General features: G+C 30.6%; 50 protein-coding genes and 1 other RNA gene. 23 read left to right on the top strand and 28 right to left on the bottom strand.

The genetic code is table 11. From position 1 onward, the window contains the following. From Q0C58_RS00490 to Q0C58_RS00480, 3 genes are all read left to right on the top strand, one after another. On the top strand, window positions 1–1,367 hold a 1,367-nt coding region (locus Q0C58_RS00490), incomplete at its 5' end, for a gliding motility-associated C-terminal domain-containing protein (RefSeq protein WP_290696286.1). An 8-nt stretch (window positions 1,368–1,375) separates the two neighbouring features. Continuing rightward, a complete protein-coding gene (locus tag Q0C58_RS00485) occupies window positions 1,376–2,323 on the top strand; it encodes a type IX secretion system membrane protein PorP/SprF (RefSeq protein WP_290696284.1) in 948 nt (315 codons plus the stop codon). Window positions 2,324–2,328: 5 nt separating this feature from the next. Next, window positions 2,329–4,272 (top strand): OmpA family protein, encoded by a 1,944-nt coding sequence (locus tag Q0C58_RS00480; RefSeq protein ID WP_290696282.1) that lies wholly within the window; start codon window positions 2,329–2,331, stop codon window positions 4,270–4,272. A gap of 126 nt (window positions 4,273–4,398) precedes the next feature. On the opposite strand, the gene Q0C58_RS00475 is transcribed toward Q0C58_RS00480, so the two are convergent. From Q0C58_RS00475 to rpsA, 8 genes are all read right to left on the bottom strand, one after another. Next, window positions 4,399–4,884 carry a CAP domain-containing protein gene (locus Q0C58_RS00475; protein WP_290696280.1) on the bottom strand — a complete coding sequence of 162 codons (486 nt, stop codon included), beginning with the start codon at window positions 4,882–4,884 and terminating at the stop codon, window positions 4,399–4,401. Window positions 4,885–5,067: 183 nt separating this feature from the next. Beyond that, window positions 5,068–5,715, bottom strand: coding sequence for a pyridoxamine 5'-phosphate oxidase (gene pdxH / locus Q0C58_RS00470; RefSeq protein WP_290696278.1), 648 nt, complete (start codon window positions 5,713–5,715; stop codon window positions 5,068–5,070). Window positions 5,716–5,808: 93 nt separating this feature from the next. Then, window positions 5,809–6,714, bottom strand: a complete 906-nt coding sequence (locus tag Q0C58_RS00465) for a ribonuclease Z (RefSeq protein ID WP_290696276.1) — start codon at window positions 6,712–6,714, stop codon at window positions 5,809–5,811. Window positions 6,715–6,797: 83 nt separating this feature from the next. Next, the gene (locus tag Q0C58_RS00460) at window positions 6,798–7,130 is read right to left on the bottom strand and encodes a ribonuclease Z (protein ID WP_290696274.1); all 333 of its coding nucleotides are present in this window, start codon (window positions 7,128–7,130) and stop codon (window positions 6,798–6,800) included. 6 nt (window positions 7,131–7,136) lie between these two features. Then, window positions 7,137–8,063, bottom strand: coding sequence for an aspartate carbamoyltransferase catalytic subunit (locus tag Q0C58_RS00455; RefSeq protein WP_290696290.1), 927 nt, complete (start codon window positions 8,061–8,063; stop codon window positions 7,137–7,139). A gap of 142 nt (window positions 8,064–8,205) precedes the next feature. Next, a complete protein-coding gene (gene pyrR / locus Q0C58_RS00450) occupies window positions 8,206–8,745 on the bottom strand; it encodes a bifunctional pyr operon transcriptional regulator/uracil phosphoribosyltransferase PyrR (protein ID WP_290696272.1) in 540 nt (179 codons plus the stop codon). A 62-nt stretch (window positions 8,746–8,807) separates the two neighbouring features. Then, a complete protein-coding gene (locus Q0C58_RS00445) occupies window positions 8,808–9,911 on the bottom strand; it encodes a trypsin-like peptidase domain-containing protein (protein ID WP_290696270.1) in 1,104 nt (367 codons plus the stop codon). A 136-nt stretch (window positions 9,912–10,047) separates the two neighbouring features. Further along, window positions 10,048–11,892 carry a 30S ribosomal protein S1 gene (rpsA, locus tag Q0C58_RS00440; protein WP_290696268.1) on the bottom strand — a complete coding sequence of 615 codons (1,845 nt, stop codon included), beginning with the start codon at window positions 11,890–11,892 and terminating at the stop codon, window positions 10,048–10,050. 385 nt (window positions 11,893–12,277) lie between these two features. On the opposite strand from rpsA, the gene Q0C58_RS00435 reads away from it, so the two are divergent. Further along, the gene (locus Q0C58_RS00435) at window positions 12,278–12,655 is read left to right on the top strand and encodes a LysM peptidoglycan-binding domain-containing protein (protein ID WP_290696266.1); all 378 of its coding nucleotides are present in this window, start codon (window positions 12,278–12,280) and stop codon (window positions 12,653–12,655) included. 297 nt (window positions 12,656–12,952) lie between these two features. Here the strand turns inward: Q0C58_RS00435 and cmk are convergent, their stop codons facing one another. The 6 genes from cmk to lon all read right to left on the bottom strand — a co-directional run bounded on the left by cmk (window position 12,953) and on the right by lon (window position 20,451). Next, window positions 12,953–13,648, bottom strand: a complete 696-nt coding sequence (gene cmk, locus Q0C58_RS00430; protein ID WP_290696264.1) for a (d)CMP kinase — start codon at window positions 13,646–13,648, stop codon at window positions 12,953–12,955. A gap of 187 nt (window positions 13,649–13,835) precedes the next feature. After that, entirely contained in the window at window positions 13,836–14,912 is a 1,077-nt protein-coding gene (locus tag Q0C58_RS00425) for a hypothetical protein (protein ID WP_290696262.1), read from the bottom strand. Between the two features lie 114 nt (window positions 14,913–15,026). Then, window positions 15,027–16,046: a type IX secretion system protein PorQ gene (porQ, locus tag Q0C58_RS00420; RefSeq protein WP_290696260.1), complete on the bottom strand. Its 1,020-nt coding sequence runs from the start codon at window positions 16,044–16,046 to the stop codon at window positions 15,027–15,029. Between the two features lie 50 nt (window positions 16,047–16,096). Then, window positions 16,097–16,594, bottom strand: coding sequence for a LysM peptidoglycan-binding domain-containing protein (locus tag Q0C58_RS00415; RefSeq protein ID WP_290696258.1), 498 nt, complete (start codon window positions 16,592–16,594; stop codon window positions 16,097–16,099). A 69-nt stretch (window positions 16,595–16,663) separates the two neighbouring features. Next, window positions 16,664–18,001, bottom strand: a complete 1,338-nt coding sequence (locus Q0C58_RS00410) for a LysM peptidoglycan-binding domain-containing protein (RefSeq protein WP_290696256.1) — start codon at window positions 17,999–18,001, stop codon at window positions 16,664–16,666. 2 nt (window positions 18,002–18,003) lie between these two features. Next, window positions 18,004–20,451, bottom strand: coding sequence for an endopeptidase La (gene lon, locus Q0C58_RS00405; protein WP_290696254.1), 2,448 nt, complete (start codon window positions 20,449–20,451; stop codon window positions 18,004–18,006). A 335-nt stretch (window positions 20,452–20,786) separates the two neighbouring features. On the opposite strand from lon, the gene Q0C58_RS00400 reads away from it, so the two are divergent. Genes Q0C58_RS00400 through Q0C58_RS00385 form a run of 4 tightly spaced genes read left to right on the top strand, consistent with a single transcriptional unit; the run spans window position 20,787 to window position 23,819 of the window. Beyond that, window positions 20,787–21,344: an RNA polymerase sigma factor gene (locus Q0C58_RS00400; protein WP_290696288.1), complete on the top strand. Its 558-nt coding sequence runs from the start codon at window positions 20,787–20,789 to the stop codon at window positions 21,342–21,344. 10 nt (window positions 21,345–21,354) lie between these two features. Then, window positions 21,355–21,921, top strand: a complete 567-nt coding sequence (locus tag Q0C58_RS00395; RefSeq protein ID WP_290696252.1) for a hypothetical protein — start codon at window positions 21,355–21,357, stop codon at window positions 21,919–21,921. Further along, the gene (locus tag Q0C58_RS00390; RefSeq protein WP_290696250.1) at window positions 21,899–22,996 is read left to right on the top strand and encodes a hypothetical protein; all 1,098 of its coding nucleotides are present in this window, start codon (window positions 21,899–21,901) and stop codon (window positions 22,994–22,996) included. Before Q0C58_RS00395 ends, Q0C58_RS00390 begins: the two co-directional genes overlap by 23 nt. Before the next feature lie 37 nt (window positions 22,997–23,033). Further along, window positions 23,034–23,819 (top strand): head GIN domain-containing protein, encoded by a 786-nt coding sequence (locus tag Q0C58_RS00385; protein ID WP_290696248.1) that lies wholly within the window; start codon window positions 23,034–23,036, stop codon window positions 23,817–23,819. Between the two features lie 69 nt (window positions 23,820–23,888). On the opposite strand, the gene Q0C58_RS00380 is transcribed toward Q0C58_RS00385, so the two are convergent. The 3 genes from Q0C58_RS00380 to Q0C58_RS00370 are packed head-to-tail and all read right to left on the bottom strand — an operon-like array spanning window position 23,889 to window position 27,325. Continuing rightward, a complete protein-coding gene (locus tag Q0C58_RS00380) occupies window positions 23,889–25,118 on the bottom strand; it encodes a lipocalin family protein (RefSeq protein ID WP_290696246.1) in 1,230 nt (409 codons plus the stop codon). 36 nt (window positions 25,119–25,154) lie between these two features. Then, window positions 25,155–26,444, bottom strand: a complete 1,290-nt coding sequence (locus Q0C58_RS00375) for an MFS transporter (RefSeq protein ID WP_290696244.1) — start codon at window positions 26,442–26,444, stop codon at window positions 25,155–25,157. A 53-nt stretch (window positions 26,445–26,497) separates the two neighbouring features. Continuing rightward, window positions 26,498–27,325, bottom strand: a complete 828-nt coding sequence (locus tag Q0C58_RS00370) for a M48 family metallopeptidase (protein WP_290696242.1) — start codon at window positions 27,323–27,325, stop codon at window positions 26,498–26,500. 288 nt (window positions 27,326–27,613) lie between these two features. Here Q0C58_RS00370 and msrB (Q0C58_RS00365) point away from each other — a divergent pair, with 288 nt between their 5' ends. From msrB (Q0C58_RS00365) to lpdA, 3 genes are all read left to right on the top strand, one after another. Then, window positions 27,614–28,099, top strand: coding sequence for a peptide-methionine (R)-S-oxide reductase MsrB (gene msrB / locus Q0C58_RS00365; RefSeq protein ID WP_290696240.1), 486 nt, complete (start codon window positions 27,614–27,616; stop codon window positions 28,097–28,099). Further along, on the top strand, window positions 28,092–28,493 hold the full coding sequence (gene msrB, locus Q0C58_RS00360) for a peptide-methionine (R)-S-oxide reductase MsrB (RefSeq protein WP_290696239.1): 402 nt from the start codon (window positions 28,092–28,094) through the stop codon (window positions 28,491–28,493). The genes msrB (Q0C58_RS00365) and msrB (Q0C58_RS00360) overlap by 8 nt, the downstream gene beginning before the upstream one ends. 217 nt (window positions 28,494–28,710) lie before the next feature. Next, a complete protein-coding gene (lpdA, locus tag Q0C58_RS00355) occupies window positions 28,711–30,087 on the top strand; it encodes a dihydrolipoyl dehydrogenase (protein ID WP_290696238.1) in 1,377 nt (458 codons plus the stop codon). 162 nt (window positions 30,088–30,249) lie between these two features. On the opposite strand, the gene Q0C58_RS00350 is transcribed toward lpdA, so the two are convergent. Genes Q0C58_RS00350 through Q0C58_RS00340 form a run of 3 tightly spaced genes read right to left on the bottom strand, consistent with a single transcriptional unit; the run spans window position 30,250 to window position 32,085 of the window. Next, window positions 30,250–30,735, bottom strand: a complete 486-nt coding sequence (locus Q0C58_RS00350; protein WP_290696237.1) for an outer membrane beta-barrel protein — start codon at window positions 30,733–30,735, stop codon at window positions 30,250–30,252. Window positions 30,736–30,740: 5 nt separating this feature from the next. Then, window positions 30,741–31,160 carry a type II 3-dehydroquinate dehydratase gene (gene aroQ, locus Q0C58_RS00345; protein ID WP_290696236.1) on the bottom strand — a complete coding sequence of 140 codons (420 nt, stop codon included), beginning with the start codon at window positions 31,158–31,160 and terminating at the stop codon, window positions 30,741–30,743. A gap of 55 nt (window positions 31,161–31,215) precedes the next feature. After that, complete coding sequence (locus Q0C58_RS00340; RefSeq protein ID WP_290696235.1) at window positions 31,216–32,085, bottom strand: hypothetical protein; 870 nt, start codon at window positions 32,083–32,085, stop codon at window positions 31,216–31,218. A gap of 51 nt (window positions 32,086–32,136) precedes the next feature. On the opposite strand from Q0C58_RS00340, the gene Q0C58_RS00335 reads away from it, so the two are divergent. The 3 genes from Q0C58_RS00335 (at window position 32,137) to Q0C58_RS00325 (ending at window position 34,705) form a co-directional block, all read left to right on the top strand. Next, window positions 32,137–32,487 (top strand): TM2 domain-containing protein, encoded by a 351-nt coding sequence (locus Q0C58_RS00335; RefSeq protein WP_290696234.1) that lies wholly within the window; start codon window positions 32,137–32,139, stop codon window positions 32,485–32,487. A gap of 64 nt (window positions 32,488–32,551) precedes the next feature. Next, window positions 32,552–33,448: a site-specific tyrosine recombinase XerD gene (xerD, locus tag Q0C58_RS00330; RefSeq protein ID WP_290696233.1), complete on the top strand. Its 897-nt coding sequence runs from the start codon at window positions 32,552–32,554 to the stop codon at window positions 33,446–33,448. 111 nt (window positions 33,449–33,559) lie between these two features. After that, window positions 33,560–34,705 (top strand): ATP-binding protein, encoded by a 1,146-nt coding sequence (locus tag Q0C58_RS00325; RefSeq protein ID WP_290696232.1) that lies wholly within the window; start codon window positions 33,560–33,562, stop codon window positions 34,703–34,705. Between the two features lie 40 nt (window positions 34,706–34,745). On the opposite strand, the gene rny is transcribed toward Q0C58_RS00325, so the two are convergent. The 4 genes from rny to Q0C58_RS00305 all read right to left on the bottom strand — a co-directional run bounded on the left by rny (window position 34,746) and on the right by Q0C58_RS00305 (window position 37,147). Then, window positions 34,746–36,320: a ribonuclease Y gene (rny, locus tag Q0C58_RS00320; protein WP_290696231.1), complete on the bottom strand. Its 1,575-nt coding sequence runs from the start codon at window positions 36,318–36,320 to the stop codon at window positions 34,746–34,748. A gap of 51 nt (window positions 36,321–36,371) precedes the next feature. Then, a non-coding RNA gene (gene ssrS, locus Q0C58_RS00315) (6S RNA) lies at window positions 36,372–36,492 on the bottom strand. A 54-nt stretch (window positions 36,493–36,546) separates the two neighbouring features. After that, the gene (locus Q0C58_RS00310) at window positions 36,547–36,840 is read right to left on the bottom strand and encodes a cell division protein ZapA (RefSeq protein WP_290696230.1); all 294 of its coding nucleotides are present in this window, start codon (window positions 36,838–36,840) and stop codon (window positions 36,547–36,549) included. Window positions 36,841–36,856: 16 nt separating this feature from the next. After that, the gene (locus Q0C58_RS00305) at window positions 36,857–37,147 is read right to left on the bottom strand and encodes a hypothetical protein (protein ID WP_290696229.1); all 291 of its coding nucleotides are present in this window, start codon (window positions 37,145–37,147) and stop codon (window positions 36,857–36,859) included. Between the two features lie 238 nt (window positions 37,148–37,385). On the opposite strand from Q0C58_RS00305, the gene Q0C58_RS00300 reads away from it, so the two are divergent. Both Q0C58_RS00300 and Q0C58_RS00295 read left to right on the top strand, forming a co-directional pair. Further along, the gene (locus tag Q0C58_RS00300; protein WP_290696228.1) at window positions 37,386–39,071 is read left to right on the top strand and encodes a M23 family metallopeptidase; all 1,686 of its coding nucleotides are present in this window, start codon (window positions 37,386–37,388) and stop codon (window positions 39,069–39,071) included. A gap of 17 nt (window positions 39,072–39,088) precedes the next feature. Further along, complete coding sequence (locus Q0C58_RS00295; RefSeq protein ID WP_290696227.1) at window positions 39,089–41,551, top strand: TonB-dependent receptor plug domain-containing protein; 2,463 nt, start codon at window positions 39,089–39,091, stop codon at window positions 41,549–41,551. 74 nt (window positions 41,552–41,625) lie between these two features. On the opposite strand, the gene Q0C58_RS00290 is transcribed toward Q0C58_RS00295, so the two are convergent. The 3 genes from Q0C58_RS00290 to msrA all read right to left on the bottom strand — a co-directional run bounded on the left by Q0C58_RS00290 (window position 41,626) and on the right by msrA (window position 43,262). Continuing rightward, window positions 41,626–41,934: a hypothetical protein gene (locus Q0C58_RS00290; protein WP_290696226.1), complete on the bottom strand. Its 309-nt coding sequence runs from the start codon at window positions 41,932–41,934 to the stop codon at window positions 41,626–41,628. Between the two features lie 172 nt (window positions 41,935–42,106). Beyond that, on the bottom strand, window positions 42,107–42,703 hold the full coding sequence (gene folE, locus Q0C58_RS00285; protein ID WP_290696225.1) for a GTP cyclohydrolase I FolE: 597 nt from the start codon (window positions 42,701–42,703) through the stop codon (window positions 42,107–42,109). A gap of 16 nt (window positions 42,704–42,719) precedes the next feature. Further along, window positions 42,720–43,262 carry a peptide-methionine (S)-S-oxide reductase MsrA gene (msrA, locus tag Q0C58_RS00280; protein ID WP_290696224.1) on the bottom strand — a complete coding sequence of 181 codons (543 nt, stop codon included), beginning with the start codon at window positions 43,260–43,262 and terminating at the stop codon, window positions 42,720–42,722. Window positions 43,263–43,438: 176 nt separating this feature from the next. Here msrA and Q0C58_RS00275 point away from each other — a divergent pair, with 176 nt between their 5' ends. The 5 genes from Q0C58_RS00275 (at window position 43,439) to Q0C58_RS00255 (ending at window position 49,770) form a co-directional block, all read left to right on the top strand. After that, window positions 43,439–45,877, top strand: a complete 2,439-nt coding sequence (locus tag Q0C58_RS00275) for a DUF5916 domain-containing protein (protein ID WP_290696222.1) — start codon at window positions 43,439–43,441, stop codon at window positions 45,875–45,877. A 60-nt stretch (window positions 45,878–45,937) separates the two neighbouring features. Then, entirely contained in the window at window positions 45,938–46,603 is a 666-nt protein-coding gene (locus Q0C58_RS00270; protein WP_290696221.1) for an ABC transporter ATP-binding protein, read from the top strand. A 3-nt stretch (window positions 46,604–46,606) separates the two neighbouring features. Next, window positions 46,607–47,170: a CPBP family intramembrane glutamic endopeptidase gene (locus Q0C58_RS00265; protein ID WP_290696219.1), complete on the top strand. Its 564-nt coding sequence runs from the start codon at window positions 46,607–46,609 to the stop codon at window positions 47,168–47,170. 124 nt (window positions 47,171–47,294) lie between these two features. Further along, entirely contained in the window at window positions 47,295–48,998 is a 1,704-nt protein-coding gene (locus Q0C58_RS00260; RefSeq protein WP_290696217.1) for a hypothetical protein, read from the top strand. A 7-nt stretch (window positions 48,999–49,005) separates the two neighbouring features. Then, window positions 49,006–49,770: a TIGR02757 family protein gene (locus Q0C58_RS00255; RefSeq protein ID WP_290696215.1), complete on the top strand. Its 765-nt coding sequence runs from the start codon at window positions 49,006–49,008 to the stop codon at window positions 49,768–49,770. A gap of 75 nt (window positions 49,771–49,845) precedes the next feature. Here Q0C58_RS00255 and Q0C58_RS00250 read toward each other — a convergent pair whose 3' ends face one another. Further along, window positions 49,846–51,753, bottom strand: coding sequence for a peptidase M61 (locus Q0C58_RS00250; RefSeq protein ID WP_290696214.1), 1,908 nt, complete (start codon window positions 51,751–51,753; stop codon window positions 49,846–49,848). Between the two features lie 158 nt (window positions 51,754–51,911). Between Q0C58_RS00250 and Q0C58_RS00245 the strand changes: the two genes are divergently transcribed. Then, window positions 51,912–52,919 carry a glycosyltransferase family 2 protein gene (locus tag Q0C58_RS00245; protein WP_290696212.1) on the top strand — a complete coding sequence of 336 codons (1,008 nt, stop codon included), beginning with the start codon at window positions 51,912–51,914 and terminating at the stop codon, window positions 52,917–52,919. Window positions 52,920–52,971: 52 nt separating this feature from the next. After that, window positions 52,972–54,906 (top strand): BatA and WFA domain-containing protein, encoded by a 1,935-nt coding sequence (locus Q0C58_RS00240; protein ID WP_290696210.1) that lies wholly within the window; start codon window positions 52,972–52,974, stop codon window positions 54,904–54,906. Window positions 54,907–55,054: the final 148 nt, after the last annotated feature.

Raw genomic sequence — 55,054 nt, 5'->3', positions numbered from 1 at the left:
CTGATGTAGCAGATACTACTATAGAATGTAACGGAACTGATAATGCAACACTTGCTAGTGATTGGGATGCTGCTAATATCTTGGCTTTAACTACTTGTCCAAGCGATAATTGTGATGCTGATGCAACTTATACAGTAACTTCAGATTTCGATTTCACTAACTTGATTTCAACTTGTGGTCTTAGTGGTACAATACTAGTAACTTATACTATTGGAGATGATTGTGGAAACATAGTAACAACAACTGCTACATTAACACTTGAAGATTCAACTGGACCAGATTTATCTAATTGTAGTGTAACAGATACTACTCTAGAATGTAATGGAGATGAAAATGAAACACTTGCAGACAACTGGAATGCTGATAATATTTTAGCACTTACATCTTGTGGAGTTGATGCTTGTGATGCTGATATAACAAACACTGTGACTTCAGATTATGCATTTGTTAATTTGAATTCAGACTGTGGTGCTGGAGGAACAATAGAAGTAACATATACAGTAGCTGACGACTGTGGAAATCAGTCAATTTTAGTAGCTATATTAACGATAGAAGATACTATTGCTCCAACTCTATTAACAGACTTAGAGCCTGAATCTTTCGTAATTTGTTCTGAAATCCCTGAACCACCAACTTTAGAATTCTCTGATGAATGTTCTAATGTTGATGTTACTTTAGATTTTACTGAAACTAACAATAACCTTGGTGATGGTGAAGATTATCAAATTATTTGGGAATGGGTAGTTACAGATAGTTGTAATAATTCTGATAGTTTTACACAAACAATTAATGTTATAAGTGAAAATTTTGTTAATAATCTTGATGCTGAACGCTGTTCAGAAGATGGTATTATAGATTTATTTGAATTTTTAGCAGACGGAATAGACGATTCTGGAACATGGAACGTTGAACAAGGAGACGTAACAGTTAATAGTGATGGTACTTTCGATCCATTAGAATTAGAACTTGGTGATTATATATTTAATTATTCTGTAACTAGTCAAGATTGTATAGCTACAACTAGAGTAACAATAGAAATTACTAACGACTGTATTGTACTACCATGTGGAGTTGAAGGTTATATTATTTCAAAAGCAGTAACTCCTAATGGTGATGGACATAATGATTTCTTCTCTATTCAAGGAGACTTAAAATGTGGTTTCATTATCGATTTACAAATATTTAATCGTTATGGTGGCATAATTTTCGATGCTAAGAATTATAAAAACGATTGGAGTGGTCAAGCCATTAAAGAATCATTAGGTAGTGCAAATAAGTTGCCAAATGGAACATATTATTACGTTATAATTTTAAGAGATAGTGGACTAGATCCTATTACAGGACCATTGTATTTAGGTACAAAATAATAAAATTAATGAAAAAAAGTAGAGTTTATATATTTGCTATTATAGCATTAAGTTGCACATTTTCCTTTGCACAACAACTACCTCAATTTTCACAGTATATGTTTAATACCATATCTGTAAACCCTGCATATGCAGGAAGTAGAGAAACAATAAGTGTTGTTGGTTTACATAGAACCCAATGGGTTGGTTTAGAAGGTGGACCAAGTACACAAACTGTATCTATTCATTCTCCATTAGAAAAAGAACAAATAGGTATAGGACTATCAATTATTAACGACCAATTAGGTTTTGAAAACTTTGTATTTGCTTATGGTGATTTTTCTTATACCATAAATACAAGTGAAACTACAAAATTAGCTTTTGGATTAAAAGCTGGTTTCACACATTATAATTTAGATGGTGACGGCTTTTTAAATGAACAAGAAATAGCTGCCGATCCTTTTTTTAGTGATATATCAAGCCGTTGGAATCCTAATATTGGTGTTGGTTTATTCCTTCATAGTAATAGATGGTATCTAGGTTTATCTGCACCAAGAATTTTAAATACAGATTATAACCTAAGAGGTAACAATGATGCTGGACCAGAATATTTAGCTTTAGAGCGCATTGGATATTATGTTACAGGAGGTTATGTTTTTGATCTTAGCTCAGACCTTAAATTAAAACCATCAGCTTTATTTAAAGTTACAAACGGAGCACCAATTTCATTCGATATTAATGCTAATTTATTATTCTTCGAAAAATTCTGGTTAGGTGGTGGTTACCGTTATAATCTAGATACTACTACACTTGGAGCACAAGCAGATTTTCAGGTTTCACAACAATTAAGAATTGGTTATACTTATGAATATTTTCTTTCAGACTTAAGACCATACACTAGTGGTACACACGAGATTTTATTAATGTTCGAAGTATATAAACCAAGAAAACGTATTAAATCTCCTAGATATTTCTAATAAAGATGAAAAAAAGTTTACTATATATATTATTTTTTTTAACTGCCTATATTTCGATAGCGCAAACAAAAGTAGCCGATAATTTTTTTAAAGATTATGCCTATTATCAAGCAACAGAATTATACTTAGAAGTATTAAAAAAAGGAGATACAACAGAACACGTATTAACTAGACTTGGTGATTGTTACTATAATAACTCTAATGTAAAACTAGCTAGCTATTGGTATAAAAAAGCAGTAGTAAAATATAAGGACGTTAATCCTGAATACTTGTACAAATATGTACAAACATTACGTAGTTTAAATCAATTTGAAGAATCTAAAAAATGGTCTACTATTTTTAAAGAGCGTAAAAAAAATGATAAACGTATTGAAGATGATGAATTCGATATTGAAAAATTTGAAGCTTTAGAATCTACTGATAACGTTTATGTAAATTTTGAAAACCTTGAAATTAACACCAAATACTCAGATTTTGGAAGTTTTGAAATTGACAAAGTTCTTTATTTTGCTTCAACAAGAGTTGAAGACACAATTATAGACCAGAAAAAATTATATCAATGGAACAAAGAACCTTTTTTAGATATATATCAGTCTGACATTTCTATAAATGAAGGAACAAAATTAGTTGGTTCACCTATTAAAATAGAATCCAACGAAATAAATTCCGATTTTCATGAAAGTTCAGTTGCTATTACAAAAGATGGTGAAACAATGTACTTTACTCGAATAAACTTAAATAATAAAAATAAAGCAAAATACGACAAAGAAGGAACTTCACAGATTAAACTTTTTAGAGCAAAGAAAGTTGATAATAAATGGAAGAAAATTGAAGAGCTACCATTTAATGGAGAAGATTTTTCTACAGGATCACCAACTTTAAGTCCAGATGAAAAACAACTTTATTTCTCATCAGATCGCGAAGGCTCTAAAGGTCTTACAGATATTTACAAAGTAAAAATTAATAATGATGGCACATTTGGAAACCCTATAAACTTAGGTAGTAAGATTAATACAGAAGGAAGAGAAAACTTTCCTTTTATTGCAAAAGACTCAACATTTTACTTCTCATCAGATGGTCATATAAACTTAGGTCTCTATGATATATTTGAAAGTAATATACTAAAAAGGGACACCGCAGAAGTATATATCAAAAATTTAGGAGCGCCTTATAATAGTGGTTTCGACGATTTTGGATTTTTTATAGATACAGAGACTAATACAGGTTATTTCTCTTCAAATAGAGAAGGTGGTAAAGGTGGCGACGATATCTACAGTTTTGGTAAATATGAGTGTAAACAAATAATAAAAGGTATTACAAAAAATAAAATTACTAATGAGCCACTTGCAAAAGTAGTTGTGAAATTAATGGATGAAAATGGTAAAGTAATACAAATGGAAACATCTGATAAAGATGGTGCTTACGAATTTAAAAATGTAGCTTGTAATCAAAACTTTGTAATTCTTGGAGAAAGAGTAATTTATAGACCAGACCAAAAAGATGTAACAACAAATGAAGAAAGTGGTGATGAAACTTTTGTAGAACTCTTTTTAACGCCTTTAATTATTGATGTTGAAATTGTAATTAATCCAATATTTTTCGATTATAATAAATCAGAGATTAGACCAGAAGCAGCTTACGAACTTGAAAATATTGTAGCTGTAATGAGAGAACACCCTAAAATGGTTATTAAAATTGAATCTCATACAGACAGTCGTGGTAGGGACGCTTATAACAAAAAATTATCTGATAGAAGAGCAAAATCTACCAGAGACTATTTATTCTCAAGAAGTATAGAAACTAACAGAGTAGAAAGCGCTATTGGTTATGGAGAGAGCCAATTAGTTAACCATTGTAACGATGCTAACAGTAAGAGTTGTAGTGAAGAGGAACATCAAGAAAATAGACGCTCTAAATTTATAATTACTGGTGGTTACGTTGGAGAATAATTTATATTTCAAAAAATAAGTTATTTAATCTTAAATCTATATTTCAAAAAAAAATAACAAAAGACATATTTAAATACAAAAAGAGCGATTATAATAAATCGCTCTTTTTATGTAATATTTTAAGTATTATTTTTTCATAAATATATTTGTAAAGTACCAGTTTCCTTGATTATTTTTTTCTGCAGAGACATCAAAATTTGTATAATCTCCTTCCATATTTACTCTATGTCCATCACTATTTATCCAAGCATTTACTACAGATTCTGCAGACGTAAATCCATAAGCAACATTTTCTGTTACAATATTAGCTCCTGCATTATTTACCAGGAAAGACTTTCTAGTATAAAAATTTGCATGAGAAATATTACCTGCTTCTGCCATGAAATTTGAATGAGAAAATGCTTGTGATTTAACTAAATCATTATGATCTAAAGCGTTTAAACCTTTGTCGATCCTATAAGCATTTATAAGTTCCATTATTTCTATTTCAATAGTTTTCGTTTCAGGGATAGTAATATCTTCTAATTTTAAAACGTCTTCACTATCTTTAGTACATGAAGTTGAAAAAGTTAAAAATAAGGATAGCACAAGTAGGTTAAGTAAATTTTTCATAAGGTTACATATGTTTGGGGACTTAAATATACCCAAGCAAAACGTAACGAAATGTTAATTAAATGTTAAAATCGACTAAAAACATGTATTTCAACGGTATTTAATGTTTTTAATCGGCTAAGTGCTATTATTGAATGATTTTATATGCGTTTAGACGAAGTTAATAGCGTTTTAACCTAACGATCATGGTGATAATCTGTTTTTAGTCCAAGAAAAGTCATTATTTAATTTATAATGAATACGATCGTGTAATCTGTTAGGACGTCCTTGCCAAAATTCTATTTCAACAGGCTCTATAATAAATCCTCCCCAAAACTGTGGCCTTTGTATTTCTATACTTTCAAATTCCGCTTCAAGCGCTTTAAGTTTAGATTCTAATACGTTTCTATTTTCTATTACAGCACTCTGTTTAGATACTAACGCACCAAATTGACTTCCTCTTGGACGTGATTTAAAATAATCGTCACTTACACTATTAGCTACTTTTTTTGCTATTCCTTTTATTATAACTTGTCTTTCGGCTCCAGGCCAAAAAAATGACAAACATACTTTTGGATTATTTATAATAGCTTGACCTTTTTCACTTTCATAATTAGTGTAGAAAATAAAACCATCAGAAGTATATTTTTTAAGCAGCACTACTCTACTCTTAGGATAACCATTTAAGCCAATTGTAGAAATAGACATAGCATTAGTCTCTTCTTCAGGAAAATGTTTATCTACGTCATTAAACCAAGTTTTAAACAACTCTATTGGATGTTCTGGAGTGTCTTTAAGTAGTAGTTCACTTTTTTCGTAAGACTTTCTGTAATTTCCTAAATCTTTTTCCATAGCTGCAAGTTACGAGATTTAAAAATTATTTAAAAAGTAATTCAGCAAATACAATATATATTTATAATTAAAAATATAAACGTATTAATAAAATTAAAATTCGAAAACCTTACCATCGTCTGCTAGCTCAACATTTTTAAAGTGCTCTTTAGCTTCAGTTTTAAAAACATTTAAATCATCGTATCTAGTAGAATAATGTCCAAGCAACAAAGTCCCAACATTTGCTTGTTTTGCAATACTTCCTGCCTCTTTAGCAGTACTGTGCTTTGTTTTGGGTGCTAAATGTGCATGTTGTTCAAGAAATGTAGATTCGTGGTATAAAACATCTACATCTTTAATAATAGGCACAATATCTTCTTTGTAAGCTGTATCGCTACAAAACGCATAGCTTTTAGGTTTTTCTGGTGAAGAGGTTACAGTTTCGTTTTTTATAAGTTTACCATCGTTATTTTCTACATCGAAACCTTGTTTTAGCTTTCTGTAATAAGCTACATCAATATTAGCGTTTTCTACAGCCGCAATATCTAACTTACGTTCTCCTTCTTTTTCTTTAAACAAGAAACCATTAGTGTAAACACGATGGTCTAGAGGAATTGTATGAACTTCTACCTTACTATCTTCAAAAATTAATTCTGAAGTCTTGCTATTTAGTTCATGAAAAATAAGGTTATAATTAGTCCATGAATTAGCTAATTTCATTTGAAGCGTTACTACTTCTTTTAAACCTTTTGGTGCGTGAATATGCAAATCTGTTTCACGGGTTAGCAATCGCATGGTAGATATTAAACCAACTAAACCAAAAAAATGGTCGCCATGCAAATGAGAAATAAAAATGTGTTTAATACGATTAAACTTTATTTTATGTCTTCGCAGTTCTACCTGTGTGCCTTCTCCACAATCTATTAAAAATACATGATTATTTATTTCTAATACTTGGGAAGTTGGATTAGTAAACGTTCGTGGTGTTGCACTGTAGCAACCTAAAATATTTAGTTTCATTAAAAATGGTAGGCTTTATTTTTATTAATTCATTTACTATTTTTATGAAAACAAACGAAAAAAAGATTCACAAATAAACATTTTTAAATACCTAAATCGCGTTCCATTACTTCCATATCTATAATATCGAAAGCTTCTTTAACGGTTGGTACCACAATAATCTCATCAGGGATTTCGTCTATAGCAATTGTATTTGTAACCACTACGAATGAATGTTTTGCTTCGCGATGTTTATTAGAGATGCGTAAAAACTCATTAATATCTTGTAGAGTTATCTTTCCTAAAGAAGACAATTTAATGATAATGTTGTGTTTTTCAAATTTAGGATATAAAGCTTCTAGCTTCTTAACTAATTCTATAACAGTAGCTTTTTCTTGTGTAATTATCGACGTATTCTCTTGTTGATCTATAATCATAACTTATTATTTTATTTTTGCAGCTAATAAATAAATAACTGCCATTCTAACTGCTACTCCATTTTGTACTTGGTCTAGTATTATTGCTTGTTTAGAATCTGCAACATCACTTGTTATTTCCACACCTCTATTAATTGGTCCTGGATGCATAATAGTGATTTCTTTATTTAAAGAGTCTAGTAACTCTTTATTAACGCCATATTGTTGTGTGTATTCTCTTGTTGATGGGAAATAACTTATTGCCATACGTTCGTTTTGAACACGTAACATATTTGCGACATCACACCATTCTAATGCTTTACGCAAGTTGGTTTCTACTTTAACGCCTAATTCACTAATATACTTTGGTAATAGTGTCTTTGGACCACAAACCATAACATTTGCACCTTGTAATTTTAAAGCATAAATATTAGATAACGCGACGCGACTGTGTAATATATCTCCAACAATTACTACATTTTTTCCTGCTACATTTCCCAAACATTCTCGTATAGAATAGGAATCTAATAATGCTTGTGTTGGGTGTTCGTGTGCTCCATCTCCTGCATTTATAATATTTGCTTTTACATGTTTAGATAAAAACACACAGGCTCCAGGATTGGGATGACGCATAACTACCATATCTACTTTCATAGATAAAATATTGTTTACTGTATCTATTAACGTTTCTCCTTTTTTAACTGAAGATTGTCCAGCTGAAAAATTTATAACATCTGCTGAAAGCCTTTTTTCTGCTAACTCGAAAGAGAGTTTTGTACGTGTAGAGTTTTCAAAAAATAAATTGGCAATAGTAATATCTCTAAGCGAAGGTACTTTTTTAATTGGCCTATTAATCACTTCTTTAAAATGATCGGCTGTTTCAAAAATAAGTTGAATATCTTTTTCTTGAAGGTATTTAATTCCTAATAAGTGGTTAACACTTAATTCGCTCATATTTTTTTCTTTTGTCATTCCTGCGAAGGCAGGAATCTATTTCTTTATTCTTTATTGTGGATTCCTGCCTACGCAGGAATGACAAATTTTATTCATAATTATAAGTACTTCAACGACTCTACTTGCAAACGGTATAGTTAACTTAGCTATTAACTAAATATACGGCATCTTCACCTTCATTCTCTTTCCAGTTTACTTTTACTTTTTCTTCATTTATAGCATCTACTTGTCTGCCTCTGTAGTTAGGTTGTATTGGTAAATGTCTGCTAAAACGTCTATCTATAAGTGTTAACAATTCTATTTCTTTTGGTCTTCCAAAAGATTGAATCGCAGTTAAAGCAGAACGAATACTACGTCCTGTGTATAAAACATCGTCAATAAAAACAACTTTTTTGTCTTCAACTATAAAATCTATTTCTGTAGTATTGGCTTCGTGTATTTTGTCGCCTCGTCTAAAATCGTCACGATAAAATGTAATATCTAGTAAGCCTAATTGTAAGTTTTTAATCTTGTATTCTGTTATTAGCATTAGCGCTAATCTATTTGCTAAATACTTACCTCTAGGCTGTAAACCTATTAAAACTGTGTTTGAAAAATCTTTATGGTTTTCAATTAATTGACAAGCCAAACGATGAAGAATGATGTTTATGGCTGTTGCATTAAGTAACAATTTTTGACTCATATGTTTCCAAACGTATTTGGTTGGCAAAGATAATCTATTTTTTTAAACCTTAAAACACCCTTTTATTCTGACAAAAAATTACGTCTAATATTTGTAACATCCAAAGTAGTAGTAAACACTTTACCATCTCTTAAGTATTTGATTTCTAAATCTTTATTTTTTTTCAACGAAGATTTTACTTTATCAATACAATCTACATGGCAAGTCTCTTGATCTCCAATTTTAAGAATAATATCTCCTCCTAATAATATTTCTTTTTGAAATAAATTTGCTACAATAAAACCACCTTTTAAACCTGCTTTATCTGCTGGACTATTAGCACTCACATTTTGAACTAATAAACCACCTTTTAATGATAGGTTGAATACTTTACTTAGTTCTTCTTTAGATAATAAAATACCATCTATTCCTATCCAAGGTCTATCTTTAAAAGCTAATAAGTCTTTAGCAGTATTAATAGTAACTGCCATACCAATACCTTGAAAACCACCTGAAACAGTTAAAATACTTGAGGCAATACCAACTACTTTTCCTTGAGAATTAAATAATGGTCCTCCACTATTACCAGAGTTTATAGCTGCATCTGTTTGAAGAAACTCTAAACTTACTGTACCATCATAAAGTTGGTTAAAACCTCTAAAAGAAGAAATTATACCTGAAGAAAATGAATTTTCTAAACCATAAGGACTTCCTATTGCAAAAACATCTTGTCCTACTGCTAATGCATCACTATCTCCTAAAACAGCATGTGTTAAGTTAGAATCTAAAACATCTAATTGTAACAAAGCTATATCTGATGTTTTTTCACTAAATAATACTGAAGCTTTTCGCTCTTTACCATCTTGTGTTTTTACAAGAATTTTAGAACTCCCATCTACAACATGAGCTGCTGTTAAAATGTAACAATCATGAGAAATTAAAACACCACTACCTAAGCCTTGATTTGTTTTTGAACCTTCTGCAGTGTATGAATTTGAAGTTGTGTATATAGTAACTACAGATGGTAAAACATTTTTATAAAGTTCTGCCCTTTTTAGCTCTTTATTTTTTAAATATTTTGGAATTGCTCTTTCTTTTTTACTTAAATGCATGTCCTTTCCGTTTTGCGCATTTGCAGAAAAGCTAATTAATATTATTAAGAAAAGTGTAAAGAAATATTTTTTCATAACATTTAAATTTATAATCAAAGTTAAGCTTTTATTTATTTTTGAAACTACAATACATTATAAATAAAGGCATAAAAAAAGCCTCTCGAAAACGAGAGGCTTTTAAAATGTTTATTAAACATTTAGGTTAGAAAACTTATATCTTTCCGTCTAATTTATCTTTAAGAGCTTGTAAAGCTTCATTTGCATCACCTAATGTTGGTTTAGATTCTGCAGCTTGAGACGCTTGTTTAGCTTGTGCAGCTTTAACGTTAGCCATCTCTTCTTCTCTAAAGATTGCAGTATGCGAAGCAACTACTCTCTTAAACTCTTTGTTAAATTCTATAATCTTGAATTCAGCAGAATCTCCTTTCTTCAATTTCTTACCATCTTCTTTTTCAAGGTGACGAGAAGGAACGAATGCTACGATATCTTCATTAAACTCAATAGTTGCACCTTTATCTACAACTTCAGCAATTTCTGCAGTATGTGTAGAACCTAAAGCGAACTCAGTTTCGTATTTATCCCAAGGATTATCAGTTGTTTGTTTGTGACCTAAAGATAATTTACGTCCTTCAACATCTAACTCTAATACTACTACTTCTAAAGTATCACCTACGTTTGTAAACTCAGATGGATGCTTAATTTTCTTAGTCCAAGATAAATCTGAGATGTAAATTAATCCATCAATACCTTCTTCTAATTCAACAAAAACACCAAAGTTTGTAAAGTTACGTACAATACCTTTGTGGTTTGAACCTACAGGATATTTAGTTGTAATATCTGTCCAAGGATCTTGCGATAATTGCTTGATACCAAGAGACATTTTACGATCTTCTCTATCTAATGTTAAGATTTGAGCATCGATTACATCACCAACTTTTACAAAATCGTTAGCCGAACGTAAGTGTGTAGACCAAGACATTTCAGAAACGTGAACTAAACCTTCAACACCTTCTGCAACTTCAATAAATGCACCGTAATCTGCGATTACAACTACTTTACCTTTTACTTTATCTCCAACTGCTACAGTTTCTCCCAATGCATCCCAAGGATGTTTAGATAATTGCTTAAGACCTAATTGAATTCTTGATTTGTTTTCATCAAAATCAAGGATTACAACATTTAATTTCTGGTCTAACTCAACAATCTCATTTGGATGGTTAATTCTTGACCAAGATAAATCTGTAATATGTACTAATCCATCAACACCACCAAGATCAATAAACACACCGTAAGAAGTAATATTCTTAACGATACCTTCTAATACTTGACCTTTTTCTAATTGACCGATAATTTCTTTTTTCTGTTCTTCAATATCAGCTTCAATTAAAGCTTTATGAGACACTACTACGTTTTTGAATTCGTGGTTGATTTTCACAACTTTAAATTCCATAGTTTTATTTACGTACTGATCGTAATCTCTAATTGGCTTAACGTCAATTTGAGAACCTGGTAAAAATGCTTCGATGCCAAAAACATCTACAATCATTCCTCCTTTTGTTCTACACTTAACGAAACCGTTTACAATCTCACCAGTATCGTGTGCATTATTTACACGATCCCAAGCTTTAATTACACGTGCTTTTCTGTGAGATAATACTAATTGTCCTGTTGCGTCTTCACGAACATCGATTAATACCTCTACTTTGTCACCTACTTTTAAATCTTGATTGTAACGAAATTCGTTTAAAGAAATAACACCTTCAGATTTAGCGTTGATATCAATAATTACATCACGATCAGACATGTGTACTACTGTTCCTTCAACAACCTCGTCGTCTAATGTATCTACGAAATTTTCTGATACTAATTTTTCAAATTCTTTTAGTTGAGAATCTTCAACCTCATCAATACCTTCTTGGTAATTGTGCCAGTTAAACTCTTCTAAAAATTTTTCAGGGTTTGCTTGTGCTTCAGATATTACTGGAGCTGCTTTTGTTTCAGTTGCTGCTTCTTTAGTTTCAGCTACAACTTCTGCTTGTTTTGCTTTTTCAGCCATTGCAGATAATTATTTGTATTCTGTGTTGTTTTGGAAGATTTTAAGCGGTATCACACAGAAGTGTTATAAATAGTTTTGTTTTATCCCTTTCTATCTTTCCAATAAATCGCTAAAAAGGAGTGCAAAAATAATACTTTTTAATCATATTGCCTAACCTTCAATTAAAAAGATTAAACCCATTGTTAGTCAAAACAATAGATACTAAATCACTAGTAAATTCTTTATTTAACATAAGTATTTGAAACACTGCGCTTAATCGGTGAAAATATACATTTAATCTGATATATCAGTCTGATTATCTAATAGAATTATTGAAACAATAACATGTTAAGAAAAATTACTATATTTATTATTATAAAGATTAACAATAAAAACAAAACAAATTATGGTAAGAGCAAAATATCAGGGAGTACTTGATTTAGGAGAAAAATTAAACATTGCAAATGGAGATATTTCTGAAGCAAATGGTGTGTTAACAGTAAAAGGTACTGCTGCTACTCCTTATGATAAAAATTTACTTTGGGATGCAATTAAGAGTGCAGGTGGTGAAAGCCCAAGCGATATCGTTGCAGATATTGCTGTTGCAGATTCTAGCGTTTTTGCGAGACATACTGTTAAAAGTGGTGAAACTTTAGGTGCCATTGCTAAGCAATATTATGGAAGCGCAGGAAAATACAATGCTATTTTTAGTGCGAATACAGACATCTTAAAAAATCCAGATGTTATACACCCAGATCAAGAATTAATAATTCCTAACTTATAGGGATTAATAATGGTTTATTTTAAAAGCGAGTTAACTTAGGTTAGCTCGCTTTTTTATTTATCATGAACTTGTTTCAGGATTTTTAAATATCTAACTAGAGCTTCTCGATACAATTTCTCTTGTTTTCAGAATCACTCGAAGTAACAGGTTTTTTAATATAAAAAATATTACACTAAGGTTCACAGAGATTTCACAGAGATTCGCAGAGAAAAAAATAGTCTCGCTATTTTTAAATTAATAGATTTGATTTGTTTTTTTTGAACACTGAATACTGAGACTGCTAACTGAGAATGAATCCTACTCCAAATCCTCAAAAGTAATCTCTACTAACTGTAGTACTTTTTCAAATTGTTCTGTTAAAGATAAGTCGCTATTATCTATCTCGATAGCATCATCGGCTTTACGTAATGGAGAATCTTCTCTATTAGAATCTATATAATCGCGTTCTTGTACGTTTCTTAAAACGGCTTCATATTCTACATCGTCTCCTCTACCTATTAACTCGTCGAAACGTCTGGTTGCTCTTTTTTCTGCAGACGCTATCATAAATAGTTTTAGTTCTGCATAAGGGAATACTACAGTACCAATATCTCTACCATCCATTACAACACTTTTATCTTTTCCCATTTGTTGTTGTTGCTTTACCAATTGGTAACGCACTTCTGGAATAGCTGCTACTTTACTTACAAAACTTGAAACTTCTAACGTTCTAATGTCGTGTTCTATGTTTTCACCGTTTAAATAAACTTCGGCAAAGCCTAAGGTTGCATTAAACTTAAAACTAATATTTATTTCACCTAGTTTTTCTACTAATGCATTTACATTAAAGTCTTCCTTAGTAATAAAACCGTTTCGCATAGTAAATAGTGTTACTGCACGATACATGGCTCCAGAATCTACATATATGTAACCTAAATGTTTGGCTAGTTGCTTTGCAACTGTGCTTTTTCCGGTGGATGAAAAACCGTCTATGGCTATGGTTATTTTTTGCACTTTATTTTATTTAGATAATGGTTTATTTGGAAAGTTTCGTTTAACGTTTGGTGTAAGAATAGTTGCTCTTAGCGTATAAGCTTTCAAGCCAGTAAAATTCAAAAATGCAAAAGGTAATAGCCCTTTGGTTTGAGCCTAAAATGAGCAATTATTTTTACACTTTGTTATAAGCTGTTATTTTATAGAATTAAAATTCAGAAATATTATATTTAACTATGTTTAAGTTTTTTGGAGTAATTTTTAACCCTCCTCCATTATGTTTACGTGTGCTATAGAAATAAAACTCTATTGAGTCTTGTAAGTCAGTCTCTGAAATTTGAATTCTTTCTGAAATATTTTGATTGTTACAAATAGCATTAATAGAATATTCTCCGTTAACATTTCGATAAAAATAAATTCGAATATCCTGATTTGATAGATTAGTTCTATAAAATTCATCATCAACGAAACAACAAAAAAGTAAAGGTTTTTGGTTATTTAAGTCACCTTTGAACGAAATTAAATACCCATCAAATACTATTTTAATATCAGATACGAAATCCCACGCATCAGTATAACTTAATTGATATCCAAATTCATCACTAGTAGATTTAATTGTGAACAAGAAATTTGATGGTTCAGTATTTAAATTAGGTAAGTTTTTTTTAGCTTTCCAATAAAGATATGTTCCTGTATCCACCTCTATATTATTATTAAAAGACAAATTGCCTCCAATAGATTCAAGTGTATCATAACCGTGTGCTGTTCCTGCTGGAAGAGTTGCTATATCTTCTTCAATTGAATAATTTGAAATATTCCATTCGTTAGAATTATTAAATAATTCGTCATGTATATTTGAAAAAGTATAATTTGGTTCTTCATTCGATACAAAAAAGCTAATCTCGGTGGATGACTGTTCGTTTCCAGAATTAACAGTAAGTTTAATGGTATAATTACCTACTTCTCTGGCCTTAAATGATAATAATGGTACTTCCGGTAATTGGTCATTATGATACAAGTATGATTCAGTATTTTGATTTTCACTAGGACGAAAGTAATTATATGAAGCAGGAGCATCAATGATTTCCCATTTATAATTATCAATATTACCTGTGGAATTTGATCCATCAAGTGTTATTTCATTATAGTATATTGTTAATTGACTATTAAGAACATCAATGTTCGCAGATAATGCTTGTCCATTATCATTATTATTTATGTTGGGATCATCAGAATTACAGCTTTGTAGTGTAAGATAAATTGTAATTAATATTAAATATTTCATAATTTCATGTTTTTCATTGCTTATAACGTTTTACCTGATATGAAATCGTTTAAATGTTTTATATCAGACGTTAAACGAAGTTCGACTATTTTTTTTAGAAAGTCAAATGTAAAACTATCTCAAATCAATCTGCAATCCTAAGAAGTTAGAATTTGAAGCAGCAGTATATTTTGCATGTGTATAACTAATACGCATTTTATTAAGCTTTATAGAAAAACCTGCAGAAATACCTGAGAAGTTTCTTTGGTCTACAATACGTAACTCTTCGGCACGTCTAAAATTATAACCTAAACGTATATTAAAACCTTTATTTGGAAATAGCTCTGCGCCTAATATTGTATGTCTAACTACTTGCGCTAAGAAACCTACATTCTCTTGTTCTTGATTGCCTTCTAAATCTGTAGCTGCTCTAGCAGGATTAGGTTCTCCAATTGGCCATTGTTGTAAATTCTCGAAGGTTAAGTGCCATCTCAATGGTATATTTTCTAGCGTTTGAGATAAACCTATATCTATTTCTAAAGGCAAAGACTCTTGTACTCCAGCATACGTGGTGATTTGTGTACCTAAATTTCTAACCACTAGAGTACCTTGAAACTCTAGACGCTCGTCTATGTACATTAATGCTAAATCTGTAGCAATACCAAAAGAATTAAATTGCTCTAAACTAGAGTTAATAAGTTTTAAGTTTGCTCCAACGTAAAAATCTGAAAAACCAACTTGCGCTGCATAACCAAAGGATAATGCAATTTCAGAACCTGAAAAATCACCGGTTTCATTTCCATCTTCATCAAAACCAGCAAAATCACCATAATTAATAAAGGTAATACCTGCATGGTATGTTTGTACACGCCTATCTACAGTATAAGCATAAGCTGCAGTACCAAACTTAATACCGCCTAAATAATTAGTGTAATTTAATGCAAATTGGTTGTCCATTTCTACATTAATTGCAGATGGATTATAAATACCTTGTGTAACGTCCCAATCTATATTTGTTAAAACTTTACCACCTAAAGCTGCTTGTCTTGGCGAGGATACTAAATTTAAAAACTGATAAGTAGATTCTCCTCCCAATTGCGCGAAGCAAAAAGTGTTAAAAAGTATAAAATAAAAAGGGATAAATTTTTTAAGCATAAAAGTGGTTAAAGTAACTAAATCTATTTTAAAACGCAGCGATGTGTTTTTTATTTTAATTTAAGCTCTTGACCTATGCTAATAATACTATTTTCTATATTATTTAGTTGTTTTAAGGCATTAACCGTAATATTTGCTGTCCTAGCAATACTGTATAATGAATCTCCTTTTTTTACTGTATAAACAGAAAATTCACTAATTTTAGCTGAAGTATTATAACCTATTTTTAATTCTTGATTTACGTTAAGCACATTAGTTACAAGATTATTTAAACTCTTAATTTGCGCTATACTTAATTGATATTTTTTAGAAATAGAATACAAAGTTTCACCTTTGCCAACTATATGTATGTCTCCATTTAAAGGTTTAGAATCTGTAGTGCTATTATTTGTAGCATAACTACTTGGTGTACCTTTTGTAAAGGTAAAAACTCCTGTTGTAGTATTCAATTTCGCAGGCTTGCCATCCATAATAACATCTACTATGTTTTCTTGAGAAAATACACTAAAACTTACTAGGCATACTAATGCCAAAATTACTTTTTTCATATAAAATAGGGTTTCTTTATGTTTTGTTTACACTCAGTTAATTATGGTAAAACAAAAATTTATTTTTGATTATTTTTTAGACGTCACTTTTAATTTCTGACCAACACTAAGATTATTGTTTTTTAAATTGTTTAATTTTTTTATAGCATCTACAGTCATATTATGCTTTTTAGCAATAGACCATAAAGAGTTTCCTTTTTCTACGGTATAGAAATTATTAGCCTCTGTTTTAGTTTCTTCAGTGTTTTCTTTAGAATTGTTCTCGGCTGCTACTTTCTTTTCTTTTTTTAATGCTTCTACTTTTGAAGTGGCAACATCTTCTTTAGTTTTTCTAACCGAAGCTATAGCTTTCTTAGCCTTTGCTGCTGTAGACTCTTCAGCTTTTGGCTTGTTTTCAAAAACCATAACTTTTCTACCATTAGCAGTTTCTTCAATTGTAGCCTCTGGATTAGATTTTTTTATAAGCTCTAGTGCGTTAGCGTCTTCTTTTTTTGTTTGTGCAACAGCTGTATTTACTTTTTTAACTTCTTCTTTAATTTCTTTTCTAACCTCTTGTTTTACTACTTCTTGTTTTATTACTTTTTTTGAAGGTGTTTCTTCGTCTAACTCTGCTTCCAAAGCTTGCATTTCTGCTTTAAGTCGTGCTAATTTTTCTTTTTTAGACTCGACTTTTACTTTTGTTTTAGGAGCTTCAACTACACGAATTTTTTCTTTTATAACTTCAGTTTTAACCGCTTTTACAGTTTTATCTGTTTTAGCCGCTTTAATTTCTTGACTAATTGCTTTAGAAAGGTCATTTATACTATCATCATTATCCTGAGTATTGTCTGCTTTTGCACTAGTTAATCCAAAAATAGGATTCTTCACACTAGTTTTAGCTTTATAAACAGTAGCAGAAGGTTTCTCTTCTGTTTTTTTAGTTTCAATAACTTTATTTTCTACCTCTGCCACAGAAGGTGGAGCAGCAAATTGACCAGGAGATTCTCCAGGACGTAGTGAAGCTATTATACGTTCTTCTCCAGCATAACTAATAACTGGGCTGCTAGATTTTACTAATTCTTTTTTAACAATTTTAATAGGTGTTCCTATTTTTAAATTTGAACTCGCAACTTTATTATACCTTTTAATCTCGTCTATAGAAACGTTGTTTTTTTTAGCAACAGTAAACAAAGTCTCTCCTTTTTTAATGGTATGCGTTGTAATATTTGTATAAACCACACCACTTGGTGTCGTTTTTAATTGGGTTGCATCTGTCTTACTATGAGCTCTAAAAGTAAACTCTCCTGTTTTAGTAGACATGTAAGCTTCTTTACCTTCAACTTCTATAGGAAGAAACTCCTCCTCAATCTCTTGAGCAAAAAGACCTAATGATAGTAAACCGAATAAACAAAATACAATTGCTTTCATCTTTATAATTTTTTAGCGTTTTTAACTTTCTGCTTTGTAATAGCTAATTTTAAAACATCTTTCATATCTGAAACATAATGGAATGTTAAGCCTTTTAAATAGTCTTGCTTAATTTCCTCGATATCTCTTCTATTATCTTCACAAAGTAATATTTCTTTAATTCTTGCACGTTTTGCTGCTAATATTTTTTCTTTTATTCCGCCAACTGGTAGTACTTTACCACGAAGTGTAATTTCACCTGTCATAGCTAAACTCTTTTTTACTTTTCGTTGGGTAAATAAAGATACTAAAGATGTTAGCATGGTTACACCTGCACTAGGTCCATCTTTTGGAGTGGCACCTTCTGGTACGTGAATGTGTACGCTATACTTATCGAAAATATCTGCGTTAATTCCAAATTCGTCTGCATTAGCTTTTATGTATTGCATAGCTATGGTTGCAGACTCCTTCATTACTTTTCCTAAATTTCCAGTAATTGACATTGTGCCTTTTCCTTTAGATAAAATAGATTCTATAAATAAAATATCGCCTCCTACTCTAGTCCAAGCTAAGCCTGTTACTACTCCTGCAACATCGTTATTTTCGTATTTATCACGTTCTAATTTTGGTCCTCCTAAAACTTTAATAACTGTGTCGTTTGTTACCTTAAGATCATAGTCTTCTTCCATTGCAATATTCATGGCAGCATAACGTACCATTTTTGCAATTTGCTTTTCTAAACTTCTTACACCAGATTCTCTTGTATAACCTTCTACTATTTTTTCTAATTGTGGTTTTGCTAGTTTTAAGTGCTTATCTGTTAAACCATGTTCTTTTAACTGTTTTGGTAATAAATGGCGTTTACCTATCTCTACTTTTTCTTCTATGGTATAACCTGTAACGTTTATAATTTCCATTCTGTCTCGTAAAGCAGGCTGTATGGTACCTAAACTATTAGAAGTCGCAATAAACATAACCTTAGACAGGTCGTAACCCATTTCTAAGAAATTATCATGAAACTCGCTATTTTGCTCTGGATCTAAAACTTCTAATAAAGCAGAAGATGGATCGCCTTGATGCGAGTTAGAGAGTTTATCTATTTCGTCTAAAACAAATACAGGATTAGATGTTCCTGCCTTTTTTAAAGACTGGATTATACGTCCTGGCATTGCACCAATGTAGGTTTTACGGTGTCCTCTAATTTCGGCTTCATCTCGTAAACCACCTAAAGACATGCGTACATATTCGCGACCTAAAGCCTCTGCTATAGATTTACCTAAAGATGTTTTACCAACTCCTGGAGGTCCATAAAGACATAAGATTGGTGATTTCATATCGTTACGTAATTTTAATACTGCTAAGTATTCTATAATACGTTTTTTAACATCGTCTAAACCATAATGGTCTCTATCTAATATCTTTTTAGCACGTTTAAGATCGAATTTATCTTTACTAAATTCATTCCAAGGCAAATCTAGAAACAAGTCTAAATAATTACGTTGTATAGAGTATTCAGCAACTTGCGGATTCATGCGTTGCATTTTAGATAATTCTTTTTCAAAATGTTCTGCAGTCTTATCGTCCCACTTCTTTGCTTTGGCACGTTTTTTCATTTCTTCTATCTCCTCTGCATTGCCACCACCAAGTTCTTCTTGAATGGTTTTCATTTGCTGATTCAAGAAATATTCGCGTTGTTGCTGATTCATGTCGTTTTGAACCTTAGATTGAATATCGTTTTTTAGCTCCAATTTCTGAAGTTCGATATTCATAAATTTTAAGGTTTCTAAAGCACGCTCTTTAAGGTCGTTTGTTTCTAATAGTTTTTGTTTATCCTTTACAGGTAAATTCATATTAGAAGACACAAAATTGATTAAGAATGAATCACTTTCTATATTCTTGATCGCAAAAGATGCTTCACTTGGAATATTTGGACTGTCCTTTATAATTCTAAGCGCTAAATCTTTTATAGAGTCTATAATGGCTTGAAATTCTTTATTCTTTTTTGCTGGCTTTGCTTCTGGTACTTCACGAACTGTAGCATTCATATAAGGTTCCTCAGTAATAACTTCAGCAACACTAAAACGTTTTTTACCTTGAATAATAACTGTAGTGTTACCATCTGGCATTTTTAGTACTTTAAGAATACGTGCTACTGTACCAGTTTCATGTATATCTCCTGCTTTTGGATCCTCAACTGCTTCATCCTTTTGTGATACTACACCAATAACTTTAGAACCTTTGTTAGCATCGTCTATTAATTTAATGCTTTTGTCTCTTCCTGCTGTAATTGGTATTACAACTCCAGGAAATAGAACTGTATTACGTAACGGTAAAATTGGTAATGTTTCTGGTAGCTCTTCCTTGTTAATTTTCTCTTCATCTTCAGGAGTCATCAAAGGGATTAACTCAGAATTTTCATCAAAATCCTGCAGTGACAAACTGTCCAAACTAATAAAATTAGATTTCTTCATATGTATATTTCCGTCATTTTGTCACCAAATAACATTTGATGTCTAATGTCTTATTTGTAAAATTAATATTTATAATGCTTAAATACTTTGATTATCAATTAATTATCAACAATCTAATATTTGTATCTGTTTTTAAAAGTTCAATTAATATGCCATAGTTTTAGTTAAGAGATAAAAGTGATGCGTTAATAGTTAGTACTGCTATATATAATTGACTTTTGTCCGTTTTTAATTATTAGCTTTTAACTTACTGTTTTGAGAAATTTTAAATAAAATTTTTAAAAACTGTAACAAACTAATTTAACTTGTATCTATATTACAACAAACCATTAGAATTGACATTAACCAACCACAATATCGAACAGCTCGTTGCCCTTTGTAAAAGCAACAACCAATTCGCGCAATTGGAACTGTATAATAGGTATTATAAAGCTATGTACAACACTGCATATCGCATTGTAAAAGATAGATTTGAAGCCGAAGATGTAATGCAAGATGCTTTTTTACTTGCGTTTTCGAAGCTTAATACTTTAAAGGATATTAAAACATTTGGAGCTTGGTTAAAACGTATAGTGATTAATAAAAGTATTTACCATTACAATAAGAGTACTAAGTTTGACGAAGTACCTCTAGACGAAGTGCTTTATAAAGTTGAAGATACAGATGGCATTACAGAAGATTATGAGTTTACAAGCATACAAGCCAAACAGATAATTGAAACTATGAAAAACTTGAAAGATAATTATCGTATAGCTTTAACGCTTCATTTAATTGAAGGTTTCGATTACGAAGAGATAAGTGAAATTATGAGAATTTCTAATGCTAACTGTCGCACTACCATTTCAAGAGCAAAAGAAAGTTTAAGAAAAAAAATGCAAGCCTTAGTTGGATAAAAAATTACAAATGAAAAACGATAACATAAATCAAATTTTCGATAAATTTCAACATGAGTTTGATGTTGATGCACCAAGTCATGGTCATGAAAATAGGTTTCTAGACAAACTAAAAGCACAAAACCAAACACAAGATGTTTCAGTATCCAATACAAGTAAAAACTTATGGAAGCCTTTTTTAGGCGTTGCAGCCTCTCTTGTATTATTAATTACGTTAGCTGTTAGTTTTAATACTGAACCAGACGTACAAGGTTTAGCAAGTGTTTCTCCAGAAATGGCAAATACTCAAAACTTCTTTACTTCTGTTATTGCAGAAGAATTAGAAAAAATTGATAGAGAACGTACTCCAGAGACCGAAGCTCTAGTTAAAGATGCTATGACCCAAATGGAAACGTTAGAAATACAGTACAATCAACTAAAATTAGACTTAACAGAAAGCGGAAACGATAAACGCGTTATCCATGCCATGATTAATAATTTTGGCAATAGAATAGACATTTTAAAAACAGTATTAGAAAACATAGAAGGTATTAAAACATTTAAACTAAACACCAATGAGACAACAACAACACTATAACCTATTTGCCATATTGCTACTATTACCATTAGCACTATTCGCTAATATTAATAACGATAAAGATGGAAAGTATAAAAAGGAAAAAACCATTACTAAAACATTTAATGTTAACGATAACGCGACATTAAAAGTAGATAACAGTTACGGGAATCTAGATATTGTAACTTGGGATGGTAACACTATAGATTTTGAAATAAAGATTACTACAACAGGAGATAACGAAGAAAAAGCACAAGAAAAACTTGATGGAATTACAGTAGATTTTTCTGGATCTCAAGATTTGGTTACTGCAATTACAAGGTTTAGTAAAAACAAAAGTAAATCTTGGTGGAGTTGGACAAATAGTAATAATGTACAAATGAAAATTAATTACATTATTAAAATACCAATTACTAATAATGTAAACCTAAATAACGATTATGGGAATATTAATTTAGGCACACTTGAAGGTCGTGCAGAAATTAATTGCGATTATGGTAAAATTACCACTAAAGAGTTATTAGCCGATAATAATAGAATAAATTTTGATTACTCTAGTAACTGTTATTTCGAGTTTATTAAAAGTGGAGAAATTAATGCTGATTATAGTGGTTTTACGGTCTCTAAAACCAATACGCTAGAAATTATAGCAGATTACACAAAGTCTAAAGTAGAAATTGCAGAAGCTATTACTTACAACTGTGATTATGGTGGTATTACTGTAGATAAAGTAAATAACCTAAAAGGTAATGGAGACTACTTAACCGTAATAATTGGAGATGTTTACAAGAATCTAAATATTACTGCAGACTATGGCTCTATTAAAATAGCCAAACTAAACAAGAGCATAAAAAATGTATCCATAGATTCGGATTACGTTGGTATAAAAATAGGTTACGATCCATTGGTATCATTCGATTTTGATATCGCATTAGAATATGGATCTTTAAAAGATAGTGATGCTAGTTTAAATTTTATAAAAAAACGTATAGAATCTTCAGATCGCTACTATAAAGGTTATTACAACACCGAAAATTCTGGAAGTTTAGTAAAAGTAAATTCTGAATATGGTAGTGTTACTTTCTTTCATAATTAAAAAAAATCAATTAATTTAATTATATAAAACGAAAATTATGAACTTTTCAAAAAAAAATAACGAACACTTAAACAATAATAAAGATGTGAGTAAATACTTAAAAAACACATTTGTATTAGCTATTGCATTATTAAGCTTCACATTTGCTCAAGCACAACTTTGGGGAAGTAAAAAAATAAAAGGTAATGGAGAAGTAACAACCATTACCAAATCTACATCAGACTATGATGAAATTAAGTTTGCAGGATCAATGGACTTTATTCTTGTAAAAGGAAAAGAAGGAGATATTAAAATTGAAGGAGAAAGCAATCTTTTAGAATATATTAAAGTAGAAGTTGATGGTAATACGCTTAAAATTAAAACTGAAAATAATATTAGCTTAAAGCCAAGTTTTAACAAAACTATAAAAATTACAATCCCTTTTAAAGACATAGACTATGTAAGCTTATCTGGTTCTGGAGATGTTATTAATAAAGATAAAATTGTAGCCAACAACTTTACTACAAGAATATCTGGATCTGGAGACATAGTATTAGATATTGAAGCAAACGATATTAGTGCTTCTGTAAATGGTTCTGGAGATTTAACCTTAAATGGTAAGACTAAAGAATTAAAAGCTAGTGTTACGGGTTCTGGAGATTTCCACGGTTATAATTTAGAAGCTATAGATGTAGATGCTAAGGTAACAGGTTCTGGAGATGTAGAAATTGTATGTAATGGCGATTTAAAAGCTAGAGTTACTGGCTCTGGAGATATTGAATATAAAGGCTCACCAAAATCTGAAGATAGTAAAGTTACAGGTTCTGGTAGTATTGGGAATTAGATTAACCTAAAAACAAAAAAAGCCATTTTTCTAGTATAGAAAAATGGCTTTTTTTGTTGAATTTAAAACCTATTGCTTTTCGTAAACAAAAGTTAAATCTTGGGTCACAGTTGCTGTAAAGTCTTCACCATCAAAAGCAACAAATCCTTCAGGTACTATAATAGATAATTCATTACCGTTTATAGTCCAATCGGTAACACCTGCTGTTGCTGTATCTGTAATAGAAATTATGTTTCCATTTTGCGTCCAAGTAATGTCTGTGTTTTCTACTTCTTCTTCACAATCTATTGTAAAAATAAAAGAATCTGTTGTTCCTACTTCAATTTCAGTTGTAAAACTTGGAAAAGAAGTACTCATTACTGTACCTGTATTATCTGCATTAAAAACTATAGTTTCGTTTGTTAAACAGTCCATTTCATCTAAAAAATTAATATTTTCTGTACCATCATTATTAAGGTCAATAGCTTCTTCACCATTCCATGCTGTTAACAACCATGTACCTACTATACCTTCGTCTGGTGTAGAATTAGAACAATCACCTAATCCGTTTATAAGTGCTTGAATAGAACCATTATTATCTCCACAAGAGTTAATTTGATTTTGTAAAGCAGATTTGTAAGCGTTACATAAATTTTCATTTGTAATATCGTTGTTAAAAGCTGTTTCTGCAGATGAAGCAAAACTTGTAGCTTCAATACAAGGATCTACAGTATTATTTATTTTTGTCCAAGTAGAACTAGAAGATATTGTAGAAGTTGTAGTAAAACCACCATCATTAGTTGTTTCTGTAGAGTTTTGTACAAAGGATAAAGTTTGTCCGTCTGCAGAAATAGTATAAGGTGCTGTTTGTGGTCCATCAAATTCTGATAAATCCATACCTTGAAATTCATACGAAACAAAAGAACCGTCTGAAGTTATCTCACTTCCATTGGTAGTATAACTTCCAGCTCCCATAACATTATCAACAGACAAATTTTGCATACTAGTTTGTCCATTTACTGTTATATTAACATCGTATCCATAACTACCACTAGTTGTAAAAGTACTTGGCGCAAAAGTTAAATCGTAATTAGGGTTTACACTTTGTATTAAAAAGTCAGTCTCAAAAGGAATGCCTCCAACCTCTGATGCTGTATTAACTGTCGCATCAAAATTAGTTAATGTCCAAGTGCCTATTAAATTATTCGACCCATCTAGATTATTTAAATCAAAACCATCCAATGGTTCATTATCACATGCCATAATGGCGAAAGCAAATACCATCATAAATAAAACCGAAACTTTACTAATATTTTTCATATTTTAAATTTTTTAACAAACATAATAAATTATATTCTAACTATCGAAATCTTTTCTTGGTACTCTAAACAATAAAATAATTCCTATTAAGAAGAAAACAAATAAAAATAGAATTGCATTTCGCATAGTACTTACTTGATCTACAACTGCAAAGATGGTCATACCAATTACAATTCCAATTTTTTCTGCAACATCGTAAAAACTAAAATAAGAAGTCGTGTCTTTAGTTTCTGGTAGAAATTTAGAGTAGGTTGAACGTGCTAAAGATTGTACACCACCCATTACAAAACCAACTAAACCTGCAGCGATGTAAAATTGGATTGGAGTAATCATAAAATAAGCGTAAAAACATAAGCACATCCAAATGGCATTAATAATAATTAGAGTTGTAATATTTCCAAATCTATTAGATGCTTTAGAGGTTGTAAAAGCACCCAAAACTGCAACTAATTGAATAATTAAAATACTTCCTATTAAACCTTGGATTCTCTGGTCTGAATTTTGCCACATTATTTCTTTTTCACCAAAATAAGTAGCCATTAGCATTATGGTTTGTACTGCCATGCTAAAAACAAAAAAGGCTGTTAAGTAACGTTTTAATCTTAAGTTTTCACTAAGACCTTTCCAGACGACTTTAAGCTCTTTAAACCCATTAAAGATAACAGCTTTAGTTACCTTGTGCCCTGTAGATACTCCATTAGGCAAAATGTAAAATGTATATTGACTAAACAACATCCACCACAAGCCAACTGTAACAAACGAATAACGCATCATTTTAATTGCAGTTTCTCCTTCAAAGCTCATAACCATAATTAAATTAAGTACAAGCAGTAATACGCTACCAAAATAACCAAGACTAAAACCTTTTGCACTAATACTATCTTGTTGCTCTGGAAAAGCGATATCTGGTAAGTACGAATTATAGAATACTAAGCTTCCCCAATACCCTATTAAACCCATAAAATAAAAAAACATACTTAAATGAATGTAATCCTTACTAAACCAAAATAAGCCAATACAACCTATACTACCTATGTAACAAAAAATCTTCATGAAGATTTTTTTGTTACCAACGTAATCTGCTATTCCAGAAAGCAAAGGCGATAAAAAAGCGACTATCAAAAAGGTGAAAGCTGTAACAGCAGATACTAAAACGGTTGGTTTTAATTGAAAAACACTAATTAATTCGTCTTTATTTGGATAAATAAAACCATAAAATAGTGGAAATATAGAAGATGCAATAGTTAATGTATAAACCGAATTTGCCCAATCGTAAAAAGCCCAAGCGTTTAATAGTTTTTTATCTCCTTTTTGTATTTTTTTCATAAAAAAAGCCACTCATTTAAAGAGTGACTTCGAAAATAAGAATTTATATTTTATTAATAAGGCGTTACTGGTCTAAAAGAACTAACACCAAACTTTTTAGCTTCTGCTTTTGCTGTTGGAGCCAGTGCTTCTAAATTGTTCACACGTGTTGTTGTCGCTGGATGCGTACTTAAAAACTCTGGTGGTGCTTGTCCTCCACTTGCTGCTCCCATACGTCTCCATAAATTTGCAGCTTCATCTGGATTGTAACCAGCTATTGCAGTTAATATTAAGCCTATTCTATCTGCTTCTGTTTCATGACCTCTACTAAATGGTAACATACCTCCAACTTGAGACGCCGTACCATAGTATTGGTTAAATAAGTCTCTTTCTTTTCCTTGTAAAGCAACATTTCCTGCTAATGCTAAACCTTGTTGTAACATTCCTGCACTCATACGTTGTTGCCCATGATTTGCTAAAGCGTGTGCTACCTCATGACCCATAATTGCAGCAACAGCAGCTTCATTTTGAGCAACAGGTAAAATTCCTGTATAAAAAACAATTTTACCTCCAGGCATTGCCCATGCGTTAATTGCTGGATCGTTTACTAAGTTATATTCCCATTTATAGTCGTTTAAATACCCTTGATTTCCGTTAGCATTTAACCAACGTTCTGCTGCTACAGCTATGCGCTGTCCTACTCTAGTTATCATTTCAGATTGTGTAGTTCCGGTGATAACATTGTTTTCATTTAAAAACTGATTGTACTGTGCAAAAGCTGTTGGAAATAATTGAGAGTTTGGCATAAATGCCATCGTTTTCTTTCCTGTAAAAGGATTTGTAGAACAAGAAAAGAAAATAAGCACTGTAAGTGCTAATGTTATGGTTGATTTAAATTTCATTTATTTGTTAATTATATTAATGTAAAACCAAATTACAAAAAGTTACACTAAAAGCCATTAATGCTATTTAAAAGTTAATTAAGTATGCGATAAAAAACACTTTTTATCGTTTAAATTCACTTTAATGTATTAAAAGCATAACAAGATGTTAGAATGTTATGATTTACTTAAAATTACGACTGATTATAAACTAAAAAGATATTTACAATTATCTTTATAACTTTAATAAAGTTAAACACTTTTAAAACTTATTTTTCCGCTTTTGCGTAAATACTTAAAACAATTAATATGAAAAAAATAGCACTATTAACATTAGCCCTTATATTATTTAACTGTAATAGCAATGCGCAAGACAGTAAAAAAGAAACTAAAACTTACAAAGTTTCTAAAACAGATACAGAATGGAAACAATCTCTTTCGGACAAAGAGTATTATGTTTTACGTCAAGCAGGAACCGAACGTCCTTTTTCAAGTAAACTAAACAAAGAATACAGCTCTGGTACATATATTTGTGCTGCTTGTGAAACACCTTTATTTAAAAGTGAAGACAAATTCGATTCTGGAACTGGATGGCCAAGTTTTGATAAAGAGGTAAAAGGAAATGTAGACTTTTCTGTAGATTATAATTTAGGTCACGCAAGAACAGAAGAGCATTGTGGAACTTGTGGTGGACATTTAGGACATGTTTTTAATGATGGTCCACGAAAAACTACAGGCAAAAGACATTGTATTAATGGTGTTGCGTTAAAATTTATTCCAAAAAAAGATGAGTAATTTTAAAGTAAATAAGTCTGATAAAGAATGGCAAGACCAACTTACAGAAGAGGAATATCGTATTTTAAGAGAAAAAGGAACCGAAAGACCAAATACTGGAGAATACAATCTTCACTTTGAAGAAGGCGCATACACATGTGCTGGTTGCAACCAGCAATTATTTGAAAGCTCTAGTAAATTTAATGCACACTGTGGTTGGCCAAGTTTCGACGAATCTATTAAAGGAACAGTAAAATATGTTTTAGACAAAACACTTGGCATGACAAGAACAGAAATTGTATGCTCTAATTGTGGTGGACATCTAGGTCATGTATTTAATGATGGTCCTACAGAAACTGGAACACGTTACTGTGTAAATTCTATTTCTGTAAAATTTGACAAACAAGATAAATAGCTAAACCTTTACTATAGCGTGAATGCTTACTTATTAAATTTATTTTGGAATAAATCGTGATTACTTCGTAATTAATTGTTTTTTTATCTCCTCAAAGAGAGCGAGCCTTGAAAACCTGACTTCTAAATCACGACTAAATAAAAATGAAACTACAATTTATTATTTCGGCTTTGTTTTGTAAATTCGTAACTTAAAATTATAGACTAAAAATTATACAATGAGTAAATACGATATTATTGTTCTTGGAAGTGGTCCTGGAGGCTACGTAACTGCTATTAGAGCTTCGCAATTAGGTTTAAAAACTGCTGTTGTCGAGAAAGAAAGTCTTGGTGGTGTTTGCCTAAATTGGGGCTGCATACCTACCAAAGCATTATTGAAATCTGCACAAGTTTTCGAATATTTAAAGCACGCTAGTGATTACGGATTATCTGTTAAAGAATATGATAAGGATTTTGATGCTGTTGTAAACAGAAGTCGAAATGTAGCAGAAGGCATGAGTAAAGGTGTTCAGTTTTTAATGAAGAAAAATAAAATTGACGTTATAAATGGTTTCGGTAAACTAAAACCTGGTAAAAAGGTTGAAGTAGATGGAAAAGAATATTCCGCAGACCATATTATTGTAGCAACTGGAGCACGCTCTCGTGAGTTACCAAGTTTACCACAAGATGGTGAGAAAGTAATTGGTTACAGACAAGCAATGACTTTAAAAGAACAGCCAAAGAAAATGATTGTGGTTGGTTCTGGTGCAATTGGTGTTGAATTTGCATATTTCTATAATGCAATGGGAACAGATGTTACTGTTGTAGAATATTTACCAAATATTGTACCTGTTGAAGATATTGATGTCTCTAAGCAATTAGAAAAATCTTTTAAGAAAAGTGGTATAAAAGTAATGACTTCTGCCGAGGTAACTAAAGTTGATACTTCTGGCAAAGGCGTTAAAGCTAATGTTAAAACAAGTAAAGGTGAAGAAGTTTTAGAAGCAGACTTAGTATTAAGTGCTGTTGGTATTAAAACAAATATCGAAGGTATTGGTCTTGAAGATGTTGGTATTGCTGTAGATAGAGATAAAATTTTAGTTAACGATTTCTACCAAACTAATATTCCAGGTTACTATGCTATTGGTGATGTTACTCCTGGACAAGCATTAGCTCACGTAGCGTCTGCTGAAGGTATTTTATGTGTAGAAAAAATTGCTGGACAGCATGTGGAAGCTTTAGACTATGGTAATATTCCTGGTTGTACTTACGCGTCACCAGAAATCGCTAGTGTTGGTTTAACCGAAAAGCAAGCAAAAGACCAAGGTTTAGATATTAAAGTTGGTAAGTTTCCATTCTCGGCTTCAGGTAAAGCAAGTGCTGCAGGAACAAAAGAAGGATTTGTAAAAGTTATTTTTGATGCCAAATATGGTGAATGGTTAGGTTGCCATATGATTGGTGCTGGTGTTACAGATATGATTGCAGAAGCAGTTTTAGGACGTAAATTAGAAACTACAGGACATGAAGTTTTAAAAACTGTACATCCACATCCAACCATGAGTGAAGCTGTTATGGAAGCTGTAGCTGCTGCTTATGATGAAGTTATACATTTATAGAACATAGAATGTTTGCTTTGCAAACTGATAGAGAATATAATATAGATTAAAAAATGCGATTCAAATGAATCGCATTTTTTTATTTACTCTAGTATCTCTTTTCTTATTTTTCTCTTTATTATTTATCTATTCTTTAATTTCTATTCGCGAGATTTTCTTAGCTTAAAGAAATCTATAACCAACACCTAAAAACAAACCATTAGGTGTAATTTCATCGAAACCAATGGTATATTTAGCATGTGTATTAATATGGTTTGTAATATTGTAAGACAAACTTAAATCTGCACGAACTTTAAATTTATTATTAAAAAAATCGAAAAAATAGTTCATACTTGGTCCAACCAAAATATCTAGCGTCTTACTTGCTTTATAATTAATATAAATAGGTGCGTTTATAAATCTAAAATCGTTTAATCCTATATATAATATTTCTGGTTGTAAATGTAAATTTTCTCCAAAATCTATGTTAAGGTATAAACCACCATAATAACCTGTTGCAGTTTCTGAGTTTTCTCCAAAATTAGCTTCACTTACATTAAAAAAAGTAAAGTTTAAACCTCCTTTAACACCTAAATCACTAATCTCAGTTTGCGCAGAAGCTATTGATATTGAACATAACAAAATAAGTAATAGCACTGTATTTTTCATGAAAATCAATCTAAAAAGCTTTGTATCGCTAATTCATAACTCTGCAAGCCAAAGCCTAAAATTACGCCTTTAGCATTAGGTGATATAAAAGATTGGTGTCTAAACTCTTCTCGTCCAAATGTATTAGAAATATGCACTTCTACTACTGGAGTTTCTATAGCCTTTACCGTATCTCCAATACCAACAGAAGTATGGGTATAAGCTGCAGCATTCAATATTATACCATCGTAATTAAAACCACAAGCTTGTAATTTATCTATAAGCTCTCCTTCTATATTAGACTGAAAATATTCTAAATCAACATTAGTATATTTTTCTTTTACAGTATTAAAAAATTCTGTAAAAGATAAACTACCATAAATATTAGGTTCTCGTTTACCTAGTAAATTAAGGTTTGGTCCATTAATAATGATTATTTTCTTCATATAGTAAAAATACAAAAGTTATGGCATTTTACTTGGAATATTATTAAGAAGGGTTTTATTTTAAATAAAAATCTATTTGGGTATTTTCTCCTTTTTTAAGGTTTGTTAATGCGCGAATTTTAGAATCATCAACAAAAATTTCTATAATAGCTGTATTTGTAGAAATACTTCCCACATTTTCTGCCAATAAAATAAAAGAATTCTTTTTGTTTATAAGTGTAAGAGGAATACTTTTTCTTTCTTTTTTAGTTTCAAAATTTCTTAAAAGAGTAGTACCATTATACTTTAAAGTAACCTTGTCGCCATCTAGTTTCCCTCCATCAAATATTTCAATTCTAATATTTTTACTTTTAGAGAACACACTTAAAACTTGTTTGTTTCTCAAAATATTCATGTTAACAGAATCCATGATTTTCACTATATTGTTACTAGATTTAAGGCTATCTGGGATTTTTTTAGTTTTGCTAATAATTTTTTGCACTTTAGCAATACGTTTTTCCATCTTCTCTTTTGTACTTAATAAAATATCTCCATTAATACATTCTGTATTATCAGAAAAAAGACCTTTAAATTTTCCTGTAATCTTATTATTTCCTAATTTAAATCTAGAACTTTTAAAGTTTATAAAACAAAAATCTTCTTGTATCACTGGCGATTTAGTATAAATAATATCTTTCTCACTAAACTCTATAAACTTATCTACTGCATTATATTTACCATATAAGTTTGATTTTGTTTCATGTAAACCACCAACATCTGTTATTGAATGCCCAATAATTTCACCTTTAGTTTCTGTAAATTTTACTTGATAAGTTATTAACGAGCTGTCATTGAGCTTTATAGCTCCAACATACTCGTAAGTACTTTGTGAAAAAGACATCTTCATGAAGATAATCATGAATAAAAAAACATTTAAATTCTTCATTTATTTTGAAAAAAGTATTAGATTTGAGTGTAAAACTAATCAATATAATTTATGAAAACCAAATTATTTTTAACACTTTTAGTGTTTTTTGTAGCTTTAACTTCTAGCTACGCATCGTTTCCAGTTGAAAGAACTGTAAAAACCGAAACGACAACTTCTAATTCTGAAACACTTGATGTTTCTAACACAGATCAAGTTCTATTTACATCTCCAGCAGTTGCTGCTTCTGATGAAAAATGGGTTGGTGTTGCATTGTGGGCATTTTTATGGCCTTTTGCTGCGCACAGATGGTACCATGGTTCTCCAATAGGATGGAACATTTTATTTATTGTTACTTTTGGTGGTTTAGGTATTTGGGCAATAGTTGATTTAATCAATATGTTGACTGACAACTTCTACTAAGAAAATATATTTATAAATTTAAAAGCCACTTCTTTATTGAAGTGGCTTTTTCTATTTTAGTACTATGAAATGGCAAAACGCTTTAAAAGATTATCAACTTTATCTTAAAATTGAGAGAGGCTTATCTAACAATTCGATAAGTAACTACAGTTTTGATGTTAAAAAACTAATGAATTATCTAGAAGCAAATAGCATCACCTCCTCTCCTATTACAATAACTAAAGAAACCATTCAGCAATTTATTTATACTATTGCAAAAACAGTTAACGCTCGCTCGCAATCAAGATTAATTTCTGGATTAAAAGGTTTTTTTAATTACTTAGTTTTTGAAGATTATCGTAAAACAAACCCACTCGACACAATCAATTCTCCTAAAATTGGTAGAAAACTCCCAGATACTCTTAGTGAAAATGAAATAAACCAACTTATTAACGCTATAGATTTAAGCAAACCTCAAGGTGAACGTAATCGTGCTATTTTAGAGTTACTTTATGGCTGTGGTTTACGTGTTAGTGAATTAACGCATCTTAAAATTTCAGACTTATTTTTCGACGAAGGATTTATTAAAGTAACTGGAAAAGGAGATAAACAACGTTTTGTACCTATAATTGATGCTACAAAAAAATACATTGAAATCTACAGAAAAGAAGTGAGAAATCACCAAACTATTCCAAACGAGTTTAAAGATACACTGTTTTTAAATCGACGAGGAAAACAATTAACTAGAGCCATGATTTTTACAATTATAAAACAATTGGCAGTTAAAATAAATTTAGAAAAAACCATTTCTCCACACACATTTAGACACTCCTTTGCAACACACCTCTTGGAAAATGGTGCAGACTTAAGAGCCATACAACTTATGCTTGGGCATGAAAGTATTACAACTACAGAAATCTACATGCATGTAGATAAAAGCCACTTAAAAAATGTAATACAAAACTTTCATCCAAGACAATAAAATAACATTTTATCGTCATTAAATGTATTTAAAAGTGTTTTTTGCATATATTTGATATAGCTATTTATAATCATTACTAATTTCCCTTGATAAATTTTTTAAAATATTGTTATGCCAAAAGCTAATAATAACATTTTTATGGAGTTAAATACTCCAAAACATAACCTAGAAATATTCCAAACAGCATTAGATATTTCTAATATTGGCATTTGGAGTTTTAACGAAAAATCTAACACTCTTTTCTTTTCTAAATCTTCTAAAACTATTATTGGTTTTGAGGATGATAATTCTTTTGGAAATAATATAAACGATTGGAATGATCGTGTGCATCCAGATGATAAAGAACAATACCTAGAGGATTATCAAAATCATATTAATGGAAAAACACCACTTTATGTCAATAAAAATAGGGTGTTGTGCAAAAATGGAGATTACAAATGGATATTAGATAAAGGTCAAATAATTAACGACCATGTTAAAGATGGCTATGTTCATTTTGTTGGCACACATACTGATATTACAGAACAAGTTAGAAATGAAATTAAAGTTAAAAACGCTTTAAATATTGCTACAGAACAAAATAATAAACTTAAAAATTTTGCTCATATTGTTACTCATAACCTTAAACAATATTCTGGAAATTTTGAAAGTCTTTTAGAGTTTTATGAAGAAGCCGAATCTGATGATGAAAAGTTTGAACTTTTTATTCATTTAAAAGATATTTCAACTTCTCTTAATAGAACAATCCACAACCTTAACGAAATTGTTTCTGTACAATCTAAAAAAGCTGAAAATTTACTAAAACTTAATGTTAGTAATTTTATTGAAAATACACTTATATTATTAAATGTTGTAATATCTAAGAGTAATGCTACTATTAATAATAAAATTGATAAAAAATTATTTATCTATTTTAATTCAGCCTATTTAGAAAGTATTATTCAGAACTTGCTATCTAATGCTATTAAATATAAACATCCAGACAGAGATCCTGTTATTTCTATAAAATCTGAGCTATTACAAGAAAACTTAGTCATTTCAATTCAAGATAATGGTGTTGGTATAGATTTAGACAAATACGGAAAAGAGATTTTTCGTTTGTATAGAACATTTCACAGTAATGAAGATGCCGAAGGCGTAGGCTTATATTTAGTAAAAAATCAAATTGAAACTTTTGGTGGTAAAATTACTGTAGATAGTACGGTAAATGTTGGTAGTACTTTTAAAATTATTATACCAAATAAAAAGTCCAATTAGTAGATCTAATTGGACTTAATTATTATATAAACTTTAGATTCTATTTTGCAATATTTACTGCTCTAGTTTCCCTAATAACTGTAACCTTAACTTGTCCTGGATACGTCATATCTGTTTGAATCTTCTGTGAGATACTAAATGATAAGTCTGCTGCGTTTTGATCGTTAACTCTTTCACTTTCTACAATTACACGAAGTTCTCTTCCTGCTTGAATTGCATAAGCTTTCTTTACACCTTGAAAGCCAAATGCTATTTCTTCTAAATCTTTTAAACGTTGTATATAACTATCTAAAACTTGACGTCTTGCACCTGGTCTTGCGCCAGAAATAGCATCACATACTTGAATAATTGGAGACAGTAAAGATGTCATTTCTATTTCATCGTGGTGCGCACCAATAGCATTACAAACTTCAGGTTTTTCACCAAATTTTTCTGCCCATTGCATACCTAATATAGCGTGAGGTGTTTCCATATCTGCTTCTGCATCTGGCACTTTACCTATATCATGTAATAAACCTGCTCTCTTGGCTAATTTTGGATTTAAACCTAACTCTGCAGCCATTACTCCACATAGCTTTGCAACTTCACGTGAATGCTGTAATAAGTTTTGACCGTAAGACGAACGGTATTTCATACGACCTACCATTTTTATTAATTCTGGATTTAATCCATGGATACCTAAATCTATAACTGTACGCTTACCAACTTCTATAATTTCTTGCTCAATTTGTTTTTGTGTCTTTTTAACAACCTCTTCAATTCTAGCAGGATGTATTCTACCATCTGTAACTAACTTGTGTAAAGATAAACGTGCAATTTCACGTCTTACAGAATCAAAACAAGATAAAATAATAGCTTCAGGAGTATCATCTACAATAATCTCTACACCTGTTGCAGCTTCTATAGCTCTAATATTTCTACCTTCTCTACCAATAATACGGCCTTTAACATCGTCGTTTTCAATATTGAATACAGATACACAATTATCTACAGCTTCTTCAGTACCAATACGTTGTATAGTATTTATAATAATTTTTTTAGCGTCTTGTTGTGCAGTCATTTTCGCTTCTTCCATCTTACCTTGAATGTAAGCATTGGCTTCAGTTTTAGCTTCACCTTTAAGCGATTCTACTAATTGAGACTTAGCATCTTCTGCAGATAAGCTAGATATAACTTCTAATTGTTGTATTTGGCTTTTGTGAAGTTTATCTACTTCTTGTTGTTTTTTCTCAAGAATATCTGTACGATGGTTGTAATCTTTTTGCTTAGCATCAGCCTGAGAACTTAACTTTTTAGATTTTGCAAGTTCACTAGAAATTTGAGATTCTTTGTCTCTAGTTCGTTTTTCAGCCTCAGACATTTTTCTTTCTCGACTAGAAATTACTTTTTCATGTTCAGACTTAAGCTCAATAAATTTTTCTTTGGCTTGAAGCATTTTATCCTTTTTAATGCTTTCACCTTCACTTTTAGCATCTCTAAGAATATTAGAGGCCGATTTTTTAGCGTTTTTAATAAGTTTTGATGCATTACTCTTCTCCATCATTTTAGCTATAACAAAGCCAAAAATTGCTCCTATAGCTACACCTGCAATACCAAATATAATTGTATTATCCATTTTAGTTAGTTTAATTGTATAAAAAAACCTACACTAATTTTGGTTTTGTATAAACTCCTTAAAAACACGTTTAGGGTTAACAAGCTGATCAAGTATCTGCCCAAATAGTAAACTATTAGCAGCACGCTTTTACAACTTCAACTCACCCTTTTTAAAGAATTAACTGTTGAGTTTATCAAAAAAATAATTAATGTAGGCAGTAACCTAATTTTATTTATAAGAACATTTAAGAACTTAAGTGCAAATCTAACATTCGATTTAAAGCGTTTAACTTTTCATCTACGTGCTCGTTTACATGTTCTTTATCTAAAGTCTTCTGCTCTACTTGAGAAGCAAATTGTAAAGCACACATTGCCAAAACATCTTGTTTATCTCTAACAGAATAACTTTGCTCAAATTGTTTTATCATAGCTTCTATTTTTTTAGCTGCCTTTCGCAATCCTTCTTCCTGACTTGGTGGAATTGTTAAAGGATATACTCTGTTTGCTATCGAAAGCTTAATTTTAAGCATTTCTGCCATAAGTTGCTATGTTACATTATTCAGAGAGTTGACCAATACAATGATCTATTTCTCGTATTAATGCGTTTATTTTGAGTTTTGTTTCTCGTTTATCTTCATTACTGCCAAGTATTGTATTAGCCATTTTGAGTGTGTTATACTTATCCTTCCAAGCTTCAATTTCTAGTGCTTGATTTTCTAATGTACTGTAATATTGTACTTTTTCTAGAGACAATTTTAAATTAGTTTCCTTTAAAACACTTTGGTTTTGCAAGACTTTGCTTATTTTTTTCTCTAAAGCAACTACAATATCCTCTATATTACTCATTTACAAATATCAATACTTATCTTACAAAGTTAACAGAACACAACCTATTTAACAATTGTTTTTTCATAAATTTTAAATAAAAAAAGCGTAAAACTGCTAATTAAAATTTAATCTCCAAAAAACCAATACTATGGCTTAGTCTTTGATTATATTTTTAATATTAATAATCAATTGTATATTTTAGAATCTATAACTACATTAGCTAAAATGTTATAGTATTAAATTGGTATAAAATTTTATGCGTAAATTCCTTTTATTATTTTTAATTAGTTATTCTGTTTTTTCGCAAAGCGAATATCCTCAAGACTATTTTAGGTCGCCTTTAGATATAAACATTGTTTTAGCTGGAACATTTGCAGAGTTACGCTCTAACCACTTTCATTCTGGATTAGATATAAAAACGAAGCAAATTGAAGGTTTAAAAGTTTATGGTATTGCAGATGGTTATATTAGTAGAATAAAAATTGCTCATTTTGGTTATGGTAAAGCATTATATGTTACACATCCTAATGGCTATACAAGTGTTTATGCACACATACAAAAATTTAGTCCAAGAATTGAAGCGTATATTAAAACTAAACAATATGAAAAGGAATCTTTTGAAATTGAAGTTTTTCCAACAGTAGCAGAATTAAAAATTACAAAAGGAGAAATTATTGCTTTTTCTGGAAATACTGGTAGTTCTTCCGGTCCTCATTTACATTTCGAAATTCGTGATAATCAAGAAAGACCAATTAACCCAATGCTTTTTGGTGTGGATGTTAAAGACACTACTAAACCTATTATTTCTAATCTTTACGCCTATCCTATTGGAGCTAATTCTCATATTAATGGTTCTAATAAAAGACAAAAAATTCGTGTAATTCCGCAAAAAAATGGAGACTATAAAATTGCAGATTTAAAAGCGTTTGGTACCATTGGATTTGCTATTAACACAGTAGATAGACAGGATCTTGCTGCTAATAAAAATGGCGTTTATAATATTTCAACGTATTATAATGGTGCTAAAAATTTTGAAATAGACTTTAAGCGTTTTTCATTTTCAGAAACAAAACATCTTAATAGATTAATAGATTATTCTCATTTTAAGGAAAACAAAGAGCGTCTTCAAAAATTATTTGTTGAACAAAACAATACGTTAAGCATGTATAATAATGTAATTAATGACGGTTACATTACTATTTACGACAGTACAGCTTCAGTCTTCAAAGCAAAAATAAGCGATTTTAAAGGCAACGAAACTAATTTAGACATTACTATTAAAGGCGATGATAAATTACCTAACGATGTTGAAAAAGAAGTGAAATCAAAGCATTACATACAACACGATTTAGAAGCAGAATTAGAACAAGACAATGTTAAAGTTAGTTTTTATAAAGATACTTTTTACGATAGTTTTTTTATTTATTTCAATGTTAAAAACGATACATTAACATTACATAAACCTACACTTGCTGTTAAAAAAAGCTTTACAATCTCTTACGATATCAGTAATTATAAAGAAGAAGACTTAAAGCAATTGTACATAGCAGAATTAATAGGTTGGAATAATTGGCCAAGCTACTCAACTACAAAAAGAAAAGGAAATACTTTAAGTACTTATACTAAAAATTTAGGAACTTACGTTCTAGCTAGAGATACAATTGCACCAACTATAAATGCTGTAAATTTTAAAGAAGAAAGTTGGTTAAGTAAATACCGTTACTTAAAAGTTAAAATTAACGATAAAGGTACAGGTATCTCAAATTACAGAGCTACCATAAACGGAAAATGGATATTAATGGAATATAATTATAAAAATAAAACATTAACATACGATTTTAACGACGCTGTTGTTACTGAAACCAAAAATAAATTAAAAGTAATAGTTACAGATAATGTGGGAAATAATACTACATTTGAAACTACTTTTTTTAGGAAATAAAAAACAAAACAAATACCTTGACTATAAAAACAAACGTTCTAAAACTATTAACCTTACTACTTCCACTCTTCGCAATAGCGCAAACAGCAACTGTAAATGGAGTTATTTTAGATCAAGGCAATTTTCCACTTCAAGCTGTAAATGTTAAAACAGAAACTACAGGTGTCTCTACAAACGATACTGGTTTTTACAAACTTACCATTGCAGCAAATACAGATGTTACAATAGTATATTCTCACGTATCGCACAAAAATGTAACCGTAACTGTAAACTTAAAAAATGGTGAAGTTTTCGAGTTTAATCCTATTTTAAAAACAGATGTAGATCAAATTGAAACCATTATACTTAATGGCAGAAAACGTAAAGACGTCCAAGGTATTATTAACATAGATCCAGAAGCATTAATTAAAATCCCAGGCGCTCAAGCTGGTGTCGAAAATTTATTAAAAACACTACCAGGTGTTAGTGGTAACAACGAATTAAGTACACAATATTCTGTTCGTGGTGGAAATTTTGATGAAAACCTAGTCTATGTAAATGGTATAGAAGTTTACAGACCGTTTCTTGTACGCTCTGGACAACAAGAAGGTTTAAGTTTTATAAACAGCGACATGGTACAAAATGTCGACTTTTCTGCTGGAGGTTTTCAAGCAAAATATGGAGATAAATTATCTTCGGTTTTAGACATTACTTACAAACGTCCTAAAGACTTTGCTGTTGCTGCAGACCTAAGTTTACTTGGTGGAAGTGTTGCTATAGAAAGTGCTAGTAAAGATTCTAAATTCACAAGTATAACTGGTTTACGCTATCGTGATAATACATTATTAGTTAGCGCAAAAGAAACACAAACAAACTACGATCCTACTTTTGCAGATGTGCAAACGTTTTTAACCTATAGGTTTACAGATAAATTTGAACTAAGTTTCCTTGGAAACGCTTCACTTAATAGATACAATTACGAGCCAGAGACTAGGCAAACTAATTTTGGGACTTTAGATAACCCAATGGCACTTTTAATTTTTTATGAAGGAGAAGAACGTGATAGCTACGAAACACTTTTTGGTGCTTTACAGGCTAGTTACGAAGTAAACGATAATGTAACATTAGGCTTAGTAGCTTCAACTTACCATACTAAAGAAGAAGAACATTTCGATATTTTAGCGCAATACCGTTTAGGTGAAGTAAATAGTAATATTGGAGATGAGGATTTAGGAGAAGTAGAATTTTCTGAAGGTATTGGTGGACAGTTAAATCATGGTCGTAACGATTTAGATGCATTAATTACAACAATAGAACATAAAGGAACAGCAGATATTGAAGACAACGAAATTAAATGGTCTATAAAATATACAAACGAAGATATTCGTGATCGTTTAATAGAATGGGAAATTATAGACTCTGCCGGATTTTCTATAAACCCATCAAATTCTGGAAGTGCTAATCAAGAACCTTACGAACCAGATACGTTTCCTATTACAGCTTTTCAAAATGTTCAAGCAAGAAACAGTACACAAATAAATAGAATTCAAGCGTATTTACAATGGAGCAAACGTACTACTCTAGGCGATGCAGATGTTTGGTATAATGCAGGAATTCGTGCACATAATTGGCAAGTAAAAGATGCTAACGTAACAGGAGACAACCAAATAGTATTTAGCCCAAGAGGACAATTTGCAATTAAACCAAATTGGGAAAAAGATATGTTATTTCGCGTTAGTGGAGGTTTATATTATCAACCACCATTTTATAGGGAGTTACGAGATGCTAGTGGAATAGTACAACCTAATGTTAAGGCACAAAAATCTGTACACCTAGTAATTGGTAATGATTATAGCTTTAAAATGCGAAACAGACCTTTTAAACTAACAACAGAAATATATTATAAAAACCTTACAGATGTTAATCCATACACAGTAGAAAACGTTCGTATTCGCTATGCTGCAGATAATAATGCAACAGCTTATGCTTATGGATTAGATATGCGATTAAATGGTGAATTTGTTCCTGGAACAGAAAGTTGGTTTAGCTTTGGTTATCTTAAAACCGAAGAAAATATTGATAATAGAGGTTATATTGCAAGACCAACAGACCAACGTTTAAAATTTGCGGCACTTTTTCAAGATTATGTACCAAACCTACCAAACTTTAAAATGTACTTAAACTTAGTTTATAATACAGGTTTACCGGGAGGCTCTCCAAGTAATGCAGATAGATACCAGTTTCAAAGCAGGTTACCAGATTATAATCGTGCAGATATAGGTTTTAGATTTGTAATTGTAGATGCAAAAAAACAATTTGAAAGTGGCTGGAAAAAACCATTTAAAGACCTTTCTTTTGGTTTTGAAATATTTAATGTCTTCGATGTGCAAAATTCAATTACTAATACTTGGGTGCGCGATGTAAATAGTAAAAGACAATTTGCTATCCCAAATTTTTTAACACCAAGAGTGTTTAATGTTAGGACTAGTATGAAGTTTTAATATTATTAGTTCCAAAAACAAAAAAAGCACTCCAAAGAGTGCTTCATTATTTTTTCTAAAATATAATGTAACATTTAACTCACATCAATAATAGTTTCTTCAGGTTCAGTTTGTGTTTTAAATACATAAGTATATAACCACATTAATGTAAATGTTGGTATAACGTCTAGTCCTGGCATTACTTCTTCTATAAAAGAAACTGCTGCACCAACTTTTCCTGCATTACCTTTGTAAAGCTTAGTCATTAAAAAAGCTGAAGCTGGAGCCCAAACCACATCAATTAGTTCTCCTATTCCTGGAATTATAAAACTAGCGTAACCTACGGCATCAAAAATGATACTTGCTGCTAATATTTTGTACTTGTTTGTGTTTTCTAAATTCATTTTGTTTAATTGTGTTAATACTTATAATAGAGCAAATAGTGTTCCACTTTTTAGTTTAAACTATTTCAAACTAAAAAAAGTAATAAAAAACTATTTAACTATAGGTAAGCATTTTACACAATTTGTTACAATAACAATCAAAATAATGCAATTATAAATTATTTTAAAATTACTAACTCAATTTAGAACTAATTAATTTTAAAAATTCTGTACGTGTTTCAATGTTTTCAAAAGCACCTCTAAATCCAGACGTAGTGGTAGTAGAGTTTTGTTTTTGAACACCACGCATCATCATACACATGTGCGATGCTTCTATAACAACTGCAACACCTTCTGGTTTTAAGGTATCGTTTATACAGTCTAATATCTGGTGTGTTAAACGTTCTTGAACTTGTAAACGTCTAGCAAAAACATCTACAATTCTTGGTAGTTTACTTAAACCTACAATGTGTCCGTTTGGTATGTAAGCTATATGTGCTTTACCAAAAAACGGTAAAATATGGTGTTCGCAAAGAGAATACAATTCGATATCTTTAACTATAACCATATCATTATATTCTTCTTTAAACATGGCACCTTTTAAAATTTCGGCTGCATCTTGCTCGTAACCTTGTGTTAAAAACTGCATGGCTTTAGCTGCGCGTTCTGGAGTTTTAATTAATCCGTCGCGTTTTGTGTCTTCACCTAAATCTTCAATGATGCTTTTATAACGGTCTTTAACATCGTCTGTTACTTTTATATTATACTCTTCAAATTTTTTATATGGCATTTTTGTTGTGCTTTTATTATTTTAATTTATCGTTAAAATAGGTATTTAATTTTTTTAGCTTTGGATGAATAACGAATTGGCAATACGAATTTTCCGAATTGCGTTCGTAATATTTATCATGGTCTGCTTCTGCATTGTAAAATACATCTAATGCAGTAACTTCTGTTACAATTTTAGCATTAAAAGCCTTCTCGGAATCTAAATGTTTTATAAAAGCTTCAGCTTGGTCTTTTTGAGTATTAGAATTATAAAAAATAGCAGAACGATACTGTGTTCCAACATCATGACCTTGTCTGTTTAATGTTGTTGGGTCGTGTGTTGCAAAAAAGATTTCTAGCAATTCAATATAACTAATTAATGCAGCATTATAAGAAATTTGAATACCTTCTGCATGTCCTGTTCTGCCTGTAGTAATTTCGCGATAAGCAGGATTTTTAATGTTTCCACCAGTAAAACCAGAAACCACATTTTCGACACCTTCCACTCTATTAAATACAGCTTCAGTACACCAAAAGCAACCATTTGCAAATGTTGCTATTTCTAAATTTTTGTTTATCATTTTATAAATTTACTTAAAAAAAGTACATTTAATAAGCAATACCTTACTCAAGCTTATTTTTTTAACTTTTAATTAAGACAAAAAGGCGCTTGTAAAATTAGTTTTGCCATCAAAACTGTAACAGAATAAAACTATTGAAGTCTTTATACTATCAAAAATCAACTAACCAAAATCGAATGAAACTTTTTTTAGTAACAGCACTAACATTTCTAACTCTTTTTCAAGTTACTGCGCAAGACAAAAAAGCATATACTATTGCACGTACAGAAAAAGCACCTAAAATTGATGGTGTTTTAGATGATGCTGTATGGAATACTGCGGAAATTGCTACAGATTTTGTTCAGTTTAGACCAACAGTTGGTAAAACAATGCCAGAAAATAAACGTACAGAAGTAAAAATGACTTATGACGATTCTGGTATTTATATTGCTGCTTATTTATACGATGATCCTAATGACATGATGAAGCAATTTACGCAGCGTGATGATTTTGGACAGTCAGATTTTTTTGGTGTTATTTTTAACCCAAATAATGATGCACAAAATAATACCGAATTCTTTGTGTTTAGTTCTGGCACACAAGCAGACGCTACAGAAAGCCCAGGGAACGGAGAGGATTTTGGATGGAATGCTGTTTGGGAAAGTGCAACTACAACTGTTGAAGATGGTTGGATTGTAGAAATGAAAATTCCATACAGAGCATTACGTTTTACACAACAAGAAAACCCAACTTGGGGCATTCAATTTCATAGACATTATAGAAACACTCGCGAGCAAAATACCTGGAACGCTGTAGATATTACTAGTGGAGCACCAATTGGTTTTTTTAATGGTGAATTAAAAGGGCTTACCAGTTTAGAACCACTTACACGACTAAGTTTTTATCCATTCGCTTCTGCTATAGTCGATAATTTTGATGGCGAAACCATTAGCAATTTTAATGCAGGATTAGATATTAAATATGGTATTACAGAAAATTTTACACTCGATGCTACACTTATTCCAGATTTTAGCCAAGTTGGCTTTGATGATGTACAGCTTAACCTAGGACCATTTGAGCAGACTTTTTCGGAGCAAAGACAGTTTTTTACAGAAGGTGTCGATTTATTTAGAAAAGGAAATTTATTCTTCTCTAGGCGTATTGGTAGTGCTCCTGTAGGAAGCCCTAATTTAAATGAAAACGAAATTATAGATGGTGATTTTCCTGATAAAACATCTTTATTAAATGCTATAAAAGTTTCAGGAAGAACAAAAAATGGATTAGGTGTTGGTTTTTTTAATGCCGTTACCGAAAAAACAAATGTAGATATTATAGATACAGTTACAGGTGAAAAACGTAGTGAAACAGTAGAACCTTTAACCAATTATAATATTATGGTAGTAGACCAACAGTTTAATAAAAATTCGTCTGTAACTTTAATTAACACTAATGTAACACGTAATGGTTCTGGTTTTAGAGATGCTAATGTTACTGGTTTACTTTTCGATTTAAAAAACAAAAAAAACACCTATGGTGCAACTGCAGATGTTAAAATGAGTAATATAAATCTTGAAAATGGTACGCAAACAGGTATTAGTACAAGTCTAAGTTTAGGTAAAAATAGTGGTAAATATAGATGGAGCGCTTATCATGAATTGGCTGATAAAGATTACGATATTAACGATATAGGACTCATTTTTAGAAATAACTATAGTAATGTAGGCGCTAATTTTTCTTATCAAATTTTTGAACCAACCGAGACGTTAAACAACTTTAGCATTAGCGCTTGGACCAATTATAACAGTTTATACCAACCCGGAACGTTTACAGGTTATAATTTTGGAGGCAGTATTTTTGCTGTTGGAAAAAAGAGCTTAATGGCTTATGGTGGTAATTTTAATATACAACCAGGAAAACAGTTTGATTATTTTGGACCTCGTGTGGATAATCGTTTTTTTATTACCGAAGATTGGTTAAATACCAGTGCTTTTATTTCTACAAATTATAATAAAAAATATGCCATAGATGTAAACCTTGGATACGAAACACTATTTGAAGACGAAAGATCTTACGAAAATGTGTTTTTTAGTATAGAACCAAGAGTGAAGTTTAACGAAAATTTTATTGTTATTTATTCTTTTAATTGGGATCAAGAACTTCGCGAACGTGGTTGGATAGACTTTATTGGAGATGATATTATTTATGGACAACGCGACCAAGTTACTATAACAAATAGTATCTCTGGAAGTTATAATTTTAACGCATTAAATAGTTTAACCTTAAGTTTTAGAAACTTTTGGAGTGCTGTACAATATGAGAATGATATTTATGCTTTAAGCGAAAACGGAAGATTAAATAGAGACAACAATTATACAAAAGATGATATCGACGATCCAGATGTAAATTTTAGCACATGGAATTTAAACCTAACTTACTCATGGCAGTTTGGACCTGGAAGTTTTTTAACAGCACAATATCGTAATCGTATTTTCAACATTAATAATGATGGTAAACAAACTTTTGGAAGTAGCATTAGCGATTTATTAGAACAGCCAAATGGCAATACTTTTTCGCTTAAAATGGTTTACTTTTTAGATTACAACGATATAAAAAAGGTTTTTAAAAGAAAATCTTAAACGTTTTAAAAGTTGTAAAACAATTTGTAAAATAGTAATTTAGACTTCTTATTTTTTTCCATGATAAAAGCTAAAAACATACATAAGTATTACGACGATTTACATGTTTTAAAAGGCGTAAATGTGCATATTAAAAAAAGTGAAGTAGTCTCTATTGTTGGTACCTCTGGTGCTGGAAAAACGACGCTATTGCAAATTTTAGGCACTTTAGATACTATTTCTAAAACCGAAAACGCTTCACTTATAATAAATGGAGAAAATATTGGTTCACTTTCTGAAAAGCAATTGGCTAAATTTAGAAATGAACATATTGGATTTATCTTTCAGTTTCATCAATTATTACCAGAATTTACAGCTTTAGAAAACATATGTATTCCTGCTTTTATTAAAAAAACACCTAAAGCTGAAGCTACCAAACGTGCTAAGGAGTTATTAGACTTCTTAGGTTTATCTCATAGATATAACCACAAACCAAACGAATTATCTGGTGGAGAACAACAGCGTGTAGCAGTTGCGAGAGCGTTAATAAATAACCCAAGTCTTATTTTTGCAGATGAACCTTCTGGAAATCTTGACAGCGAAAGTGCTGAAAATCTACACAGTTTATTCTTTAAATTGCGTGACGAATTCGGACAAACCTTTGTTATAGTAACACACAACGAAGAATTAGCAGATTTAGCAGATAGAAAGCTGGTTATGGTGGATGGGAAAATAGTTACAGAGTAATAAATGATTACTACTGCAAGAGAAATTCTTAAATTTATTAAAAATCCAGAATGTGGATTCAACGAACATTTATCTCTAAACCAAAAGGTTGTTTTAGTTTTTAATACATTAATAATTAGCCTTTTATTTTCTATAAGTTTAGTGTCTGTGTTTTCAGTTTTAGAACATGTTGAACTTATAGATATGAGCAAGCATGCATCTGCAGATTTGTTTGAGGACTATCCTAAAATAGTAGTACTTTTATTAGTTTCGGTAGCAGCACCTTTATTAGAAGAGTTAATTTTTAGAGCTCCAATAACCTTATTTTGTAAATACAAAAAACAGTTTAAATATATTTTTTATGCCTTTGCAATCCTTTTTGGTTATGTGCATATTACAAATTTTGAAATAACAACAAACGTTATTCTACTATCTCCTATATTAATTTTACCACAAGTAATTCTAGGCTTAATTTTAGGTTTTTTACGTGTAAAAATTGGTTTAATTTACTCTATACTTTTACATGCTTTGTACAATGGTGTATTAACTTTACCTTTTTTATTATTTGGAGATCTTTTAGCCAATTAGTAATATTGAAAATTAATAAAATTGAATTTAAATAATTTCTATACACTAAAGTGATGGAATAACAAGACACCAAACTTTATAACTAGTAAAACTATTTGTAAATTCGTTTTAACTAAAACCAATCATGCTTCTTATACTACTGTCTTGGATCTTTGTTTTTGCTACAACGTTAGTTATAGGCACAAGCGCTTCTCGTATATTTAGATTACAAGTAAAAAATTCAATACCAACAATACTCTTTGGTTGTTTTGGCATTACTTTATTAGCTGGTTTTTGGGCTATTTTCGCTCCTATTAATCAATTATTTTCTACCTTCCTTTTTATACTTACTACATCATTATTTTTTGTAAATAAAGCAAGTATTTTCGACAAGATCAAACAATTTAAAAACAGTTTTAGTAGCTTAAACGTTGTGTTTAAAATAGCTTTAATAGTCACTACACTTTTAATATTAGCAAAATGTGCTTCTGCACCTTTTATAGTAGATAATGAAACCTATTACATACAAACCATAAAATGGTTAAATCAATTTGGTTTCACCAAAGGCTTAACAAATTTACATCCTTTTTTAGGGCAGACTTCTGGTTGGCATGTATTACAAAGCGGATTCAATTTTGCCTTTATAACCAATAATCTTAACGATTTAAGCGGTTTTATGTTATTGCTTGGAAATATTTATGCAATAGAAAAACTAAATAGTTATTACAACCAAACAGCTAAAAATAGAATGGATTTAGTAATTGGACTATTTCCTGTTTTTAATGTTTTCTTATTTCAATTTATTGGAGCGCCTTCACCAGATATTGCTATTTACGTTATTGGAATTATTGTTTTTTATGAGTTTTTAAGTTGCTACAAACAATACAATATGCATTCATTTTATGCTGTTTTTATACTGTCTGTTTTTGCAACGTTTATAAAATTAACAGGACTAGTATTTTTTGTTTTTGCACTTATACTCTACTTCTACTATTTTATTTACACAAGACGAAAAACAAAAGGCTTATTGGTTGTTTCATTAGTAACATTTATCTTATTTATTGTAAAAAACACAATAATTACTGGTCATCCTTTATATCCATTACCAATCTCTTTTTTACAACAAGACTGGAGTTTACCAAATACTATTAATATCTATTTATCGCAGTATGAAACTGCTGCAAGCTATGGTTTAACTATCGACGCTTATAATAAAACTTCTCTATTAAAAAAACTTTTACATTGGGTAACACAAGGCAAACTAGATAGTATTTTTAATACTCTATTTCTATTATGCATTACTGTTATTCCTTTTCTTTTTAAAAAATTTAAGACGAATAAACCTATAAAAATAATCTACTTTACAGGTATTGGCTTTCTTATTTTCTTGTTTGTGTTTTCACCACAATACCGCTTTTACTTTCCGTTTTTAATGTTTTTTCTGTTGGTTATAACTTCAACTATAATTAATAACAAAAAAGGTGTTATTTTATTAGTGTTTATAATTGTTTTATTGCCTGTAATCCCGTTGTTTATTAATGTTAATACGTCTTCTATCACTAACAATACCAATCATCAAAGCAATGGTTTGTTTTCTTTAAACTATATTCTAGAACCACATAGTAATTCTAAATATAATGATGCTTACAATACCATTAAAATAAAAAATACTACAATACATTCCTTATCTAAAGGCAGTGGATTACTCTGGGAAACTGGAAACGCACCTTTGCCTGCTTTAAGCGAAGACCAACTCAATTATTTTAGAACCTATTTTAATGTGTTTCCGCAACAGTATTCTAATGATTTAAAAGATGGGTTTTATTCTAAAAAAGTAATACCAAAATAGTAATAGAATGACTAAAAAAGAACTCAAAGAATTTTTAGACGCTAAAGTAGAGCAATACAACAGACCAGATTTTATAACTAGCGATCCAATACAGATTCCGCATCAGTTTAATAAAAAAGAAGATATTGAAATCGCTGGATTTCTAAGTGCTACTATTGCTTGGGGAAATAGAAAAAGTATTATAAATAATGCAAATAAGATGCTAGTTTTATTAGAACATTCTCCTCACGATTTTGTGATGAATCATCAAGAATCCGACTTAGATAAACTATTACCTTTTGTGCACAGAACCTTTAATGGAGGCGATTTTATAACCTTTATTAAAAGCCTACAACACATTTATAAAAACCATAATGGATTAGAAGCTGCGTTTGCTAAACATGCAGAAAAACAATCCATGCAAAAGGCAATTCATCATTTTAAACAATTATTTTTTGAAATTGAACATTTACCACGTACCCAAAAACATGTTAGCGATCCATTTAAAAATTCAGCAGCAAAACGCATTAATATGTTTTTGCGCTGGATGGTTAGAGATGACAGTACAGGAGTAGATTTTGGTATTTGGAAAACATTATCAGCCTCCCAATTATCCTGCCCATTAGATGTGCACTCTGGAAATGTAGCAAGAAAACTTGGCCTTTTAAAACGAAAACAAAACGATGGAAAAGCTTTAGCAGAATTAGATTATTCTTTAAGAAAACTAGATGCTAAAGATCCAGTAAAATACGATTTCGCACTCTTCGGTTTAGGTGTTTTCGAAAATTTTTAAATTAAAAATGAAGCATAAAAAAGCCAAATCTTAAAATTAAGATTCGGCTTTAAAATTATATAAAGTATTTAAATTTTATCCTCTCAACCAAGATTCACGTAATGCATTTTGTTTAGCTGTTGCATTTGGGTCTATTGCTAAACTTGAACCAGTAGTATAAGATTGTGTTAATTTAGTTTTAACAATAACCTCTTTACCTTTTCTGTCTATTCTAACATCTACATCTCTACCTGGTTTCCACATAAAAACCTCTGTTAAAATTGCTTGAGCAGTAGCCATTGTTAATTCTTTACCATCAACTGTTTTTATAACATCTCCTGGTAAAACACCATTTTCGGCCCAAAAACTATTGTTTTTAACAGCATCAGAAAAAGGAAGAGACATTGTTGACATATCTGGTGCAAAAATTAAAACACCATCGTTTTGTATGTAGTTAGTTTCTACTTTTCCTTCTGATAGCGCTAAACCTGCTTTAGCAAAAAAATCGTTATAATTAATTGGTGTTCCACCAACTACATGAGTGTTTAAAAATGTTCCTACAGATGGATACGTTATTGCAGTAATTTCGGCAATTAAATTATTATCTTCAAAAGGCTTGTTTTTTCCGTATTTTAAAGATAATTCTTTCATTAAAGATAAAATTCCTCTGTTACCATTACTTTCTTCTCGCAAAATAATATCCATACACATACCTATTAAAGCACCTTTAGAATACACATTTACATATTGTGGAGCATAAGGTTCTTCAAGAATATTTTCACTCATTTCGGTAAAACTCATGGCATCATCCATTGCTGATGCAGATTTTATTTTACCCATTACTTTGGTGTAAAATTCGTCTTCAGAAACCAAATCTTGATTTACTTGAAATAATGTTGCAAAATATTCTGTTACACCTTCGTACATCCATAAATGCTTAGAAAATGTTGGTTGGTTGTAATCAAAATAATGTACATCTTCAGAATGCACACTTAAAGGTGTTACAATATGAAAAAACTCGTGAGATACAACATCAATCATACTTTCTGCTAAAGCTTCATCTGGCATAGCTTCTGGTAAAACTACTACTGTAGAAGTATGGTGTTCTAGTGCGCCAAAACCTTTTGGAGATTCAGCTTTACCTTCAGATAAATATAAATAAATATCGTAACGAGGTGTTGTATTTACAGCTCCTAAGTATGCTTTTTGAGCTAGCATCATTTTTTGCATAACTGCTTTAATTTTTTCAGCAGAATGTACATTGTTTGGAGAATACACACTTAAAACTATTTTAATGTCTCCAACTTTAAACTCTTCAACATCTAATGCACCATAAAACATTGGGTTATCTGTAATATCAAAATATCTTGGTGCAAAATAAGTAGAAGTCATAGAAACACCATCATCATTCATTTTTGTACCTTTTTCTTGTAATGCAGATGTTTTAAGCATTGTTTTAGGTGCAGTAACATCTAAGTTATATTGTGCCGTTTTTAAAGAATCGAAATAACCAATAAAACCGTGTAAGTTTAATACATAGTTTGTAGATTCAATATTAGTTCCAGCAGGAGAAAATGGAACTTCTTTACCTATTCCACCACCACTTGTTTCCATATCAAAAGTGTCATTAACATTATATGTAATCTTGTCTAAGGTAACAGCATTACTAATAGTCCAAGTATTAGTATCTGTTTTTACAACTTGTAATGCGTTGCCTTTATAATCTATAGCTTTAAAATCGTCAACATACTTTCCAAAATCACTAACAGAGTACGTTCCTTGTACTACTCTTGGTAATCTATAGGTTACAGTTTCTACCGTAAAACGCCCAGGATTTATAGTAACTGGTACTTTATCATCTACAACTTTAGTTAAATCTAAAGTGGTTTGAATAGGATTTAAAGTAGCTAAATCGTTAGTTTTTTTCCCACCTGTGGTTTTAGTAGAGTTACATCCAACTAGAAGAACTCCAGCAAATACAATACTTAAAAGATGTTTTTTCATTGTTTTATTTAGTTAGTTAGTTAGTAGTTAGTAGTTAGTAGTTAGTAGTTAGTAGTTAAAAGTTATGAAGCACAAATGTACAATCTGTTGCATACACTAATTGTAAAATTATGTTAATTAGTGTTAAATAAAATGGTGTAGAATAGTATATTGCAAGTATGCAGCAGCCTTTAATTAGTATTTTAATTCCGTTTAAAAATACTCAAAAATTTCTTAGTGAATGTCTAGATTCTTTAATTACGCAAACCTACACCAATTGGGAGTTACTAATTATAGACGATAATTCTACAGATAAAAGCTATAATTTAGTTGAAGAATATGCAAATAGCGACAAAAGAATTAAGCTCTTTAAAAATGAAGGTTCTGGTATTATTGACGCCTTAAAATTAGCTTTTTCAAAATCTAAAGGCGACTATATTACTAGAATGGATAGTGATGATATTATGCCAACTATTAAACTAGAAACACTTTTAAACAACCTTAAACAACATGGCAAAAACTATGTTGCAACTGGTTTGGTAAGTTATTTTTCTGCGGAAGGCATAAGCGATGGCTACAGAAAATATGAAGATTGGTTAAACAGTTTAACTACTAAAGGAACTAATTATTCTGAAATCTATAAAGAGTGTGTTATACCATCTCCTTGCTGGATGATTAGTAGAGAAAACTTGGTTGCCATAGACGCTTTTAATCCCGTACGTTATCCTGAAGATTATGACCTTACTTTTAGGTTTTATCAAGCTAATTACAAAGTAATTGCATGTGACAAAGTATTGCACCAATGGCGAGATTACGGAACGCGAGCTTCAAGAACAGATGCTAATTATGCCGAAAATAGTTTTATAGACATCAAGCTTCATTATTTTTTAAAATTAGACTATAATAGTTCACAGCCTTTAGTAATTTGGGGAGCAGGCAATAAAGGTAAAACCATAGCTAAAAAATTAAAGGCGTTAAATATTCCGTTTCACTGGATTTGCGATAACCCAAAAAAAATTGGCAAACATATTTACGATGTAGAAATGAAACCGTTTCAATATTTAGAAACTCTAGAGCATTTTCAATGTATTGTAAGTGTTGCTAATAAAGAAGAGCAAGTCATTATTAGAAACTATTTTTTTAAACTAACAAAGGAATCTATGCGAGATTATTTTTTCTTTTGTTAAAGCGCTTAATATTTAAGTATTAGTTTTTATATTTGCTTAATCAAAATTAGCAATGCAGTTTAAACACCCAGAACTTCTTTACGCGTTATTATTACTGCTAATCCCTATTATTGTTCACTTATTTCAGCTACGTAAATTTAAAACGGAAGCTTTTACTAATGTTGCTTTTTTAAAGAAAGTATCCTTACAAACACGTAAAAGTGCTCAAATTAAAAAATGGTTAACTTTATTAACTAGAATGGGTATTCTTGCTGCCATTGTAATAGCATTTGCGCAACCTTTTACTTCAAAAAACAAAACGTTTAATACCAAATCTGAAACCGTTATTTATCTCGATAATTCTTTTAGTATGCAAGTAAAAGGAGATAAAGGCGAGTTGCTAAAACGTGCTGTAAGCGATATTATTAGTAGTGTTCCAGAAGACGAAAACATAGCACTTGTTACAAACGATAATAGCTTTAGAAATACAACAGTTAAAGCAATTACTAACGATTTGCTCAAGCTTAACTACGCTACAAACCAGTTACCTTACGATGCAGCTTTATTAAAAAGTAAAAAGTACTTTTCTAAAGATGATAATACCATTAAAAACTTAGTTTTTATAAGTGATTTTCAGCAAAAAGAGTCGAATTTTAAAGCTGAAAAAGATGAAACCACAAATCTAAATTTAGTACAATTAAAACCTGTTAGTAAAAGCAATGTAACCATAGATAGTGTTTATATTTCTAAAAAAACCTCTAGTAATTTAGAACTAACTGTTAGTCTTAAAAACAAAGGAAACACCATAGAAAATCTTCCAGTGTCTTTATACAACAATGGTAGTTTATTAACAAAATCGTCTGTTAAAATTACAGACAAGGCAACTACTGTTTTTACATTACCTGCAAACGAGCGCATAGACGGAAAAGTTACTATAGACGATACAAACCTTCAATTTGATAATACTTTGTTTTTTAACATCAATACTAACTTAAAAATAAACGTTTTAGCTATTAACCAAACTAGCGATGCCTTCTTAAAAAGTATCTATTCTGCTAACGAGTTTAGCTATAAAGCAACAGCTTTAAATCAGTTAAATTATAGTGATATTAGCAGTCAGAATCTTATTGTTTTAAATGAATTAAAACAGATTTCAAGTGCTTTGATAACTGCTTTGAAATCGTTTACAAATAATGGTGGTATTTTAGTTGTAATACCTTCAGAAAATATTGATATTCAAGAATATAACAGCCTACTATTAAACTACAACCTCACTCCTTTTGCTAAGCTTTCTAAAACCGAAAAACGCTTAACTAACATTAATTATTCTCATCCTTTGTATAGTGATGGTGTGTTCGAGAAGCGTGTTGCAAATTTTCAATATCCAAAGATAAAATCTTACTATCCACAAATCTTAGGTAAAGCATCTGCTGTGCTTCAATTTGAAGACGGAAAACCTTTTTTATCTGAAAACAATAATGCCTTTGTATTTACTTCAGCTTTAAACAGCAAAAACTCAAGTTTTCAAGATATTAATTTAATTGTTCCAACGTTTTATAACATCTCGAAACGCAGCTTAAAACTGTCTAATTTATATTATACCATTGGTAAAGAAAACACTTACGATGTAGCTACAGACTTACAACAAGATGCTGTTTTAACTTTGGTAAATGAAGACGCTAATATAAATATAATTCCACAACAACAGTATTTTAATAATAAAGTGGCTATTACAACAACAGAAACTCCAGAAAAAGCTGGCGTTTACAATATTAAAAACAAAGCTGAAATTATAGAGAATGTTAGCTATAATTACAATAGAAATGAAAGTAATTTAAACTATCAAAGCTTTTCTAATAGTGATAACTTAACGGTTAGTAATTCTATTTCAGAAGTTTTTAATACCATAAAAAAGGACAGCAAAGTAAATGAGCTATGGAAATGGTTTGTTATTTTAGCATTACTATTTTTAGTTTTAGAAATGATCATCTTAAAATATTTTAAATGAACGTACTTATAAAATCTGCAAGAATAATTGATTCTAAGAGTGATTTTCATAACACTACTCAAGATATTTTAATAGAAAAAGGCAGTATTTCTAAAATTGCCAAAACCATTAAAAACGCTAACAATTACAAGGAGATAAAACTTGATAA

The sequence above is a fragment of the Lacinutrix sp. genome (assembly GCF_023299985.1).
Classification (GTDB): Bacteria; Bacteroidota; Bacteroidia; order Flavobacteriales; family Flavobacteriaceae; genus Lacinutrix.
The sequence above is the reverse complement of the archived record's forward strand: the minus strand, read 5'-3'. Positions and strand labels throughout refer to the sequence as shown.

Coding starts and splice junctions, on each gene's coding strand:
- Q0C58_RS00485 (WP_290696284.1), top strand. CDS start 1,376: ATGAAAAAAAGTAGAGTTTATATATTTGCTATTATAGCATTAAGTTGC.
- Q0C58_RS00480 (WP_290696282.1), top strand. CDS start 2,329: ATGAAAAAAAGTTTACTATATATATTATTTTTTTTAACTGCCTATATT.
- Q0C58_RS00475 (WP_290696280.1), bottom strand. CDS start 4,884: ATGAAAAATTTACTTAACCTACTTGTGCTATCCTTATTTTTAACTTTT.
- pdxH (WP_290696278.1), bottom strand. CDS start 5,715: ATGGAAAAAGATTTAGGAAATTACAGAAAGTCTTACGAAAAAAGTGAA.
- Q0C58_RS00465 (WP_290696276.1), bottom strand. CDS start 6,714: ATGAAACTAAATATTTTAGGTTGCTACAGTGCAACACCACGAACGTTT.
- Q0C58_RS00460 (WP_290696274.1), bottom strand. CDS start 7,130: ATGATTATAGATCAACAAGAGAATACGTCGATAATTACACAAGAAAAA.
- Q0C58_RS00455 (WP_290696290.1), bottom strand. CDS start 8,063: ATGAGCGAATTAAGTGTTAACCACTTATTAGGAATTAAATACCTTCAA.
- pyrR (WP_290696272.1), bottom strand. CDS start 8,745: ATGAGTCAAAAATTGTTACTTAATGCAACAGCCATAAACATCATTCTT.
- Q0C58_RS00445 (WP_290696270.1), bottom strand. CDS start 9,911: ATGAAAAAATATTTCTTTACACTTTTCTTAATAATATTAATTAGCTTT.
- rpsA (WP_290696268.1), bottom strand. CDS start 11,892: ATGGCTGAAAAAGCAAAACAAGCAGAAGTTGTAGCTGAAACTAAAGAA.
- Q0C58_RS00435 (WP_290696266.1), top strand. CDS start 12,278: ATGGTAAGAGCAAAATATCAGGGAGTACTTGATTTAGGAGAAAAATTA.
- Q0C58_RS00425 (WP_290696262.1), bottom strand. CDS start 14,912: ATGAAATATTTAATATTAATTACAATTTATCTTACACTACAAAGCTGT.
- porQ (WP_290696260.1), bottom strand. CDS start 16,046: ATGCTTAAAAAATTTATCCCTTTTTATTTTATACTTTTTAACACTTTT.
- Q0C58_RS00415 (WP_290696258.1), bottom strand. CDS start 16,594: ATGAAAAAAGTAATTTTGGCATTAGTATGCCTAGTAAGTTTTAGTGTA.
- Q0C58_RS00410 (WP_290696256.1), bottom strand. CDS start 18,001: ATGAAAGCAATTGTATTTTGTTTATTCGGTTTACTATCATTAGGTCTT.
- lon (WP_290696254.1), bottom strand. CDS start 20,451: ATGAAGAAATCTAATTTTATTAGTTTGGACAGTTTGTCACTGCAGGAT.
- Q0C58_RS00395 (WP_290696252.1), top strand. CDS start 21,355: ATGAAAAACGATAACATAAATCAAATTTTCGATAAATTTCAACATGAG.
- Q0C58_RS00390 (WP_290696250.1), top strand. CDS start 21,899: ATGAGACAACAACAACACTATAACCTATTTGCCATATTGCTACTATTA.
- Q0C58_RS00385 (WP_290696248.1), top strand. CDS start 23,034: ATGAACTTTTCAAAAAAAAATAACGAACACTTAAACAATAATAAAGAT.
- Q0C58_RS00380 (WP_290696246.1), bottom strand. CDS start 25,118: ATGAAAAATATTAGTAAAGTTTCGGTTTTATTTATGATGGTATTTGCT.
- Q0C58_RS00375 (WP_290696244.1), bottom strand. CDS start 26,444: ATGAAAAAAATACAAAAAGGAGATAAAAAACTATTAAACGCTTGGGCT.
- Q0C58_RS00370 (WP_290696242.1), bottom strand. CDS start 27,325: ATGAAATTTAAATCAACCATAACATTAGCACTTACAGTGCTTATTTTC.
- msrB (WP_290696240.1), top strand. CDS start 27,614: ATGAAAAAAATAGCACTATTAACATTAGCCCTTATATTATTTAACTGT.
- msrB (WP_290696239.1), top strand. CDS start 28,092: ATGAGTAATTTTAAAGTAAATAAGTCTGATAAAGAATGGCAAGACCAA.
- lpdA (WP_290696238.1), top strand. CDS start 28,711: ATGAGTAAATACGATATTATTGTTCTTGGAAGTGGTCCTGGAGGCTAC.
- Q0C58_RS00350 (WP_290696237.1), bottom strand. CDS start 30,735: ATGAAAAATACAGTGCTATTACTTATTTTGTTATGTTCAATATCAATA.
- aroQ (WP_290696236.1), bottom strand. CDS start 31,160: ATGAAGAAAATAATCATTATTAATGGACCAAACCTTAATTTACTAGGT.
- Q0C58_RS00340 (WP_290696235.1), bottom strand. CDS start 32,085: ATGAAGAATTTAAATGTTTTTTTATTCATGATTATCTTCATGAAGATG.
- Q0C58_RS00335 (WP_290696234.1), top strand. CDS start 32,137: ATGAAAACCAAATTATTTTTAACACTTTTAGTGTTTTTTGTAGCTTTA.
- xerD (WP_290696233.1), top strand. CDS start 32,552: ATGAAATGGCAAAACGCTTTAAAAGATTATCAACTTTATCTTAAAATT.
- Q0C58_RS00325 (WP_290696232.1), top strand. CDS start 33,560: ATGCCAAAAGCTAATAATAACATTTTTATGGAGTTAAATACTCCAAAA.
- rny (WP_290696231.1), bottom strand. CDS start 36,320: ATGGATAATACAATTATATTTGGTATTGCAGGTGTAGCTATAGGAGCA.
- Q0C58_RS00310 (WP_290696230.1), bottom strand. CDS start 36,840: ATGGCAGAAATGCTTAAAATTAAGCTTTCGATAGCAAACAGAGTATAT.
- Q0C58_RS00305 (WP_290696229.1), bottom strand. CDS start 37,147: ATGAGTAATATAGAGGATATTGTAGTTGCTTTAGAGAAAAAAATAAGC.
- Q0C58_RS00300 (WP_290696228.1), top strand. CDS start 37,386: ATGCGTAAATTCCTTTTATTATTTTTAATTAGTTATTCTGTTTTTTCG.
- Q0C58_RS00290 (WP_290696226.1), bottom strand. CDS start 41,934: ATGAATTTAGAAAACACAAACAAGTACAAAATATTAGCAGCAAGTATC.
- folE (WP_290696225.1), bottom strand. CDS start 42,703: ATGCCATATAAAAAATTTGAAGAGTATAATATAAAAGTAACAGACGAT.
- msrA (WP_290696224.1), bottom strand. CDS start 43,262: ATGATAAACAAAAATTTAGAAATAGCAACATTTGCAAATGGTTGCTTT.
- Q0C58_RS00275 (WP_290696222.1), top strand. CDS start 43,439: ATGAAACTTTTTTTAGTAACAGCACTAACATTTCTAACTCTTTTTCAA.
- Q0C58_RS00270 (WP_290696221.1), top strand. CDS start 45,938: ATGATAAAAGCTAAAAACATACATAAGTATTACGACGATTTACATGTT.
- Q0C58_RS00265 (WP_290696219.1), top strand. CDS start 46,607: ATGATTACTACTGCAAGAGAAATTCTTAAATTTATTAAAAATCCAGAA.
- Q0C58_RS00260 (WP_290696217.1), top strand. CDS start 47,295: ATGCTTCTTATACTACTGTCTTGGATCTTTGTTTTTGCTACAACGTTA.
- Q0C58_RS00255 (WP_290696215.1), top strand. CDS start 49,006: ATGACTAAAAAAGAACTCAAAGAATTTTTAGACGCTAAAGTAGAGCAA.
- Q0C58_RS00250 (WP_290696214.1), bottom strand. CDS start 51,753: ATGAAAAAACATCTTTTAAGTATTGTATTTGCTGGAGTTCTTCTAGTT.
- Q0C58_RS00245 (WP_290696212.1), top strand. CDS start 51,912: ATGCAGCAGCCTTTAATTAGTATTTTAATTCCGTTTAAAAATACTCAA.
- Q0C58_RS00240 (WP_290696210.1), top strand. CDS start 52,972: ATGCAGTTTAAACACCCAGAACTTCTTTACGCGTTATTATTACTGCTA.